This is a genomic window from Chitinophaga oryziterrae (assembly GCF_009758125.1).
Taxonomy (GTDB): Bacteria; Bacteroidota; Bacteroidia; order Chitinophagales; family Chitinophagaceae; genus Chitinophaga; species Chitinophaga oryziterrae.
In genome coordinates, this window is the sequence record NZ_WRXO01000002.1 from 922,188 (window position 1) to 979,858 (window position 57,671).

Below are 57,671 nucleotides of genomic sequence, written 5' to 3' on the forward strand. Positions count from 1 at the left end.
ATCGTAACCAGTGATTCAGCCTTTACCGCTATCACTTACGGATTAGGTAGTGTAGAAAGTTATGGTTACAACGCCGGTACGCTGGTAAGGGACCTGAACATGAAAACGACCTTCAGTAATACTTACGATTCAAGTGGTACTCCAAGCAAGTATACATGTGCTAAGACACCATTCCGCTTTACTGCTATGCTGCCTATCAAACCTACTTTACTCAAATGGGAGTTAAGCCAGGTAAATAACCTGATACCAGGAGCAGATGTTACACAGACTAACCCTGTACCAGTGGATTCGCTGGAAGCAAACGGAAAGAAATACTACAAATACAATCTCATCAGTGATTACATGTTCACTACTCCGGGTACTTACTACATACCATTGCAGATGAGTCATCCGGATATAGAAAGCTGTAATAATACTTCTGAAGTGATACTGGAAATAAAAGTGATCAGCGCACCTCTGGTAGACTTCAGTATAGATTACTCCGGTTGTATCAGTGATGAAGCCATACTGGATGGCCAGGTTGTTACAGAGAACAATGCCGCCATCAATATCTGGAAATGGAATTTTGCAGACGGTACCAATGCGTATACACCACATGTCACCAGGAAATATCCTGCCGCAGGTACCTATGTGGAAGAGCTGCATATTATTACCATTGCCGGTTGTATCGGTGATACTTCAAAACAAGTGGTAGTAAATGATCCGGGTAGTGCGAAAATGGTGAAGGATACCATCACGGTTTGTTATGGAGCGAGTGTCACCTTCAGCGTACAGAACCCTGATCCGGCACTGACATACAACTGGTATAATGCCGCTGTCAATGGTGCACTGCTGGGGACCGGTACAAGTTTCACTGTACCATCTGTTGTCAGCAAAGCCATCTATTATGTAGAAACTGTAATGGGAGGTTGCCCTGGTAGCAAACGTACGCCGGCTACAGTGCTGGTACTACCAGTGATTGTTAGTCCTGTGGTGACAGTTGATTCAGTCGGCGTGAACGCTGTCCGTTTCAAATGGGATGCTGTTAACGGTGCAACAGGTTATGAAGTATCTACAGATAATGGTGTTACCTGGACAACGCCTTCTTCCGGACCTCTCGGACTGGAACATATAGTTACCGGATTAAGACCAGTACAAACTGTTACACTGATCGTTAAAGCGAAAGGTTGTAATGATAAAATATCTGATCCGGCATCTGCTGTAACCCTCACCGATGGTATTTATATCCCTAATGCCTTCTCACCAAATGGCGACGGCTTGAATGATGTATTGCAGGTGTATGGTGCTATCATAAAAGAAGTACACTTTATGATCTTCAACCAGTGGGGTGAGAAAGTATTCGAAACCAATAACCAGTCAGTAGGATGGGATGGCTATTACAAACGTAAAGCACAACCTTCCGGTGTATACATCTATGTATGTAAACTGAAACTGCTGGATGGTACTGAGGTAGACAGGAAAGGTTCCGTTAACCTGATTCGGTAAGCTTAAAATTTGCAGATCATGGAAAATCCTTTAAAAAATACATTTGCTTGCTTGTGCTCTCCGCCTTATGGCGGGGGCACTGGTAGCAAATCCCTCTTAATAACTTTATTATTACTGATAACCGGTATTTCAACATTTGCACAGGACCTGTCTAACAAAGGGAAGGATTTCTGGGTAAGTTATGGTCACCATGAATTCATGGAGCCGGGGCAGAATAACAGTCAGGAAATGATCCTTTATCTGAGTGCAGAACAAGCGGCTCAGGTAACGGTAACGATCGACGGAACTACATGGACCAGGAGTTACAGTATTCCTGCGAATACAGTAATCCCAACAGAATTCATTCCTAAGGCAGGTGCTTTTGATGCACGCCTGTATTCTGTACCTCCTGCTTTTGGTGGTACAGGTGGTGAAGGTCTTTTTACAAGAAAAGGGATTCATATTACAAGTGATGTACCTATCGTAGCCTATGCACATATTTTTGGTAGTGCCTCTTCCGGCGCCACAACGCTGATGCCGGTAGAAACATGGGGATATTATTATGTGTCACTGAACAGTGAGCAGAATTATGCAAGTGACTGCTTCTCCTGGATGTATGTAGTAGCTGATCACGATAATACACAGATAGAAATAACGCCTGCAAAATTGACCCGTAACTCGCGTCCGGCGGGAGTACCCTTTACAGTCACATTGAACAGGGGAGAGGTATACCAGCTGGTAGGTGCTTCCAGTGGCAGCGCAGGAAATGAGCTGACAGGAACGACTGTCCGCTCTATTGCCAATAGTGCAGATACCTGTTATCCTGTAGCGGTATTTTCCGGCAGCAGCCGTACTGCTATCGGTTGTGTGCCAGGGACGGGTGGTAGTGGTGATAATAATATGCAGCAGGTCTTTCCTTCACAGGCATGGGGTAAACGTTATTTAACAGCGCCTACTTCAAATGATGTTGCTGCCAATAATCTGATGACCAATATTTACAAAGTAGTGGTGAAAGATCCGACTACTATAGTAAAAAGGAATGGGGTACAATTACCATTGAGCAGCCTGATAGGAAATTCCTATTATCGTTTTGTAAGTGGTACTGCTGATTATATTGAATCAGATAAACCTGTCCTGGTAGCACAGTTCATGTCTTCCGAAGGGGCCTGTCCCAATACCAATGGCTTAGGAGACCCGGAAATGGTGTATCTGAGTCCTGTGGAACAGGCTATTAAAAGAATAGGTTTTTATCGCAATACCAGGGAATCTATCAACGTGAACTATCTCACTATGATTATTCCTACAGGCGGGCTTCCCTCTCTTCGTATTGATGGGGTGGCGAATGCCTATACTTACAGTTATCCGCATCCTAATCTTCCTGGTTATTCTGTGGCCGTGAAAAGATGGGTTGCTTCACAGGCACAGTGTATCGTGTATAGTGATTCCGCCTTTACAGCAGTGACTTATGGTCTGGGTAGTGTGGAAAGCTACGGTTACAATGCAGGTACGCTGATTAACAATCTGAATGCACTGGGTGCTATACATAATGAACAGGATACTTCTTCTACCAAGAATGCTTTTACATGTACAAAAACACCGGTAGAATTATCTGTGCTGCTGGCTTATCAGCCTACTAAAATGGTATGGGTGATCAACCCGCTGGGAACTGCTATTACTCCTAATGCAGATGTTACAGTGAATGCACCGGTAAGCACCGGACAGGAACTTGTGAAGGGCGTACCCTACTATAAATACACATTGCCAGGTACCTATCAGTTTAGTAATACCGGAACTTATGATATCACGATTATAAACACGCATCCCAGTATTGAAAAATGTGACCATACAGAATCGGTGAAGATCACAGTGGCGGTGCAAACCAAACCACAGGCAAATTTTACATTTACACATACCGGTTGCGCATTGGATACGGTATATTTTACAGGTAACCCAAGTGGTAACGGATATAATATTGATCGCTGGAAATGGAGCTTCCCCGGTGCTGTATTGGATAGCGGACAAAATGTAAAAAGGAAGTTTGCTGCGGGATCGCAGAACATACAACTGAAAGTAATTTCCAAAGAAGGATGTGTCGCAGACACGATCATTCCTATTACAGTGTTTGCTCCTCCGGTTGCCGATTTTACTACCTCAGTAAATTCATTGTGTGAGGGTGGCGAAGTAACAGTTACGGACCAGTCTACTTTTGCCGGTACTGCTCCGGTGAATGCCTGGTACTGGGATTATAATAATGGTACTACATTGAATGCTGCTTCTGCTGCTGCACAAAAGACAAATTACAATAGCTATGGTACTTACAATGTAAAACACGTTGTAAAGGTGAGCAGCTTATGTGTCAGTGATACGGTAAGCAAAGCCGTAACAGTGTATGCCAATCCAAGATTAGGATTTACTTATCCCAATGATTGCCTGGCCGTAGATGGTATAGTACAGTTTAACAGTACAACAACAGTACCGGATGCACAGACATTAAGTACCTATGCATGGGACTTCGGGGATGCCGCGGCAACACCTGCGAACCCTAATACTTCAACACTGGAAGATCCGCAACATACTTATACTTCATTCGGCACTTACAGTATTAAATATAAAGTGACAACAGATAAAAGCTGTTCAAAAGATACGACTGTATCCGCTACGTTTAAACTGAAACCAAGACTTACTTATACGGCATTATCTCCTGTATGTGTAAATGATAACAGTATCCTTACCGTTGCGAAGGCCAGTGTTACAAATGGCGTTACAGGTAACGGTATATACAAGGGACCAGGTACCAGTGCCGGCGGAACATTCAATCCTGCTGCTGCAGGTGTAGGTACACATACTTTGTGGTATGTATTTACATCAGGAACAGGATGTATAGATTCGGTATCTTCTACTATTACTGTAAATCCTAAACCTGCTGCCAGTTTCACAGCCACTGATAATGTGTGCCTGGGGCAACAGGTAGCTATTGCGGACCAGTCAACTGTTTCCGCGGGTAGTATTACTTCCTGGAAATGGTTGCTGGGTGATGGTACAAATGAAGTACACACCGATAATTCAGCGTTTAATAAAACCTATACTGCATGGAATACCTACACTGTTAAACTGGTAGCGGTCAGTGATAAGAGTTGTGTAAGCGATACCGCTACCAGAACAGTGTCCGTGCATCCATTGCCTGTGCCTGACTTCGCATTGCCCACCGCTATATGTATGCCGGAAGGGAAAGCTGTTTTCACCAATGCAAGTACTGTTCCGGATCATTCAACATTATCTTATGTATGGGATTTCGGAGATAACACGGCTACAGGTATCATTGCTTCTCCTACTCATATCTATAAGAGTACGGGTCCGTTTACAGTTAAACTGACAACCACTTCACAGTATGGTTGTGCAGGCAGTAAATCGCAGGTGCTGGATGCATTCTTTACTCAGCCGGTAGCTGGCTTCACGGTATACCCTGATACTTTATGCGAAGGCACTGATAATACGTTCACTGACCAGAGTACAGATGCTGATAATAATATCAAAACATGGGCATGGCAGTTCGGTGATGGCTCCGTAGCTACCGATCCAAACCCTGTGAAAAGATATAGCGTTCCCGGTAACTATGATGTACAGCTGACAGTGACCAACGGTGCAGGATGTATATCCGATCCGTTTACAGGAAAAGTGATCGTGTACTTACAGCCGGTGATAGATGCAGGACCTTCCTTCATCGTTCCGCAAGGCACACAGGTACTGTTCAACCCAACGGCCAACGATTCTACAGTACTTACTTTCCAGTGGTCACCTCCGGATGGGCTTTCCAATGCCGGTATATTAAGACCGGTACTGTCAGCGATGGAAGACCAGGTGTATGTACTTACAGCTACCGGTCTGGGACACTGTACGGCAAGCGATGAACTCTCTGTAAAAGTATTCAAACCGGTAAAAGTGCCGAATGTGTTTTCTCCTAATGGCGATGGAATCAACGACCGCTGGGAGATCCCTAACCTGGCAGATTATCCCGGTTGTACAGTAGAGATCTTCAACCGTTACGGACAAAGAGTATTCGGTTCTACAGGGTATGCTACTCCATGGGACGGTACCTCTAACGGCAAGATGCTGCCATTGGCTACTTACTATTATATCATCAAGCTGAAGAATGGATTTCCTCCATTATCAGGCGCAGTTACCATACTACAATAATCCATGTAAATATTTACCGCAATGAGAACTACCATCATTATCATCCTGCTCTGGCCACTGTTGCTTACCACAGGTAATACAGCAAACGCACAGGCCGACCCGCACTTCTCCCAGTATTACGTGTACCCCTCCTGGTTAAATCCGGCCCTTACCGGTGCGTTCGACGGCAATTACCGCCTGGCGGCTATTTACCGTACCCAATGGGGAAATATCAGCAGCCCCTTTTCAACCTATGGTGTTGCTGCCGATTTCACTACCAACAAGCAATTCAACTTCGGTGTCAGCGCATTGAACCAGAGTGCCGGAGATGGTGGATATAACTATACTACCGCTTATGGTAGCGCTTCATATACAGGTGTACGCTTTGGTGCCAATGAAACACACCGGTTGGTATTCGGTTTACAGTTTGGATTGATTCAACGCCGGTTCGATGCTTCCAAACTCACCTTTGGTGACCAGTGGAATCCTGTTACCGGTTATAATCCGGGTACACCAAGCGCAGATGGCTTCAGCAGAACTTCTGCTTCTTCATTTGATGCCGGTGCAGGTGTATTGTATTATGATGCAGAACCGGGAAAGAAATATAATGTCTTCGGTGGTTTTGCGGTATCGCATCTTACCCGTCCTACTGACCAGTTCAGCGCTAACGGAGATGCCCGTTTCCCTATGCGTTTTACAGGACATGCCGGTGTTAAGATCGCATTGAATGAGGTTTTCAGTGTAACACCTAACCTGTTGTATATGCGCCAGGGAAACGCAGAAGAAAAGATGCTGGGTGCATATGGACAAATGTATGTTACACCTACTACTGATTTCTTACTGGGCCTTAACTACAGGATCAAGGATGCTATCACTACCCATGCGGGGTTTACCTATAGGAACTTTACACTGGGTGCCAGCTACGATATAAATACTTCACAACTGAGTAAAATGGTCAGAGGCTCTAACAGTTTTGAGATCTCTCTCATTTACATCGGAAAGAAAATATTTAAAACGCCGGAAGTAGAATTTGTTTGCCCAAGACTGTAAAAACATCAACCAATCAAATGAGCATCATGAAAAATATCTTTCTTACAATAGTATTGTTTTCACTGGTAGCAATAGGCAAAGGTCAGTTTGCTTATGATTACCTCAAAGCAGCGGACTATTATTACAAGAAGGCCGACTATAATTCTGCGGCACAGTATTATGAAAAATACCTCGCAGGTAACAGGTCCATTGTTAGTCATGCAGTATATAAACCCTATACAACACAGCCTTCTACAAAGAAAACACAGGCAATGGTGAGTAACGAACAGCAGGCTATTTATAAACTGGCTGAGAGTTACAGATTATTGAACGACTATGGTAAAGCAGTACCCTGGTACGCAGAAGCACTGGAATTTGACAAGACCCAGTTCCCGCTGGCTCCTTACCATTATGCAGTTGCTTTGAGAGCGCTGGCCAGGTATGATCTTGCCGTAAAAGCATTTGAATATTTCCTGGATACATATACCACACAGGACGCTTACCGTGAATCTGCTACAAGAGAATTGCAGAACCTGCGGTTCATTGTGCAGGAGTTACGCCGTCCTGACCTCTCCACATACACTGTTGAAAAAGGGCCTTCTTCCCTGAACCCGCAGGGTGCAAACTATGCGCCTGTATGGTTAGGCGATAGCCTGTTGTTGTTTACCTCTACAAGACCGGATAACAGCGGTGCAAAGAACCATTTATTTACCAACCGTATTTATGGTGCAGCGTATGCTAATGGTCAGCCCGATACTATTACCCGTATCGCAGTACCTCAGCCTAAAGATGCAGAACAGGGTGTCATTGCTGTTAGTCCGGATGGTAATATACTGTACCTGACACGCTGGGTAACAAAAGATGGGAAGAAGAAATCTGCTATCTATATCAGCAGAAAAAGCGGCAATACATGGAGCGAACCTGCTATCATGGATACAGTGGTAAATACGCCGGGTTACAGTGCGCAGCAGCCCTTTGTAATGCCCGATGGTAAACGCCTGTTATTTGCCAGTGATAAACCCGGAGGACAGGGAGGATTTGACCTGTGGTCTGCTGAACTGAATGCGGATGGTACTCCTTTCTCTGTAAAGAATATGGGACCTGTACTGAATACATCCTGGAATGAACAGGCTCCTTATTATCACGCTGCTTCCGGCGAACTGGTATTCTCTACTGATGGCAGAGTAGGTATGGGGGGATATGATTTCTTCTATACTAAAGACAGTGCCGGTAGCTGGCAGGAACCTGTCAATTTCGGATATCCTGTTAATTCCGTGAAAGATGATATTTATTTCAACAGCAAAGGAAATAATATCCTGGAAACAGTATGGTTATCATCCGATCGTGATGCCAGTTGCTGCCTGGAATTATTCTCCCTGAAGAAAACGATTCCACCACCACCTCCTCCTCCAAAACCAGAACCACCGGTAGTAGTAACATTAGCTCCTCCTCCGGCAGAAGTACCAACTGTACTGGATAACGTGTACTACGATTTTAGTCAGTCTTACCTGCAACCTGCTTCTTATCCTGCATTAGACAGGCTGGCGGCAATGCTGCAGCAACATCCTGATTTAGTGATCGAATTAAGCGCACATACAGATAGTAAAGGTGCTGATAAACTCAACCAGACATTATCAGAGGCCCGTGCAAAAAGTTGTGTAGACTACCTGGTGAGCAAAGGAATAGATCCATCCCGTTTGCAATACAAAGGATATGCGGCTAGTCGTCCTATCGCTCCTAATACGAATGCAGACGGATCTGATAATCCTGAAGGCAGGGCAAGGAACCGTAGAACAGAGTTTAAGGTTGTCGGCAAACAGTAAAAATATGCTTATGAAAAGAACATACCTGCTTTTGTTGCTGCTGCTGATCATAGCAGAAGGGACCCGTGCGCAGCAACAACCGCATTATACGCAATACATCCTCAATACTTTCATCATTAATCCTGCAGTAGCAGGTATTGAGAACTATTGGGATGTAAAGGCCAGCCACCGTCATCAGTGGGCGGGGTTGAACGGGGCGCCTGTTACTTCTTATCTGACCATTCATGGTCCGCTGAGGAAAAGTGATTATCCTTCTGCCAGTATAACAGGCTTAACTCCACCGGGAGAAAATCCCAGGGGCAAGGCTTACTGGCAGCAGTATGAAACTCCTCCTTCTCATGCGGGGGCAGGACTAACTATCCTTAACGATAAAACCGGACCGCTGAACCGTTTTTCCATTACGGCCACTTATGCGCATCATATCGCACTCTCCCCCCGTACCAGTATCAGTGCCGGTGTTTCGTTCGGCGCGCAGTCCGTTTCTGTTGATGCGTCTGCGCTGGAATTCCAGCAGCCAGGAGATCCTGTGGTGGCGTCCAGTCAGCTGCTGAATAAATGGAAGCCGGAATTGAATGCAGGCCTGATGTTATACAGTGCAGACTTTTATATAGGCGCATCTGCACAGAATATCATCCCGCAGCAACTGAGTTTTGACGAGGGTAAAGTAGTAGGCGATTCTTTGTACAGGGGAAAGCTGGTACCGCATCTGTTCTTCTCAGCAGGCTACCGTACATGGATAAATGAAGATGTAAGTGTGCTGCCTTCTGTGATGGTGAGAATGGTAACTGCAGCACCTGTAAGTTTTGATGTGAATGCCAAGTTCCTGTATCGCGACAGAATGTGGGTGGGTGGTTCTTACCGTATCCAGGATGGCTTTGCAGCCATGCTGGGGGTGAACATCAGTTCCACTATCAACATAGGGTATTCATATGATTATACTACATCGTCTTTGAATGTTGTAAGTCATGGTACACATGAAATATTAATAGGTTTTCTGATCGGTAATCGCTTTGGCGACCTATGCCCAAGAAACAATTTTTAAACTTTAACCCCTCTTTCGTAATAAGCGGAGAGGACATTTTTTAACTCAATCCAAAATTTTATTTATGAAAAAACTTTCAGGTTACTTTTTCGTTGCATGTATGTTGTCTGTTGTGCTGGGTACCACTTCCTGTTCTAAAAAAGGAGATGCAGGACCAGCGGGTGCTACTGGAGCAACGGGTGCCAAAGGTGATAAAGGCGACAAAGGCGATCAGGGAGATGCAGGAAGTGCAAGTGTGATTTATTCCGACTGGATGGATGCATCCTATATGTATGACTCAACTTCCGAGGTCTATTTCTTCGACATCACTGCTGCTAAAGTGACTACTGATATATTAAATAGTGGTGTAGTAAAAGTGTACATGAACTTTGGTACGCCATCCACCCCTGCTGTTTCTTCTTTGCCTTACAGCGATGAAGTAGGTACTTATATCAGAGAATATTCACTGTTAGGTGTTATTGAACTGTTAAGTAATGGAAATCCAAGTACTGTTACAGATGCTAATGGTGCCAAAAGAAGGCAGGTAAGATATGTGATCATCCCGGGTGGCGAAGCGGCGCGTTCTGCTAAAGCAATCGACTGGAATGATTATGCAAAGGTAAAAGCCTACATGGGCTGGAAGAACTAGTTTACTAATGACCATCTCCATCAAAACCACAAGTTACAGGGCTGCTTTATCGAAAGCAGCCAGTTTTTACCACTTGCCGGGGATTCTTAAAAAAACAATGCTATGAAAAGATATTGTGAACTGACAGATGAAGAATTAATAAAATTATACAGATCGGGGAATGACAGTGCTTTCTCCGTATTAGTCTCTCGCCATAAGACCAGAATCTTTACTACTATCATGTTGCTGGTGAAAGACCGGTACCTGGCAGAAGATATTTTTCAGGATGTGTTTATAAAAATAATCAATGCTTTTAACGAAGGTCATTATCTCGATAACAGCCGGTTTATTGCATGGGCTGTGAGAATTGCCCATAACTGTTGTATCAGTCATTTCAGGAAGATGAATGCATGGCCTGCTTTCTCCGTTGTATATAAAGATGATATTTCAAACAGTATTCATCAGAAGGAAGAAAGCCAGGAACAACGCATTATCATTAAAGAAACACATGCAGCAGTACAGGCATTGCTGGACCAGCTACCCGAGGCCCAGCGCGAGGCATTGATCCTTCGGTATTATGCAGATCTCAGCTTTAAAGAAATTGCACAAACTGTAAATGTTGGTATCAATACCGCATTGGGGAGAGTGCGTTATGCTATTATGAATATGCGGAAGATCATGGAAAGAGAAGAAGCATTGGAAGCAGTATGAATACTACGCGTTCACAGGAACAACTTCTGTTACAGGTAAACATGGCAGCTCTATATAAAAGATGGTTTCTTTTCCCGGTTCACTTTCGAACCACAATTTACCCTTGTGGATCTCTACAATCTTACGTGAAATAGATAATCCCAGGCCAAAAGATTTCTCACCGGCGGTACCCGTTCTGCCCGCCTCTGTATGCATTTCAAATACCTTGTCTTTCAGGTTGTCCGGGATGCCGATGCCTTTATCTTTTACCATGATGGTATAGGTATCGGAATCTCTTTTGGTATGTATACTGATCACGGATTTATCCGGGCTGAATTTGATGGCATTGTCTATGAGGTTCGTAAACAACTGCCATATTTTGTCCCGGTCAAGCATAGCTATCCCCGGTGGGAATTTCCCTACTTTAATGCGCTGTTTCTTTTTTAATGCCTTAAACTGAAGGAGATCTATACATTCCGTCAGTAACTCCGGTATATCTGTAAGTTCTGTTCTCAGATCTTTCAGCTCTCCTTTGTTTTTACTTTCCAGTAACTGGTTGATAATTTCAAATGCCTGCCCGGAAGCTGTCTGTATCATCCGGTACATACTCTTATCCAGCGGCGCTGCATTTTTATCTTCCAGTAATAGTCCTGCTATAGCACTGATATTGCCCACAGGATTTTTGAGATCATGTACGATCACTTTCAGGAGTGCTGCATTTTCCTGGTCTCTGTCTTCTACTGCACGAAGTGCAACAGTAAGACGTTCATTTTGCACAGCTACCAGTTGCAGGTTCTGTTTGGAACGGTTCCAGTTTTTCCAGATCAGGAATGCGATGGTAATAACAGATGCTAAGAATAAAGAGAAGATCACAAGTAAAATGGACTTCAGATGATCATCACTTTTTAATGCGATGATTTCATGTTGCCTCGCTACGTTCTCCAGTTCATTATTCACGTCCACTTCATGTGCGGCCTGATTCTTTGTATCAAGAGAGTCTTTTATATTGGTATATGCTTTCAGGTATTTATAGGCGCTGTCCGGCTTATTTAATTTATCGTAATACCGCTCCTGCATCTTCAGTAATCGTAATCGCAGATCTCTGTCGGGTTGCAGGTGCGAGTTGGTGAAAGACTTTACCTGTTCCAATATCTCCCTGCATTCATCCAAACGGTTCATTTTTATGTAAAGAGTGGCCAGTCTCAGTTGCATGAACTGGGCATCTGTATTTTCATAACCGGGTTGTATATTGATACTGATACTTTCTTTCAGTAATGCTTCTGCTGTAGTGTAATCTTCCTGTCTGTAATGCGCATAGGCCAGGTTGCCGTAGACGACCCCTTTAGCGGTGCCTATATAGCGTCTGTTGCTGGAATCGTTGCTGAAATTGCTTTCGTTGTTCCTGATATAAGCTAATGCCAGGCTATAGTAACGAAACGCGCTGTCGTACATATTAGCCCGGTCATAACTCAGCGCAATGTTATCTGTATTGCTCTGAACGGAAGCAAAAATGCTAAAGTCCCTGTTATCTGCATTGCGCAGAATGTGAACGCATTTTTTGAAATAGGAGGCTGCTTCCAGATATTTTTTCTCTTTATAACACACCATGCCCAGTTGTCCCAGGTAATCACTTACGAAAAGGGAATCTCCGCTTTTTTCACAGATCTGTTTAGCCTGGTAGTAATACTGGAATGCTTCGGGATATCTTTTCTCTGCCTGCAGAATATCTCCCTTTTTCAGGATGGCATTTTCATAGAGTTTTTTATATGCTTTTTCCTTGGAGTGCTTTTTCAGGATCAACAGCACACTATCTACATATACCATGGCTATTGCATAGTCCTTATCATAGAAATAGTTCCTTTTAAAGTCGTATTTCTTGTACAGATCACCAATTCCCGCATTGGGATAATTGTTATATACTGAATCAATAAATTTTATTGGACTTCCTTTTTCGGCATGAAGTGATAAGCTGTCAGCATGTTTGAGGATAGGATCAAAATAATCGGGGTGATCAATAGTTCCTCCTACTTGCTGGCAGGCAAATATCATTATTGTTATATATAGAAAAAATACACACTCTAAAAGTTGTCTGTAAAATTTATTCTTTTTTGTAAGAATAACCATCAATTAAAAAACGTTAAGTTGCTCATGCACTTTAGGTATAATGTTAACACACGACAATGCATGTAACGTAAGTTAAGCGTTTTTCTTACTTTTTACCCTATAAAATGCATAATTATATTAATATACGGAATTGCTGTATATTAAGTTTACGACAGCGCTGTTAAATCTTCCACAAAACTTGCTGCTGCGGCCCTTATGCAGTAGTATCTTTTTGATCGGATTCTCCCTAAAAAAAACTAATTTCATTATAAGAGCAGCCTATTGCTGCAGGATACATATGCCCATTACAGGAGACCCGAAACTGAAATTGTTGTTACCCTTTAACCCGTAATTAGCCCGAGTATCCCGTTTCGCTGATTGTATGAATTCCATTTTTATTCTTTATGAAGAGGATATGCCTGCTTGTTTGTTTTTTCCTTGGCCTTCGTCATTTGTCGGCACAAACCTTTACTGTTACCGGCTTAATAAAAGACACCACTGGCCAGGAGATTATTGCCGCTAATGTATGGTTAACAGCAGGCAAAGACTCTCTGCATGCTGCCAGTAATGAAACCGGAAGATTCACATTTTCCGGAGTAAACCAGCCTGCTTTTTCTTTGCGTGTAAGTGTGCTGGGATATGAAACCTGGTCAAAATCATATGACTTCCACAATGCTGGCAGCCAGATTGATGTGCCGGTTATTACACTGGTAATGAAAACCAGTACTTTACAGGAAGTGATCATAAAAGGAAAACAGGCCCCGGTTGTTATAAAAGAAGATACCATAGAATACCGGGCAAGTCAATACCATTTAAGAGAGAATTCAGTGGCGGAAGATCTGCTAAGAAGACTGCCCGGAGTAGATGTTGATAAAGATGGTAATGTGACGATGATGGGCAAAAAGATTACCAAACTAAGGATCAATGGGAAAGATTACCTGGTAGATGATATTAAAACGCTGACGCGCATATTACCGGTAGATATGATAGAAAAAATACAACTGGTTGATGATTACGGGGATATGGCGAGAGTGACAGGACGAAAGTCCGGGGAACCTCAGCAGGTACTCAATATCCAGACTAAATCCGAACTGAATAAAGGTGTTCAGATGCAGACTATCGTAGGGGCAGGTAATGATGGAAGATATAATGCAGCGTTATTGGCCAACTATTTTAGCGGTAGTCACCAGTTGTCTGTTTCAGGCAATACCAATAATACAAGCGCCCTGGCGGGAACCGCAACCAACAGTAATGCAACCGTTAACTACCGGGACCAGCCAACTAAAACCCTATCCCTCAATGCTAGTCTGATGGGCGGGCATACTGCCAGTAATATACAATCATTAAGTAATGTGACGACCGTTACAAATGAAGGGACCCTCTATATCGCCAACAATACCAGTAGTTACAGCAACAATGATAATTATGCTTTTTATGGTGGGGCAGAGTATAAACCTGCTAATGGTGATATGCTGAATTTTAACATGAATATGAGCCTGAATACAGCGCAGAATGTGAATATTGTCTCTGCCTTGCAGACAGGTTATCAGAAAAAAGACCAGCTCACAAAAAATATCATCAGCAGCAGGATACCCGTGATAGGGGCCGGGCTGTTTGGCAGTCACCGGTTTAACACAAAAGGCCGGGTATTATCCCTCAGCCTGTATATGAGTTATACAGGTAACCATAATGACCAGGACGGTACTAATGATATCCTGTATTATAATGCAGACAGTACCCTGGCCAAAGATTCCCTGTTGCATCAGTTACTGAATAAGCAGAATAATGATTTTATCACCTCTGCCCAGGTTTCCTGGATTGAACCTGTTGATTCTACTTCCAGCATAGAATTGCGTTACCTGATCAATTATACCAGGTCTGATAATACACAGGTGACAGACTGGCTGGATACAGAAGGGAAACAACAGCGTATAGATGCGCTTAGTAATGAATTTAAATATAACCTGTCCCAGCAGCAACTGGAACTCAATTTCCGGAAGAATCTGAGGAAGTTCGACTATACCCTGGGTGTTCGTCTGATGCCCTCCGGGCTATCTGGCCGCGGTACGAACGGGGAAGCTCCTGCAAAGCTGCATAGCACCCCACTGGCACCTGTATTGCGTATTCAGTATAAGCTGCCACGATCTCAGTTTATCTCTCTTTTTTATAACGGGGTCGTTATTTTTCCGGGTTATCAGCAGCTACAACCAGCCCCTGATCTTACTAACACAGAATTCCCAATAATAGGGAACCCTTTGTTAAAAGCGGGGTTCACCCATTCTGTATTCCTTAACTACCGTAGTTTAAACACGGCCAATACACATACCCTGTTCGTGCATCTGGCGGCTAATTATACGAAGAACAAGGTCGTTACCAATACAGTAACCGTAAAGGACAGCTTCAATACCGTAAAACAGGAAACACATTATCTGAATACAGATGGGGATTATAACTATCGCTTTGTATATGGCTGGTCCAAACGTATACAGGACGGGAAATACAATTTTTACCTGGATGGAACAGCGTCTTATAATAACAATGTACTATATGTGCAGGACGTGAAGAATTATGCAAGGAACCTGGCAATGTCACAGTCTGCGAGAAGTAACATGCTTTTGTCCTGGATAGAATTAATGGGAGGGGTAACTTATCTGTATAACAGGAACGTTTATATTCCCGGGGATAACAATACCACTAACATCACTACATGGACTTTCAATCTGGTGGGAAAGGTATATTTCCTGAAAACCTTTGCATTTGGGTTTGATGCCAATAAGCAGCTGAATAGCGGATATAGTGGCTCTTTGAGTAGTAATCCGCTGATGGCCAATGTATTCCTGGAAAAAATGTTCTTTAAGAAGAGACTCACCGCCAGGGCACAGGTATTTAACCTGCTGGATGAAAATGCCCGTTTATCCCAGGCTATCAATGGCAATTCAGTTACCGAAAGCCGGGATAACCTCTTAAGCCGTTATTTTATGTTCACTTTACAGCTGGATTTGAAGAAGTTCAAAGGCAGTAAATAAGGCCATACCTCCTTCATACCTCCGTCATGTCTCCTTCATGTCTCCTTCATACCTGATGCATGGTTTAAGCATGAACCCTGTATGGATGATGCATAAGCATGCATCATCATGCATAAAACAAAAAAAGGCCCCCAATAAGGAGGCCTTTTCGTTAAGAGGGAATATAGTTATTTCCTTTCCAGTAACTTAAAGAACTGGTCGAGCTGAGGTAAAATCACGATACGTGTGCGGCGGTTAGCTGCGCGTCCTTCCGGCGTATCATTGCCTGATACCGGAATATATTCACTACGTCCTGCTGCGGTGATACGTGCAGGAGCGATAGCATAATCATTCTGTAAGATACGTGTAACAGCAGTAGCTCTCTTCACACTCAGGTCCCAGTTGTCCAGTAACACACCTTTCCTGTATGGGTTAGAGTCTGTATGACCTTCTACCAGGAATTCAATTTCAGGCTGGTTGTTCAGTACTTTGGCTACTTTACCCAGTACTTCTTTTGCACGGGCAGTTACATCATAGCTACCACTTTCAAACAACAGTTTATCGGATATATCAATATACACAACACCTTTTTCTACCTTAATGTTGATATCCTTGTCATCCAGGTTGCCAATAGCACCTTTCAGGTTCATTACCAGGGCCATATTCAGAGAGTCCTTTCTGGCAATAGCAGACTGAAGGTCCTGAATGTAAGCATCTTTTGCACCTATATTATCCAGTGATTTCTTGATGCTTTCTGCCTGTGATCCGGTGATTACGGAAAGATCTTTCAACTGGTTCAGTAATACACTGTTATTCTGTTTCAGTCCTTCTACACGTTCCTCATTTACAGTACTTCTGCGGTTGTACGCCTCCGTAGAGTCGCGCATGGTACGCTGGCAGTCCTGTAGTTTACTCTGCAAATCAGCATATTGACTGGATAAAGCAGAGTATTTAGCTTCCGAAGCTTTAAATTTCCTGGTGGGTACGCAGGAAAATAAGATAACCGGAAGGGATAACGCTAATAAGATGTCTCTAAGTTTCATATGTATTGTATTTATATAATAATTCGCTTGTTTGACTGTACTACACCTCAGTTTAATCCAAAACCAAGCCATTCTATAGCGGATTGTGCTGTAATATTGTTAAAGTCGCTGACTAATAAGAAATTCGCATTTATTTATAGTGTATTCGCAACACTGGTATCCCAGCAATGTTTCATTTATTTTAGTCCATTAGATTACTTTTTTTCACCACGTACTTAGGTCTCATAACACATGAAGAAAATTTCATTACACATTCTGTTAGCTACGCTTTTGCTAACTCCTGCCTTAATGAACGCGCAGGTAAAGCAGGCGGCTACGCCGTTGGCAACCTTACAGCAGCAATTCGTTGATCTGCGTTTTGGTATGTTCATTCACTTTAACATCCCAACTTTTGCAAATCAGGACTGGCCTGATCCGGAAGCGCCGGCATCTTTATTCAATCCTACCAAACTGGATTGTAATCAATGGGCGGCAACCGCCAAGGCAGCTAATATGTCTTATGGTTGTCTGACCACCAAACATCACAGCGGCTTTTGTATCTGGGATACAAAAACAACTGATTACAATGTGATGAACAGCCCTCTTAAAAGAGATGTGGTAAAAGAATACACCACTGCATTCAGGGCGAAAGGTCTGAAAGTGATGTTGTATTACTCCATCCTGGACACACATCACAAACTGCGTCCAAACCAGATCACGCACAAGCACATCGAAATGGTAAAGGCGCAGCTCACAGAACTGCTGACTAACTATGGAGAGATCACTGCGCTGATCATAGACGGATGGGACGCTCCATGGTCCAGGATCTCTTATGATGATGTTCCTTTTGAAGAGATTTACCGCCTGATCAAAACTCTGCAGCCTAACTGCCTGGTGATGGACCTGAATGCGGCCAAATATCCGACAGAAGCATTGTTCTACACAGATATCAAGTCTTACGAACAGGGTGCCGGTCAGCACATTTCAAAAGAAAGCAACAAACTGCCTGCATTATCCTGTCTGCCAATTAATTCAGCCTGGTTCTGGAAAACGAATTTCCCGGCTACACCTGTAAAAGATCCTGTGAAACTGGTGAACAACAACCTGGTAGAGTTAAACAAGGTATGGTGTAACTTCATTCTGAATGTAGCGCCTAACCGTGAAGGTCTGATTGATGATAATGCAGTAGCTGCGTTAAAAGAAATAGGTAAAATGTGGAAACCGGAAGGGCCTTTGCCTGCACTGGCTCCTGCAGAATCGCCTATCATCTCTTCCAACATTGCCAAACATCAACCGGCAAATTCCAGCTGGAGCGATGATATGAACATCATGGACTTTGCGAATGATGATGATTTCAGAAGCAGCTGGCAGTCTAACCCAACAGTGAAACAGCCATGGTATGAAATAGATTTCGATAAGGATAAGAGCTTTAATATGGTGACCATTGTAGAAGATGGTAATAATATTAAGAAGTATCGCTTAGAGTACAATGAGAATGGTGTTTGGAAACCTTTGCCTGCAAGCAAGACAGAAGGTCGTGTGAAAATACACCGTTTTGACAGGGTATGGGGTGGCCGTGTGCGTATCCTCATAGATGAAGCAAGCGCAGCTCCTGCTATAGCAGAAGTAGGCGTGTATGATGAAAGAAGATAGATAGACTTGCTCTTTATAGCATACAACCCGGCTTCTGAAGAAGCCGGGTTTTTTATTTTATAATAATAGTTAAAACATCAGAAACATGGAAGGCGATGGATGATAAAGGGCAGGCTTTAACCGGTATGAGTGTACAGATTGAAGGTGCATCAAAAGAAGCAGCCGATGATAGTTTTCATATAGCCGTTCCTTATAACGATGCTGTACTGGTATTTGTACAAATGAGAACAATAAGGAAATGATTTTTTATGTTCAGTTCCAATTGTGCCAGCTTTCACAATCACTTAGTACTGGTAGAGCCGGGGAATATCTCCGGCTTTGTTTATTTCTTTTCCAGCAGCAGGCTGCCAATACAAATCATAGCTACGTCTTCTACCAATCCTGCCACAGGATCTGGACTGCCGGTTCTTTTACCGAACTGTTTTCTTGCATAGTAGGTGATGTAGGCGCCGGTAACAGCCGCTGCTGCGCCTATTAAGGCGCCTAGCCAGGGATTTCTGCGTCTTCGGTGGCTTACTACTGCTCCTGTAATAGCGCCCGAAACACTGCGGCCTATCAGTCCTTCTTTTGCGATACGGTCACCAATACCGGGTAATTTGTCAACATAAAGTTCTCCGGCAGCCATCAACGTAAATACACTGTTATTGGGGAACAGCAAAGCAGGCGTGAGTGCTGCCCTTGCACCAGCAATGGCGCTTACTCCGGCAATGATGGCTAAGTCTTTCTGGGAATCTGTCATTTTTGTGCAGTTTATGCAGATAAGGCTCACAAAATCGTACCAGTTTTAAGAATCAGACTTTAATTCTCCGCGCCGGCTCCAAAAGTAAATGGCCAGCAGTGACGTTATCACTGGCAGTACTACGCCAAACTCATCATAAAAATATTTAGTCTTACCGGTATCAACAGTTAACGGCGTAAAGAAGGTCTGGATGAACAGGTTATGACTGGCATGCAGTAACACGCCTGTCCATAGGCTCCCTGATTTCAGGCGGAACCAGGTGAATATAAAACTCGAACTTATCACCATCACTGCAAAACAACTTAAACCATACCATGCGGGAGTGCCGCTGTTATAATCCGCAAAAAGAAGGATAGGAACATGCCATAAGGCCCAGATAAAACCTGTAATCAGTGATGTCTGGGTATAACCGGTGATCTTGTATAATTCCGGTACCAGAAATCCCCGCCATCCTATTTCTTCACCTGTTGCAGTAGCCATACTTCTTACCATCCCAAAAAAACTATAAAGGATGAAATAGAGCAGGATGACCACTGGACCAGGTAAATGTTCTGCCCCGAATGACTCGGCAATTTGTTTAACGAACTCTTTATTATAAAACCCGCCCCAGCCTGTCAGCCATATGATAAGGTACGCAAGAGTAGTATAAAGAAGAGGAGTGAGATAACTCCATAACTGGTAGGTGGGATTTCCCCATTTCCAGGCCAGATCAGATATTTTTCTTTTTAAGAGGAGGGAAGTGATAAATGCAGAAAGAGCAGGGCTCCACATCAAACCTGTCACAAATAGTCCTTTCGCGCTGCCTACCTTGCCCGTATGAATGATCTCTGCATAAAATATGGAACTGATGGCAAAAGTAAAAAACAGGAACAGGAAGATAGCTTTACGTGTCTGGTTAACAGGTTGATTCATGGTAGTGAAATTTAGTATAAACAAGATATGAAAATTACTATATTTATCGCATGCTGACCGGACAAGGGTAGTGCCTCAGTTTGATTACATGATCTTCGCGCCAGGTGTTGTTGGTCCATAAATACACCTTATCTGACGTGAATATTAGGTGAAGTTAAATTGAAAAACAAATCCTGAACCCATATTCCAAAGTTAAATCAGAGAACTAAACAGTCAGATGCAGTGTATTTATGGACCAACAACATCTGGCAATCCAGGCTGTAATAACATTCGACCTGAGTCACTACCTGGTGGAGGTTAATAATAGATCAGATCAGGCAGTACTGAGATTTCCTCTTTTTTTCCCGATATTTGATTCAGATAGCCGGTACAACGAATTTTCCCTTCCGTTTATGAAAGAACATGGATAATACATTATTGGATAAAGTGATTGCAGGTGATGAAAGGGCTTTCCGGGTGCTGTTTGATACACACCGCGATAAACTTTATGCGTATATGTTACGCTTATCCAATGAACGTACACTAGCAGAAGATATCGTACAGGAAGTCTTTTTAAAAATATGGATAGGGCGGGAGCAGTTGGCAGATATCAGAAACTTCGATGCCTACCTGTTCACTATCGCCAGGAACCATGCTTTTAACCTCTCCAAACAGATTGTCTATCGTAAAGCATTACTGTTCCAGATTACTTCAACACAGCCCCAATCCGATGAATGCACCGAAAAGGAGGTAGATTTTAAAAACTTACAGTCATTATTAGCCAGGGAGTTAGGTAAACTTCCCCCGCAACAAAAGAAGATTTTCACACTCAGTCGTTTCGAAGGGCTTTCCAATGAGGATATCGCCCGTCAGCAGTCAATTTCAATAGGAACAGTGAAGAAACACCTAAGTCTGGCTACACAGACCTTAAAAGCCGCTTTAAAGGATAAAGCAGACATTGTAATGATCGTAGGCATTATCGTAAAGTTTTTTTAAATCCGACTACTCCTTTCTTCTCAGCAGTTTGTCATAATAGTAAGATGTCACTAAAAAAGCTTCTGGAAAAGCATTTTAATGGAACCGCAACACCCGGGGAAATTACGGAGTTGCAGGAATTACTTGCAAAGTCAGCAAATGATGCTGACCTGGATGCGTCATTGCAGGAACTCTGGGAAAATTTTACCCCCGATACTGCGCTGTCAGATAAAAAGGCAGATGAAATATTCGCTGCTATCACCGAACACCGGCAAAGACGTCTCTGGTGGCCGGCAGCAGCTGTGATCATTATACTGTTAATGGCAGGCGGCGCTAAACTGATATTCCACAAATCTGTACAGCATACGGCCACACTGGCTTTTAAAAACGATGTAGCACCAGGTGGTAATCACGCCATCCTCACCCTGGGCGATGGTAAGCAGATCAGCCTGGACAGCGCCGGAAACGGGGCGTTGGGGAAACAGGGAGCAACCACGATATTGAAATTGAACAACGGGCAACTGGCTTACGAGGCAAAAGGTATAATCCCGCAGCAGGTATCATATAATAAAATCACCACTCCCCGGGGCGGACAATTCCAGATCGTATTACCGGATGGGACCAAAGTATGGATGAACGCCGCTTCTTCTCTGCGCTTCCCTACCGCATTCTCAGGAAACGACCGCCAGGTGGAACTGACCGGCGAAGCCTATTTCGAAGTAGCAAAGGACCAGGCCAAACCGTTTATCGTCAACGTAAACAGGATGAAAGTAGAGGTGCTGGGTACCCACTTTAATGTAATGAGCTACCCGGATGAAAAGAGCATTCAGACAACCTTGCTGGAAGGTGCCGTAAACGTATCCGGAAACGGACATTCCCAAAAACTCCAGCCTGGACAACAGGCGGAATTATCAATCAATGGTAATCTGCAACTGGTAGCAGACCCCGATATAGAAAGCGCACTTGCATGGAAAAATGGCTATTTCCAGTTTAATAAAGCCGATCTGCAAAGTGTAATGCGCCAGCTGTCCCGTTGGTATGATATTGAAGTAGTGTATAAAGATCAGGTACCTGATTTCATGTTTGTCGGGCAGTTAGATAAGAACGCGAATCTGTCAGTAATCCTGAAGATACTGGAGCGCAGTCAGGTACATTTTACCGTAGAGGGTAGAAAGATCACAGTAAAAGAATAAACCAAAATCTGACAATACATGAACAAAATCTACTTAACAGGTTAAGTCCCCTTACTTATACCTATCCACACCATCATGAAGACAATTTTATTAACCAAAAACTCATCAAGGTATGAATATGCCCATGCGCGGTAAAACCAGGCCTGGATACCGTTTCTTTACTGTACTCTTACTGCTTGTTTTTAGCCTGCAGATCAATGCAAATGGCTACTCGCAGAACATTACCTATACCGGTAAACATGTACCTCTGGAAAAAATATTCGCAGTAATTAAACAACAAACTGGTTACCTCTTCTGGTACGATTATAAACTGCTTAAAAATGCCCCTCCCGTTGACATCTCCGTAAAAGATGCAACAATAGCCCAGGTCATGAGCCTGTGCTTAAAAGATCAGTCACTCACATATACTATAGAAGATAAAACCATCATCGTAAGTCATAAACCGGTAACAGAACCTGTACAGGTAACAATGGCAACCCCACAGGAAAAAGTAACCGGTGTGGTACGTGATGAAAAAGGGAATGCATTACCTGGCGTTTCTGTACGTGTAAAAGGATCTACTACAGGTACTTCCACTGCTGCTGACGGTTCCTTTTCACTGGATGTTACTCCTGGCGCTATCCTGGTGTTCTCTTTCGTAGGGATGGAAGCTAAAGAAGTAGCGGCGAATGGCAATGGCCAGATGAAGATTCAGCTGCAATCCAAAGCGGGTGCATTATCTGAAATAGTAGTAACCGGTTTCGGTGAAAGCCGTAAAACGAGAAGCCTGGGATATGCTGTTACTCAGGTATCCGGTGAAGATATCAAACGTGCAAACCCTATCAACCCTATTGCTGCATTACAAGGCATGGTGGCAGGTTTGCAGGTGCAGTCCGGCGTGGGTGGCCCACAGGCAAGCACCCGCTTCCTGATAAGAGGTAGTTCTTCTCTGGACCCTTACGGTAACCAGCCACTGATCGTACTGGACGATATCGTGATGGACCAGAACGTGGTGACGCCAAACAAAGCCAGCGATCAGGACTTTGGTAATATCCTGAAAGATATCAACCCCGATGATATTGAATCTATCAGTATCTTAAAAGGTGGTGCAGTAACCGCATTGTATGGTAGTCGTGCATCCAATGGCGTTATCCTGATCAAAACAAAAAAAGGATACAGCCAGAAAGGACTCGGTGTTTCTTTCTCCGCAGATGTACTATATGCAACTCCTTACAAGACGGTAGATCTGCAGAATAAGTATGGTGGTGGGTTTGGATTGAATGACTTTTTAAAAGATGCAGACGGTAATCTGTCTATCAATCCGGCTAACTACTTCTATAATTTTGGTCCTGAAATGACAGGCCAGCCGGTAACCGATATCACAGGCAAGAAAATCCTGAATAACCCTCGTCCTCACAACGCATTGGATGCATTCCGTACCGGTGTTACACGTAACTATAATGTGGGTGTGTCCGGTGCTACGGAAAGAGGTACTTACCGTTTGGCTTATTCGAACCTTTACTCTGAAGGCGTTACTCCCAATAACGACCTGAAAAGGAATAACCTCACGTTCAGGGCTACACAGAGACTGGCAGGTGTACTGCTGGTAGATGCAAATGCTACTTATGTACAAAGCAACGGAAGGAACCCTGCTAACGTGGGAAGCAATGGTACACTGCGTAACTTCGTATATGGTGGTTCAAGGAACTACGATACCAAGTACTGGATGTCTCATTATATAGATGAAGAAAATGGTGGTGTAAATGCGAACGATCCAACCGGATTAACATACGTTTTCTACAGCCTGTTCCAGAACAGCAATACACAGGTAGAAAATAACTTCCGTGGTAGTGTTGACCTGAAAGCTACCCTGTTAAAGGGATTAGACTGGCAGGGTAACGTGAGTGTGAATTACATCGGTATCAATGGTGAAAATAAAAGAAGAGGACAGGATGTTGGTTTTGGAAGCCCTGCTTATGAAACCACTACTTCCAATACAAGAGTAGAACGTTACAGATCTAACTTAAACTACAACACTACGGTTAACAGGGACTTTACCATGTTACTGCAGGCGGGTGGTGAAATAGTGAAATCTACTTCAAAAAGCATGTATGCTTCTATGAACGGGTACGTACTTCCTGATATCTATCGTTTATCCAATTCCAATGGGAAAGCGAATGTGACAGAGTATGCTCCTAATCAGCAGCAAACTACTTCAGCGTTTGGTCAGGGTAGCTTAACTTACCGCGATTACCTTACGTTGAACCTGTATGCGAGGAATGACTGGAACTCTACCCTGGTATACAATGACGGTCATGGTAACTATTCTTACTTCTATCCCGGTGTGGATGTGGCGTGGGTATTCACCGATGCCTTTAAAATGCCAAAAGCATTTGATTATGGTAAACTGCGTTTGTCTTATGCCAGCGTAGGTGGTGGTACAAATACTTATACTGCCAATACAGGTGCTTATTCGGCTAACAGTCCTTATAACAGTGCAAACGGTGCATCTGTTGTAAACTATAAATTCAGCTCTAACACATTGCCTAACCAGTCTCTTTCCCCAACCCGTTCTACCAAACTGGAAGCTGGTCTGGAAGCAAAGTTCTTCAAAAACCGCTTAGGTGCTGATATCACTTATTATTCCCAGGATAGCAAAAGTCAGATCATCAGCTTCTCTGCACCTATAGAATCAGGTGTATCTGCTACGCTGATCAATGGTGGTAAAGTGCGCAACCAGGGATGGGAAATCCGTTTGAATGCAACACCCGTTCAAACGAAGAACTTTACCTGGGATACTTACTTCAATTACACCCGTAACAGAAACAAAGTGTTAACACTTCCTTATAACCTTGATTATGTATCACTGGGTTATGGTGATGGTTACCAGGTAATTGCCAAAAAGGGCGGCGACTATGGAACTGTTATCGCTGGTTATGGATATGCATACTATAAGGACTCAGATGGTTCCCATGCAGCATCTAATGGCAAGCGCGTACTGAATATGACCAATTCCAAAGGTTCTTCCGTTTATGTAAGAGCACAGAACTACACACAGGGCGCTTCACAGCAACCCGTAGTAGGCCATATCACACCAGACTTCCTGGGTAACTGGCGCAATAATTTCAATTACAAGAACTGGCAGTTAGGTTTTGTAATGGACAGCAAAATTGGTGGTACTATCTATTCGACAACGCATGATCTGGGTTCATGGTTAGGTAGCATCGAGAGCACCCTGCCTTACAGAACAAAGGCAACTGGTGGACTGGCTTTCACCAATGCCGCTGGTACTGCACTGGAAAATGGTGTGATCCTGGACGGTGTGTACAAACAAGGTACAGTGCTGGTAGGACTTGATGGTGCTTCGCACGATCTCTCCGGTGTAAGTATGAAAGAAGCATATGATAAAGGTTGGGTAAATCCTACCGCCGCTACCTCCTTATATCAGAATACCCACAGCTGGGCGAATGGTATCAGGGAAGCATCTATGTTTACTTCTTCATGGATCTCCCTGCAGCAGGTAAGTCTTACTTACGATATGCCATCTAAGCTGGTTAACAGACTTAAACTAAATGGTTTAAGGGTAACAGTAATGGGTAATAACCTGATGTACCTGTACAACAGTGCAAAGGATCATATCAATCCTGAGAACCTGAACAGTACCGGATCTGATGCGATGACGGAAGGGTCTGCAATGCCTTATATCCGCAGCTTTGGATTTTCTATTAATGGCAGTTTCTAAAAATTTAAAATTATGCGCTTAAAACATATAACGATCATCCTGCTGCTGGGTGTGTTTTTCACTTCATGTAGCCGTGATAAATTCGCAGAGATGAATACTAATCCGGATGACGTACTTGTTATCCGTCCGGAGTATGAGTTTACTGCTGCTTTGTTAAACATCAATAGCAATGACTTCGAGTATTATTACGATTACAACAGGGCCATGTATTACTGGACACAGAGCTTCGTTACACGTACAGGTAATGCCGGTACTGTTTATAACGGTTCAGGAAACCTCAACCAGCGTTATGGCAACTTCTACAACAATGTAGGAAGCAAACTGGTAGATGTAATGCACCTGATAGATGCATTGCCGGATGTGGAAAAACAGAAATACGTTTACCTGCGTGCTATCACAGGTATCCCTCTGGCTTATTATGCATTCTATGTGTCAGATGTTCAGGGTAGCATTGCTTATACCGAAGCATTCAAAGCAAGGTATACCGGCTTACTGACACCCACTTACAATTCGCAATCTGCTTTGTACGATACACTGGAAAATCAGTTGGCTGCCAGTATAGCTATATTGAAAACAACACCAGCTGCTACCCAGACAGACATCACTAACTACGACCTGTATTATGCAGGGAAAGTAGCGAGCTGGATCAAAGCGGCTAACAGTCTCCGTTTAAGGATCGCTATGAGATTATCAAAAAGAGATCCTGCGAAGATGAAAACTTTGGTGGCAAAGATCCTGGCCGATGATGGTGGCCTGATCAGCAGCACTGCTGAAGACTGGAAGTTTGTAGGTGGTACCGACTTCTCATCAGGAGGTAACTACAATCCTCAGAGTAACAGTGACGTTTCCGGTGCAAAGAACCTGGTGGACTTTATGTGGAATACTGCTGATCCCCGTATCCGTACATTATTCCAGAAAGCTCCGCTTACCAAAGATATGTTCGACTCTGCCAAAGCGCAAGGTGTACTGCCTGCTACACTGGCCTGGGACGGACAACTTTACCGCGGACAATTTGCCAATCCGGGCGCTAATACAGATGTTAACTATGGCTATTATTTTAAAGATCTGGTATTCAGTTATCAGGGAGCTTCAACAACTGTAAGGTATTCTTCTTTCATCCAGCCTAACCTGTATTACAATTCTACCAGCAAGAATAAAATCGTATTTCCTATCATCACGTATGCGGATGTATGTTTTATGCGTGCAGAGTTAGCGGTAACAGGAGCAACCACAGAAGATGCACAAACATGGTATTACAACGGTATCGATGCTTCCCTTGCTATCTATGATGATATGGGGTCAAAAGCAGCAGTAGTAAATTATACACCATTAACAGGCGCTGAAGTAACAAACTACAAGGCACAACCTGGTGTAGTATATGACCCGGCTCATGCCCTGGAACAGATCAGTGTACAGGAATATCTCAACTGTTACAAGAACCAGAATGAAGCATGGGCTACTATCAAAAGGACCGGCTTCCCTTCAATAACAGGTACTATCCTGAAACTGGAAACAGTTACTCAGGATAATACGGCATTGCCAATGCCTCGTCGTTTTGTTGTAACATATCCTTCTATTACAAGTTTAAATTATCAGAATGCACTGGATGCCATTAAAGATATGTTGAAAGATCCGGGGTTCTCAACACCCGATGACATCACCGGCAGAGTATGGTGGGATGTTCAATAATTTAATTATATTATATTGCAGAAAGCTCCGGAAGGGGCTTTCTGCTTATTACGCTATGTACCACAAAACTATGCTGTCCATATTGATGATGCTCTTATACCTGCAGCTACATGCACAGGACAGGAAGATCAATACGATTCAACTGGAGAATATTTCGGGGGAGAAGGACTTTTTATTAAAACAGGTATCTACTAAAATGCTGGTGATAGTATGGTTGTCGCCGGAATGCCCATTATGCCAGAACTACACACTTACCCTCAATCAACTCTCTCAAAAATACCATGATGTAGTAACGATTGTAGGTGTTTTCCCGGGAAACGCATATACAAAGGAAGAGTATATTGCCTTTCGGAAAAAGTACGCGATCAGTTTTACTTTATTAACGGATAAAAAGAAATTACTCGCGACTACCATCCATGCTACAGTAACCCCTGAAGTTTTTTTATATGATGAAAAACGTAGTTTAAAATATAGTGGAGCGATAGATAACTGGGTAGTAGGATTAGGGAAGAATACAAAAAAGGCAACGGTCAGTTATCTGGATGATGCGATCGTGCATACTTTGGATGGCGTGCCTGCCAATCCTGCTTATACACAACCAATCGGATGTTTTATCAACGATAACTAATATGAGGATATTCCTTTTACTGATAACTTTAATTGGCATCAGCCATATCACTTTTGGCCAGATGAACGCGCAGGAAATTATCACGGCTAAATGTACTAACTGTCACCGCAGTGGTGGAGATGCGCCGTTTTCTCTCGAAACGTATGAAAGCATCAAAAAGCGTACATCCTTTATCAAACATGTTGTTGAAACCAATTACATGCCACCCTGGAGAGCAGATGCACACTACAGGGATTTTGGCAATAACAGGTCACTGACAGCAGAGGAGAAAACAACGATCCTTAACTGGATTGCAGACAACGCACCTGATAAAAAAAAGAAAGCAGCAACGAATAATAATGAAGTACTGAACCGTGCACCCGATCTGCTTTTAAAAATAGATTCCACGTTTTTAGTGAGGGGTACAAATGAGGAGAAGTTCGTAGTATTTAAAGTCCCTTTTGAATTAGCAGATACACAGAATATAGAAGGAGTAGAGTTGTATGCCAATAATAAGAAGATCATCCATCATCTTAATTATGGTTTTTATGCAGTGCCGGATAAGGATATTCATGATGGTCCCTGGATGATTGATACAGATACCGATACTGCCGGTATAGAGAATAAGAAATACGTGCCATTGGAAAAGTCGATGGTATATTATTCAGGCTGGATACCTGGAACTTCCAATGAGTTTTACCCTAAGCAGTTCGGATGGGTACTACCCAAAAGAGGGGTACTGATTTTAACCGTGCATTATTCTGCTATTGCGGCTAGTGAGGAATCAATGTTAGGTGTAAAGCTGTTCTTTAAAAAGCAACCTGTTGAAAGGAATGTACGTATTATCAGTTTAGGTTCCGGAGGAATTGCAGAGCGGGATATCAAGCCTAAATTTGTGCTGTTTGCCAAACAGGTAAGTACATTTACATTAAAAGTAAAGACACAGGAAACGCAGTCTGTCATGTATGTGTGGCCGCATATGCATTATCTGGGCAAAGAGTTTTATGCCTATGCAGTGACGCCGGAGAATGATACAATTAACCTGGTACATATACCCGATTGGGATTTCAGATGGCAGGAGCTATACCGGATGAAGAAACTGATAAAGATCCCGGCAGGTTCAGTAATCAATATGATTGGTGTATATGATAATACTGCCGGTAACCCTTTCAATCCTAATAATCCACCCAAGATTGTTTTCTCTACCGGTAATATGAGAGCCTCGGATGAGATGTTTACTTTACTGATGATTTATGTGCCTTATAAAGAAGGGGATGAGAATATCACACTATAGACGCAAAAAAACGCAGGGTTAAATGAAATCAGGGGCTAAATGAGTGTAAGGTCAGTTTCTCTTAGGGAGGTTAAGAGATGCCTGTCTGAAAGGAACCCATTCTTCAATTCTTTCGATACAGTCTTCAATTATTTCTAACCGGCCGTCAATAACACTTAATTTTGTATTGACAGCCATGAAATTCATTTCTACAGTTTCAAACCTTCTTTCAATGTTTTGTTCCATAGAATCGAATCGTTTGTCCATAATATCAAATCTTTGACCCATGCCATCAAATTTTTGATCTATACCATCAAATTTTTTGTCGATATGATCAAACTTTTTGTCGATACCATCAAATTTTTTGTCGATATGATCAAATTTTTTGTCCATCAGATCAAACCGTCGATCGATAGAATCAAATTTCTGATCGATAGAATCGAACTTTTCTAAAATTTGTCTTAACTCATTTCCCATAAAAAATCATTTGTTTCATCGAATGTATAAGTTTTTTAAATAACTGAGAAATATAAATTAAATCAAAAATAAGCTCCATTAAGTATTTTAAGCCGACTTATTAAATCGATAACCAGCCTATCTTTAAAAGGGATTTAGTGATATGGTAATATTGAAATTTCAGTTAATATTCGAACTCGTTTTAAAGAGATAATCTTACAGATCTTTTACTGTTCATTCGGCTTTACGGGTATTGCCTCAGTTTGATTACATCATCTTCGCGCCAGATGTTGTTGATCGATAAATACACCTTATCTGACGTGAATATTAGGTGAAGTTAAATTGAAAAACAAATCCAGAACCTATATTCCCAAGCTACATCAGAGAACTAAACAGTCAGATGCAGTGTATTTATGATTAACAACATCTGTCATAATATTCAAATTGAAGAGGCTCATGAAGTGATCTACCATGTATGATCTCAGGAAGATAATTGCATGATAATGTGTATTTTTTTATATTTTTAAGACACTTGCGGGATTCAATTAGAACAATTACCATTTATAGCATAAAAGATCAGAGGGGGACAGGCAGTTGTCGCAGGCCAGGACCTGGACAACTGCCATTATACTCAGAAGTAGACACACTTGCAATAAAACAAAACGATTGAATGAAACAAAGACTTTTATCTCTAGACTTTTTTCGTGGTCTTACCGTAGCCGGTATGATCCTGGTGAACAACCCCGGAGACTGGGGCCACGTATATGCACCACTGGAACATTCCAAATGGAACGGATGTACACCCACAGACCTGGTATTCCCCTTTTTCCTTTTTATGGTAGGGGTGTCCGTCGCCTTTGCAATGAGTAACAGGATCCTGGATACCGCCGGACATGGTAAACTGATCATGCATATTATCAAAAGAGCGATCACCATCTTTGTGATAGGTATGCTGTTCCGGCTCATCCCTCACTTCGATTTCTATAATATGAGGATTCCCGGCGTATTACCCCGTATTGCGGTGGTATACCTGGTCATCTCCCTGTTATACCTTAAAACAAGCGCTAAAACGCGTATATGGTTATGTATATCCTTCCTGATAGGCTATTATTTACTGATGACCTTCGTACCTGTTCCCGGAATAGGTCCCGCCAACCTGGAACCGGAGACTAACCTGGGGGCCTGGCTGGACCGTACCATCCTCACAGAACATCACCTCTGGGCACAATCAAAAACATGGGACCCTGAAGGTATTTTAAGTACCCTGCCGGCCTTCTCCACAGGATTGCTGGGTATTATGGTGGGCGACTGGGTCCGCCGCAAAGACAAGCAGGATGCCGAGAAGGTAACCTGGATGTTTGTATTCGGGTTCGGCTCAGTATTACTCGGACTCATATGGGATAGTTTCTTCCCTATTAATAAGTCCCTCTGGACCAGCTCCTTTGTATTATACACCGCAGGCCTCGCCTGTATGGGACTGGCAACCAGCTACTGGCTGATAGATGTACAGGGATATAAGAAGATCACACCTCCTTTTGTGGCTTTTGGCCGGAACGCCATTACAGCCTATGTATTATCCGGCGTGATCCCCCAGGTGTTTGGTGGTATCCCGTCATCCTGGTTCATGCCTTTCCTTTCACCATATAACGCATCACTGGCAGCTGCCATCATGCTGGTATTGCTGTTGCTGATCCCGGTGTGGATCATGTATAAAAGGAATATTATTGTCAAAATCTAGCGTCTGTCCTCCCTGTACCACCTCGCAGTGAAAAGCAGCAACATTTTTTAGGTGGTCATAATCATGGGTAGTTCTGAATGCAGTTATTAATGAGACGCCGGGTTATCCCGGCGTCTCACATTTTAGTAAAATAGCCCCCATACTGTCTGCTCCCCCAAAAATGTTACTTAGAACAAGTAATTTTTTCGTATTATTAGCCATCGTCTTCCAAAATTTAATTGCCAATGCAATCCGAGAGTCACGTGTTATGGTGGAATGCGTTTAAACAGGGAGATTGGGATGCGTTTACAGCGCTCTATGGTGAATTCTACGAACTGTTGAACAATTATGGCCGCAAGTTTACAAGAGATGCCGATCTGATCCAGGATGTTGTGCATGATCTCTTTGTAAGGTTGTGGACTACCCGCTCCAGACTAGGTAACCCGGTATCAGTAAAAAATTACCTGTATAAAGCATTGCGTTCTACGCTTTTCAGGAAGATACAGTCATTATCCAAATTTGTTGAATTAGACGGAGAGGCCGGAGAAAGCGGCTTTGAAGTAAACTTTATACCTGATGCCTCCTTCAGGCAGGAAGAACAGGAGTTACGTAAACAGGTGATCGCACTGGTAAACACTTTACCGGCACGCCAGCAGGAGATTATCTTTCTCCGCTTCTATGAAGGAATGTCCTATGAAGAGATCGCGGTTATTATGGACATCAATATGAGTTCTACTTATAAATTACTCTATAAAGCCCTCGACAATCTGCAAAAAGTATCAGATAAACGCTTTTTGACCATATTCTTCTGCCTTTTCCTCCTCTGTAAAACTTTACCAAAAAATAATTTGGTTTTGGAGGGATAATTTTAAGCATGTCATGTATAATAAGAATAAATAGGGGACAAGGTGATGAACAATGACAAATATTCACAATACTCGCTGCAGGATTTCCTGGATGATGATGCCTTCATAAAATGGGTGTCCGGGAAGGAACAGGATGCCGCTGCCGCGCAATTCTGGAGTAACTTCTCATTGTTATATCCTTCTGCAGCAAAGAACTTTGATTTTGCGGTAAACGTAATCCGCACTTATCGCTCACAGGAAATTTGGGAAAACAAGAATAATAAGGCACATCTTCTGGAGAGGATCACTGCTACAATAGAAGCACAACCAGTGGTCCGTGTCCGCTGGTTAAATACCTGGATGAAAGCAGCCGCTGTTGTATTACTGATTTCAGTAGGTGGTTATTACCTGGTAAATCAGGTTACAAAATCTTCACAGGAAATAGTAGCGACCGGTTATGGTGAGAAGAGAACAATTACATTACCGGACCATTCCGTGGTTACATTAAATGCGTCTTCTTCCATTACCTATAATAAGGTATGGAACGAAAAACAACCAAGAGAGATATGGATAGAAGGAGAGGCGTTGTTTGATGTAAAACACCTGAATAAAATATCAGCAGAACAACGATTTATAGTACATACGAACGGGATCACTGTAGAAGTATTAGGTACTACATTTAATATCAAGAGCCGCCATGGCAAAACGAATGTAGGACTGATTACAGGTAAGATTAAAGTAGGATATCAGAAAGGCGCTGTTGTAATGCAGCCGGGAGATTATATAGAGTACGCAGACAACCAGCTGGTACTTGCGAAAAAATTAGACAAGCCAGAGAAAATCAAACGCTGGACACAGACGCAGCTCACATTCACAGATGCTACGCTGGGCGAGATCATAGAAACATTGCAGGACAACTATGGATATGTTGTTAAAGTAAAGGAAGCATCACTTAAAAAGCTAAAGATAGAAGGTGATATTAACGTAACCAATGTAGAGGAACTATTGACCGTAATTACCACGACGCTTAACGTAAAAATCAATCAGCCATCAGATAAAGAGTTAGTCATCTCTTCAGTTAAGTAGCGGCAGAAAAAGCGGTAACGCTGAAAAACTAGGACACGTAAAAAAAAACTATGAACATTTTGAACCAAAATCTCGTTTTGGGGCTGCTTTCCTGTGCCCTGATCCCCGGTATTATGCCGGTCAGCGCCCAGACGCCCGTAATGTATGCCATGCGGCAATCAGAAACGATCCCTGTAAAACATGTGAATGCTACTATTGCATTAAAGGATGCATTGGTAAGACTTAAAAAATTTCAGAACATCCGTATTGCTTATAAAGAAGGCTTACTGGATGGTAAAGTTGTTGCTACTTCTCAACTTGACAAGGCAGAGAACATGGATGCTGAAGCGGCTTTAAAACTGCTGCTGTCAGATGTAGGCCTGGCTTATATGCGTATCAACAAAACACAATACTCCATATATAATGCACAGATCAATACTGGCTTGAGCAACAGTATACTGGCTGATAAGCTGAAAGGTAAAGTAACAGGTCCGGATGGTAATCCCGTTCCAGGTGCTACCATTATGCTGAAAGGCAATTCTTCTGTTGCTACTGTTGCCAATGGTGAAGGTGTATTTGAATTAAATATAAAAGATGCTGTTGCGCCGGTGGTACTGGTGATCTCTTCTGTAGGATTTGAAAAACAGGAAATCACCGTGAGCGATCTTTCTGCTCCGATAAGCATCAGCCTGAAAGAATCTAACAAAGATCTATCCGAAGTGGTGGTAACGGCATTAGGTATCAAGAAGGAAAAGAAAGCCCTGGTATATAGTGTAACAGAAATAAAAGGAAGTGATTTTACCCAGGCGCGTGAAGTGAATGTTGCGAACTCTCTGAGCGGTAAAATTGCCGGTGTGAATGCTACCAGTCTGGCCAGCGGCCCTGGTGGTTCCAGCCGTGTGATCATCCGTGGTAATACTTCCCTGGCAGGTGATAACCAGCCGCTGTACGTAGTGAACGGTATGCCTATCGATAATACTACGCCGGGTGGAAGCCCTACTACCGGTGGTGGTGGTCAGAACGTAGACAGAGGTGATGGTATCGGCGGTATCAATCCGGACGATATCGAAACCCTCACTGTACTGAAAGGCGGTACTGCTGCTGCTCTGTACGGTTCCCGCGCTTCCAACGGTGTAATCGTGATCACTACCAAGAAAGGTCGTGCACGCAAAGGTGTTGGGATTGATTACAACACTACTTTCACGGCTGAAACACCTGCTGTATATCCGGACTATCAATACGTTTACGGACAAGGTGACGGTGGTGTAAAACCAGCATCACAGAGCCAGGCTGTATCATGGGGCCGCCGTTCATTCGGCGCCAAAATGGATGGCCTGCCTTACATTCAGTTTGATGGTAAGGAACATCCTTACTCTCCCCAGAAAAATAATATCAAAAACTTCTATCGTACAGGTTCTACCTATACCAACACCGTAGCTTTTAACGGTGGAAGTGAAGCACTGAATTTCCGCTTCTCGTTGTCTAATGTCAGCAGCAAAAGCATCGTTCCTAATTCCGATTTCAACAAAAAGATCGGTAACCTGAACCTGAATGCCAAACTGGGTAAAAGAACAACAATAGAAGCTATAGCGCAATACAATGTTGAGAATGCAAACAACCGCTCCAGTTCAGGGGATGCCACTGGCAACCCCAACTGGGGCGTTTACATGGTTGCCAACACCGTTGATATCCGTTCACTGAATCCCGGTTATGATGCTACGGGTCGTGAAACACAATGGAATGAAACACCATACGCTTCCAACCCTTATTTCGTAATAAACAAGTTCCAGAATAACGATGGTAAAAACCGCTTTATCGGTCAGGCCAGCGTGAAGTACGATCTGTTAAAGAACCTCTATGTAAAAGGAACCGTGAGCCGTGATTTCTTTAACTACGATTATGTAGGTATCATTCCTACTGGTACTGTATATACAAACGGTGCTTCCGGTGAATATACTTCCATCAAAACGTATGTAGCAGAAACCAACTCCATGATCACTGCTAACTACAACACCAAACTATTTACCAACATCGGTTTGAATGTATTGGGTGGTATGAATGCCCGCAGGTACAAATCAAACGCGACCACTGTTACAGGTACACAGTTTATCATACCATTCTTCTATAGCATGACAAACCTGACCACCAGCAATACAGCGGTTGCCAGGAACAACGTGGCGAACAACTCTGCTTTCGGATCAGTAGACCTGGATTATAAATCTATCGTATTCCTGACCCTTACCGGTCGCCAGGAATGGTTCTCTACACTGAGCCCTAAGAACAACAGTATCTTCTACCCTGCAATAGGTACCAGCGTAATCCTGTCAGATGCATTCAAACTACCATCTGCAGTCACCTTCGCCAAACTGCGTGCTTCATGGGCACAGGTAGGTGGTGCTACTCCTGACCCTTATATCCTTAACCAGACTTACAGCATTGTACAGGGTGGTAACCAGGGTACGGCATTACAGGAAATTACAAAGAATAACGGGGAGAATCTGGTAACCAATTCGAGCCTGAAACCACTTACAGCTACTACTTCAGAAGTTGGACTGGAAGCACAGTTCTTCAATAACCGCTTAGGCTTTGATGTTACTTTATACAGCAAACAAACAACAGACGATATCCTCAAAACAACTATCTCTACCGCTTCCGGTTATAACAAAGCATTGTTGAACATCGGTAAAGTATCTAATAAAGGGATAGAAGTATTGTTAACAGGTACTCCTGTAAAATCTAAAAACTTCACCTGGAACGTTAGCTACAATGTTGCGTACAATAAGAGTGAGATCATACAATTAGTACCTGGACTGAATACCCTGGAAATGGCAGTAAGCGTAGGTAGCTGGGCATTCATCCACAACGCGGTAGGAGAATCTTATGGTACTATCAAAGGTTATACTGCTGTAAAGAATGCGAAAGGGGAGAGTGTATATAACTCAACTACCAAATATGAACTGAAGAGTGGTCTGATGAACCTCGGTAACGGTGTGCCTCCGTTAACAATGGGCCTTACAAATACTTTTAACTACAAACGCTTCTCACTGGACGTACTGGTAGATGGTAAGTTTGGTAATAAAGTGTTCTCTGGTTCTGATGTATATGCTACACGTTTTGGTTTGCATAAGAAAACACTGAAAGGAAGAGAAACAGGGATCGTGTTGAATGGTGTGGATGAAACAGGTGCTGCATTTAACAGAACAGTACCGGTGAGTGAATTGCGTCTGTACTGGGATAATACCAAGAACTACACTGATCAGTTTTTGTTTGATGGGAGTTTCGTGAAATTACGCCAGGTCGTATTAGGCTATAATATTCCTGTAAAGGGTCAGACAGTGGTACAGAGTGCGTCTATCTCTTTTGTAGCACGTAACCTGCTTACACTGTACAAGAAGACAGACAACTTTGATCCTGAATCAAGCTACACAAATGGTAATGCACAGGGTTTTGAAGCATTCGGTATCCCACGTACAAGAAGCTTCGGTGCAAACCTGATGGTGAAATTCTAATTGTTCATGCTTACACACTTTTATTATGAAAATGCGATTTAATTATCTGATATATATGGCTGTTACAGCAACACTTGCTTTTCAGTCATGCGACAAGGGGTTTGAGCAGATGAATATCAATCCGGATGCTTCTGCCGTTGCCCAGCCGGAATTTCTCTTCAGTAAGGCATTACTGGATGTCTGGGGTAACAGCTACTTCTCTACGGATGCGCTGTTTGCCGGTGGCTCTATGCAGCATTTTGCTACCTACAAGGATGTACCGGGTATAGGTGATAAATATTATTTCCAGCAGGGTACTTACCCTTATGATTATTTCACTACAGGATATCCTACCGCCGCTGTTGAAATGGCGACTGTGATTACTGCCGTAGATAGTTCTGTAAATAAGAAATCCATCGCCCGTATCATGCGTGCCTACATTATGCACCGCATGACGGACCTGTACGGCGATATTCCTTATTCTGAAGCAGTAAAAGGATATACCGGCAATATCTTTACGCCTAAATATGATGCACAGGCTGATATCTATGCAGATCTGCTGAAAGAACTGGACGAATCTGCACAGGCACTGGATGCCAGTCAGCCTACCTTCGGTGCAGGCGACTACATCTACAGCGGTGATGTAACAAAATGGAAAAAGTTTGCTTATTCTATGATGCTGCGCATAGGTATGCGCCTGACTAAAGTAGACGAAACCCTTGCACAGACATGGGTAACGAAAGCAATTTCCGGTGGTGTGATCACGAGTGATGCAGATGTTGCCACTATGAAATATACAGGTACCAGCACTACCAACAGAAACCCTGTTGCTGCCAGCTTATTGTCCAATGATTATGGTGCTGCAAACGGTACTGGTAATACAGAAGGTGGAAAGTATGCCAAAACATTTATTGATGTACTGAAAAGCACGAATGACCCACGTATGGGTGCGATGGCCGTAGTATGGACAGGCGGTAAAACAGACACTACTTCTTCCCTGCAACAGGGCATGCCTAATGGCCTGCTGTTAAAACCGGATAACTTTGGCTCCTTATCAGAACCTAATCCGGCTACTATTTTGCAATACACTGCGCCTTTCATCGTGATGAGCGCTGCTGAAACAAAACTGTTACTGGCTGAAGCAGCAGTAAGAGGCTGGTACGCCGGTGATGCCGCTACTACCTTCTCTGAAGCCATCGCGTCTTCCATGCATAACTGGTCATTGTTCGGCGCTGCGGGAGTGATCACCAGTGACAGGGTTGCTACCTATCAGGCAGCAAATCCGCTGACCGGTACTACCGATCAGAAACTGGCACAGATAGGTACGCAGATGTGGATCGCTATGTTCCTGGACGAGCAGGAAATACATGCCAACTGGCGTCGTACCGGGTATCCAGTACTGACCCCGGTAAATATTCCGGGTAATGCTACAGGTGGTACTATTCCACGCCGTCTGCTGTATCCTCCTTCCGAGGAAAGCGTAAACAGCGTGAGCCTCCAGGCTGCTGTAACAAGACAGGGTCCAAATGCTATGACTACGCACGTATGGTGGGATAGTAAATAAACATTGCTGCAAACAGGACGCTCCTGGTGGAGCCGGTCAGACAGATCTTCCACCAGGAGCGTCCTGTTTATAAACAAAAAATGGTATATTACATATAAGCTCCACCAGCAACGTCTGTATAACAACAATACCATACTGCACAGGTTCCGTTAGCAAGGTCCATATAACAATATACTACACTACGCATAGGCTCCGTCAGGAGCCCCGTATTTGTAGCAAAATGTACGCTCCGTTAAATCTTTAACCCATAATTATAAATTTACTCAATCATGCAAAACCAAAGAAGATCCGTACTTAAAAAAATGATAGCTGCCGTAGCAGGTATCACAGGTATCAACGCAGTTGCAAAAGCAGCAGGTATCCCGGAAACAACAGTAAAAGGGAATGTGATATACGAACAGGACGTACCATTGTTTTCCAGTTTTAAGGTCCATGGTAACATGGTATTTATAGCCGGTATCGGTGCGCACGTGGAAGGGGATATAAAATCGCATACAGAAATTGTACTGAAAGAAATGGAAGTACAATTGAAGAAGGCCGGATCTTCGATGGAGAAAGTGCTGAAAGTAAGTGTATTCCTGCACGATCTGAATGATTATAAAGGAATGAATGAAGTATATAAAGGCCGTTTCGGTAGTAACCCTCCTGTACGTACAACTGTTGCCGTATATGGTGGTGTGCCGGGTAACTCACTCGTGGAAATGGACTGTATCGCCGCCTTATAAAGACAACATCTCTTTTACGCTTTACTCTTTTATTTTATGAACCGCAGAGACTTATTAAAGAATATGTCCGCATTCCCCGTACTGGGTGCATTTGCAGGCACGGCTAAACTATTGCCTTTTACCGGCGAACCTGTAAAAGCACCACTGACAGGGAAAGATTACTTTAAAGACCTGGGCATCCGCACATTTATCAATGCTGCCGGTACCTATACCTTTATGACTGGTTCATTGATGCGTCCGGAAGTATTAAGCGCTATTCAGTATGCTTCCAAAGAATATGTGATGCTGGATGAATTACATGATAAAGTAGGTCAGCGTATCGCTGATCTGTTACATTGCGAATATGCCACGGTTACTTCCGGCGCTGCATCTGCCATTACATTGGCATCTGCGGGTATCCTTACGGGCATGGATGAAAAGAAAGTACCACTGCTGCCTTTCCTGGAAGCGAATGGTATGAAAACGGAAGCGATCATGCAGAACGCTCACCGGATCGACTACGCGCATGCTATCCAGAATACCGGTCTTAAAATAATATACATCGATACAAAGGAAGAACTGGAAAATGCGATCAGTGAAAAAACAGCGCTGATGTATTTCCTGAATGCCAATAACTTCGACGGAAAAATACAGGTAGAAGAATTCCAGCAGATAGCAAAAAAACATAACATCCCCACTATTATAGATTGTGCGGCAGATGTACCTCCGGTAGACAACCTGTTCAGGTATACGAAGATGGGTTATGATATCGTATGTTTTTCTGGTGGAAAGGGACTGCGTGGACCACAAAGCGCAGGGTTGATGCTGGGCAATAAAAAAATCATTCAGGCTGCGAGATTAAGTACGCCACCACGGGGCAATACCATCGGCAGAGGTTATAAGGTAAACAAGGAAGAAGTATTGGGTATGCTGGTAGCATTGGAAACTTACCTGAATACCGATCACGATAAAGAATGGAAATTATGGGAATCACAGATTAAACTGATAGGAGATGCGGCAGAAACAGTAAGTGGGGTTGTTACGGAAGTAAAGGTTCCTGCCATCGCCAATCACATTCCTACTTTGCATGTGTCCTGGGACCCTAAGAAAATCCCTGCCACAGCAGCAGATATAAAAGAAAAATTACGCAGCGGAACTCCCTCCATAGAAGTGGCAGGTGGTACCGGGGACCATGCTATCAGTATTACCACATGGATGCTGATACCCGGACAGGAAAAGATCGTGGCCGCACAATTGAAAAAGGTCCTATCGAATGGTTGATACATGGTGTGTTTAGTCACAACCAGCGGGAATTAACAGGGCTGGTGGTGGGATGAAGCCGTCAGTCCTGTCCTGTCAATTTACTTACAACATCCGGCTCTCTGCTTCCACCAGCAAACGAAGACGCTCTATTCTGTGAGTCTTTCGTATCCCGCCTGCTGGCGGGAGCGGAAGGCGGATATTTTATTTTCAGGTCTCAATAAAATGATAGTAATGAGAAAGCTTCTCCAATGTCTCTTATTTCTCATAGCATGTACACATCTTGCAAGTGCACAGGAATATACTTTACTGATAAAAGGCGGACATGTAATAGATCCGAAGAATAATATAGATGCGGTAATGGATGTTGCAGTGAAAGGGGATAGTATTGCAAAGGTAGCCGAAAATATAAATCCTGCTACTGCTGCAAAAGTGATCAATGCAAAGGGGATGTATGTTACACCCGGACTGATAGACATTCACACACATAATTTCATGGGCACCATTCCTAACCGTTATCTGAACAACAGTTTTGATGCAGTAGCACCGGATGGTTTTACCTTCCGTTGTGGTGTCACTACAGTCGTAGATGCGGGAAGCTCCGGCTGGAAAAACTTTGAAACGTTCAATGAACAAACGATCAAACATTCTAAAACAAGAGTGTTGGCATTCATCAATATAGTTGGCGGTGGTATGCGTGGTGGTCCGTACGAACAGGATCTCTCTGATATGGATACCAAGATGACAGCGCTGACCATCAAACAATACAGGAACCTGATCGTGGGCATCAAAGTAGCGCATTATGAAGGCGCTGAGTGGGCACCGGTAGACAGAGCCGTGGCAGCCGGTGTATTGACGGATAAGCCGGTGATGATAGACTTTGGCGGCAGTAATCCGCCATTATCGCTGGAAGAACTCTTCAGAGATCATCTCCGCCCTGGTGATATTTATACGCATGCCTATGCACAGGTAAGAGGCCGCATGAGTATTGTAGACAGTACCGGTAAATTACGGCCATTTGTACTGGAAGCCCGTAAAAAAGGGATTTTCTTTGATGTAGGTCATGGTGGTATCAGCTTTTGTTATTCGCAGGCCATACCGGCTTTAAAAGCAGGGTTCTTTCCCAGTACGATCAGCACGGACATCCATGCCGGCAGTATGAACGGTGCAATGAAAGACCAGCTGAACGTAATGGACAAATTTCTGAATATGGGCATGACTATGCCCGCATTGATCAAAGCAGTTACTTCAGAAGCGGCATTGGCAATTAAACATGAAGAACTGGGTAACCTGTCAGAAAAAAGTGTGGCAGATATTGCCATTCTGAGTATTGAAAAAGGTAAATTCGGTTTCACGGATGGTATGGGTAACAGACAGGAAGGTACGCAAAGACTGGTATGTGAACTAACGGTCCGTGCAGGTAAAGTGGTCTACGATCTGAATGCTTTAGCCAATGTAATTAACGAGGGAAAGCAATGAGTCTCCTGTTTCCGGCAATTCTTCTATCTACATAAATCTACTGTATGAAATTTTTGTATTTACTTCCTTTAATACTGATGTTGTCCGCGAAACTGCGGGCGCAAACAATACCAAAGGAAGAACTGATCTTCCTTACCTCCGAATGGAAAGGAGAACGTTTCCCGGACGGAAGACCTAAAGTTCCCGATGCCCTGATAGAACAGGCCAGAGAAGTAAACATCGATGATGTATGGACTATCCTCGAAGGAGAAGGCTATCATTGTCAGTTCGAAGGTGGCTGGAAAATGATCCATCCTGATAAACCCATCGTAGGTCGCGCGGTAACGGCCATGTTCATGCCTGCAAGACCGGATGTGGAACAACACATCAAAGAACGCGGTGCAGAGAAAGGCTTTAAAGGCAATACCAATTCATGGCCTATTCAGCAATTAAGCAAAGGAGATGTATATGTAGCAGATGGCTTCGGGAAAATCTCCGAAGGCACATTGATAGGTTCTAATTTAGGGAATGCGATCTATGCCCGTACCGGTACAGGCGTAGTATTCGACGCTTCCGCAAGAGATGTGGACGGTCTGGAAGAAATAGCTGGTTTCAACGCTTTTGTACGCGACTGGGACCCTTCTTATTTAAAGAACGTCATGCTCACCGGACTAAACACACCTATCCGTATTGGCCGCGCTATCGTCCTTCCCGGAGACCTGGTCCTTACTTCCAGGGAAGGGGTCGTATTCATCCCTGCTCATCTTGCAGAAAAGGTCATTAAGATCGCGGCCTTTATCATTGTGAAAGATCAGTTTGGTTTTGAAATGCTGAAATCGGGTCGTTATACACCTGGAGAAATAGACAACAACTGGACAGACGCTATCAGAAATGCATTCATAGAATGGCAACACAAACAGGCCGGGAAAGCACCTATGACCCGGCAGGAACTGGACAAAATGCTCGAAAAGAGAACATGGTAAACTGAATAAATTCCAACGTTATATGAATGCAATATTGCCCTCGGCGGGTCCCTTTATCATAGCTTTCTGGATTATCCTGGCTATTATATTCTCAAGGAAAGAACAAACACGTGGTTTCGTATACACGTTAATGATCTTCGCAGCCGTTACTACTTCTTTATACTATCCGCAATATTTCACACACGTCGGTGACTGGGAGTCTTCAAAACTGATCACTCCCTTATTACAGATCATCATGTTTGGAATGGGAACAGCCATGAGCTTACATGATTTCTATGGCGTAATAAAAATGCCCTTGGGCGTATTCACTGGTGTGATCTGTCATTTTACCATTATGCCTTTCATTGGCTGGGGACTGGCGCATCTCTTCAACTTCCCTCCGGAAATAGCCGCAGGCGTGGTATTGATAGGAACAGTACCCTGTGGTATGGCATCTAACGTAATCTCTTATTTAGCCAAAGCCAACCTGGCGCTGTCTGTAACGTTAACGGCTGTATCCACTATGCTGGCGCCGTTCGTTACTCCGTTCCTCATGCGCTGGCTGGCCGGTAGCTATGTAGATATCAGCGTTACTACCATGATGTGGGATATCACCAAAATGGTAATACTCCCCGTTGCTGCCGGACTGCTTTTCAACCATTTCCTGAAAGGCCGTATGAAATGGCTGGACAATATCATGCCTAAAGTATCCATGACTGCTATCGCTTTCATTATCGTGATCATCACCGCTCATGGACGTGATAGCCTGTTACAGGTAGGTATGTTACTCATCCTCTCTTCCCTTATCCATAATCTGTCCGGGTACGGATTAGGTTACTGGTTATGTAAACTGATAAAAATGAAGGAGCAGGACTGCCGTACCATTGCTATTGAAGTGGGTATGCAGAACGGCGGACTGGCATCTGCCATCGCCAAAAGTATGGGAAAGATTGCTACCGTAGGACTGGCACCTGCTGTATTCGGTCCTTTGATGAACGTGACCGGTTCTCTGCTGGCTTCCTGGTGGCATCGCCATCCTCCCAAAGACTGATTCCCGCTATCCTTCGAATAATACCTTAAAGCCGTACCGGACAAATTTCCGGCGCGGCTTTTTCTTATCTTTGCAGGGCAAACCGCGTTATAATTAACCCAAAAACATACACCAATCATGGAGCGTAATTACAATACTATCAGCCCTTCAGCAATGTCATTGCTGCTGATGAAGGGAATGACCCCTATCCCTTATGCACGGCAGGCCGCAGAGCTGATGTCCTATCCCGAACAATACATTCCGGATTACGACCGTAAAGAATTCATTTTCTGGGCAAGACTGGCACATTTCGAAAACCGTTACGCCAGTATCGATCAGTTGCTGGAAGACATCCCTGCAAAGAACATCCTGGAATTATCTTCCGGCTTTTCATTCCGTGGCCTCGATGCCGTAAAAAAACGCGACGTCTACTATATTGATACTGATCTGCCAGATCTCATCAGCACAAAAATCAACTTTGTAACTACCCTGCAACAGGGCGATTTTGAAACCAAAGGGACCCTGGAAACATTGCCGCTGAATGCACTGGATGAAGAACAGTTTACCAGTATCGTAAACCGCTTTCCTCCCGGTGAGCTCGTCATCGTGAATGAAGGGTTACTGATGTACCTGGGTGATGAAGAAAAGAAAAAACTGCTGGGGATCATTCATAAAGTGCTGAAAGAACGTGGTGGTTACTGGATTACCGCAGATATTTATCTGAAAGGGAAATTGAAAATAAAGCTGGATGATAAGTTACAGCAGTTCTTCGATCAGCATCGTATTGAAGACAATAAGTTCGACAGCTTCGAGGCTGCAGAAGCATTCTTCAACGAAGCGGGTTTTGTAATTGATAAAGTAGCAGAACCCGACCCCACCAAAACGACCGCACTGGAATATCTTTTAAAAACAGCCACTCCGGAACAACTGGCAGAAGGACGTAAAATAGGGAAGATAAGTGCCACCTGGCGCTTGAAAGTTAAGTAGAAAAGCCGTACCGGACGAGTCCTGGTACGGCTTTAGTTATCACATATGATGGTACTTACGTACATCAGGTGGAATTATAAAATAAAGACAAACGGGAATAAGAGCTTATAAGATAGAAAGAAAATGTGAAAAAACTACGCTTTTGGGATAATTTTTTACATTTCCCCCTGATCAGTGTGCCGTATTTGCGCTATAAATTGTATTTTGTTATCATTCCGCACCTAAAAAACCACGTATATGAACAATCCAAAGCACCGCAGGGATTTCCTGAGACAAATGGCGTTATACACAATGGGGGCCGGCATGTTGCCTTCTGTATTGGCTGCCTGTAACGGTGGTTCTTCCGAAAAAACGGCTAAAGACAGTACTACTACAGCCACATTACCCGGTGCCTCAGAAACAAAGCCTCTCTTTTTTAAGATTTCCCTGGCAGAATGGTCCTTCCACCAGGCGCTGTTTTCCAATAAAATGTCTCACCTGGATTTTCCGCTGAAGGCTAAAAAAGACTTTGGTATTGAAGCCGTGGAGTATGTGAATCAGTTCTTTAAAGATAAAGCAAACGATAGAGCCTACCTGGCAGACCTCAAAAAACGTTGTAGCGATAACGGCGTCCACAGCGTATTGATCATGTGCGACGGTGAAGGTGATATGGGAGATCAGGACCCTAAAAAGAGACTAAAAGCTGTAGAGAACCATTATAAATGGGTAGAAGCAGCGGAATACCTGGGATGTCACGCTATCCGTGTAAATGCTGCAGGAGAAGGAAAAGCAGAGGATGTGGCGAAAGCAGTAGTGGAATCCCTGGGTAAACTGGCGGAATTTGGTAATGCGCACAATATCAATGTAATAGTGGAAAACCACGGGGGCAATTCTTCCAATGGTAAATGGTTGTCCAGCGTGATGAAAGCAGTGAACAGACCCAACTGTGGTACTTTGCCAGACTTTGGTAACTTCTGCCTCAACCGTACCAAACCAGAGGACAACACGCCGGAAGCATGGGCCAAAACAAAATGCCTGGAAGAATACGACCGTTACGAGGGCGTAACAGAACTCATGCCTTTTGCAAAAGGTGTAAGCGCTAAAACCCACGACTTTGACATCAACGGTAACTGCATTGAAACAGATTATCACAAGATGATGAAGATCGTGAAAGACGCAGGATATACCGGTCATGTGGGCATAGAATACGAAGGTGCACAGTTATCAGAAGATGAAGGGGTACGCAAAACGCTGGCATTACTGAAGAAGGTGGGAGCAGAATTAAGCTGAGTATAAAAACAAACGATATACAAAGAGATCCTGTCAAAGGCAATGTCGTTTTATTAGCGACATGTTTGTAGCAAACAAATGAAGTAAAAGTCCTATCAGATGCTAGTCCGGTAGGGCTTTTACTTTTAGTAACGTTTTTAGTTGAACTTCGCGAAGAAATACATATGTAATTTGTGGATAAAGCTCCCCTTGAAGTCAAAAAATGAAAAGCTGCCTCATAAATAAATGAGGCAGCTTTTCATTTTTAGTTTAATTTTTTAGTGTTTCACAACTTTCATCGTCTTGCTTTGAGCGCCTTGCCTGATATTGATATAATAAATGCCGGGTTTCAGATCCTGGCCAAGCTGGTAGTAGGTGCCGGCATTTATTCTTGTAGAATAAATTATGCTGCCGGCGTTATTAACAATGATAAGTACTGCTGACGCTTTCGAGGAAGAAGTCAATTTTACATTAAACACATTATTGGAAGGATTGGGATATATTTCCGTTGTAAAATCCAGGTTACCATGGGTGTTTAATTTGTTGCTTACTTCTGCGATCATGTTTTGGTTTGCAGTCACACTTTGCAGGGTGTCCCCGGGGGGTAAGGTGCGCACTTCAACAGCCGCTATCGAGCCGCTATAAGGATCATACAATCCTTTTTTAGGGAAAAAAATCACCTGTATCAAACCTGCGTTGTCTGTTTTTGCTCTGATGGTTTTAATAACAGCGGTGTTCAATTTGTTGCCTGCGGCCTGGTATATATTAAAGTCTATAAGGCTGTCGAGACCATTGGAGGCTTTTATGCTGAATATCCTGTTATTCTTCTGTGTATCTTGTGGCTCAACGAAGTGCAGACGGATAGCGTACACGGTATTAGGAGTGAGCCCACGCAGGTAATAACGCATCTGGCTGATATTGTCTTTGAATATGCGTATATACTCATATACCTGCGGAGGAGCCGGATCAGTTACCTGAGACACGTCTACAGGGGAATTCACTCTTTGTATCCAGGTATACCCAGCATGCCATAGCTTATCGGTACCAGTAGGTCCTTCCGGAACATATTGAGCAAAGGTAGTATTGGCATACGGACTAGCAGGAGCGGGCGCAGTACCCGCGTTTATGCCGTAAACAGCCGATTTATTTGTCTTTAAAACTTCTATACAATAATCATCCACCCATACCGTGCCGGGTCCCACCTTAGACACCCAATAAGTAAGCCCTGTTGCACTGTCAGGCACATTGATCGTATCTCTTATCTGAGCCCAGTTTTCCTGGTATGCGACCACATTGTATACCGGTTTTGAATAAACGGCACCCGTAGCAGCGCCCTGATTATCTACAAACCCAACGCCATATCCTGCCCACCAGGGATAACCACTGGCCCCTTTTTCTACTTTGACCCATTGGGTAAATATGATGACGCTACCGCCTCTCACTGGTATGGAATCTTGTATGTTCAAAGCGGTGTTTGCTGTAGTAGAACCCAGTGTGGCGGCTTTGTCGCCGGAATGGCCTTTCCCGCTAACGGTGTACACCGCGCCCACCGTAGGGACTTTTTCGTTATAAGCTACCCAGTTGATAAGGTCACTTTCGAAACCATAATTGGGTATGCCTCCACATGAATCATATGGCACTACTGTTACTGGCAAAGTAGTTGAAACGCCTGAGCCGTCCTGGGTATTGACGGTGATAGTCAGAGCGCCTTGTTTAATAGCAGTGACAAGGCCTGTGCTGTCAACCGTAGCTAAGGTTACATTGGAACTACTCCAGGTTACTTTTTTAATAGTGGTATTAGCCGGCAGGAAGGTAACTTTTACCTGCAACGTATCCCTTTCCCCGATAATGGCGGTGGATGGTTGCAACGTAAGACCGGTGGCCAGTACATTGGCTACATGAATATTGGCCTGTGCAGCAATAGCCGGATTGTCTGCCGCGGTAGCTGTTATTATTACATCGCCTTGTTTGATACCGCTGATAAGGCCGTTGTTGCTTACTTTGGCTACGGTTGTATCTGAGGATGTCCATACTACCTCTTTATTGCTGGCTTTTGCCGGGTTGATGGTAGCGTTCAGCTGGAAGGATGATCCTGCAAATACATTGGCCGAAGTGCTATCCAGCGTTAAGGAGGTAACAGGTACATAGATTACCGTATAGGTTTTGGCAGCCGTAAAACTGCCTACTACAGATGTAGCGGTGATAGTAACTGTGCCCGCAGCTTTTCCTGTTACTACCCCATTCAGGTCTACGGTAGCGATGGCGTCATTGGAAGATCTGTACACCAGGTTCCGGTTGGTGGCATTTGCCGGTGTAGTGGTCAGTTTCAGCGTGTCTTTATAGCTCACATAGAGATTACTGCTGTCTGAATGGATGCTGATTCCCTGGAGCGGGATGATGGAAAGATCGAGGGCGGCTATAGAAGCGCTGTAAGGATCGTTGGTACCAACCTTAGGAATGAATTGCACAGTTATTACACCAGCGTTGTCAGCTTTTGCTTCAAGAGTGCGTGTAATCACGGTATTCAGCTTATTGCCTGCAGCCTCGTAAATGTTGAAGTTAATGAGGCTGTCTCTGCTGGTCTTCACATTAAACACCCGTTTGGCTTTGTCAACATCACTGGGCTCAACAAAGTGCAGGCGCAGTGAATAGTTGGCATTGGGAATCAGGTTGCGGAAAAAATAACGCAATTGAGCTGTATTATTTTTGCCGATGCGCATATACTCATATGCCTGGCGGGGCGCAGGCGTTGTTACCTGGCTCAGGTCCATCGTTGCCGCATTACGGACGCTCCAGGTATACCCTGCATGCCATAGTTGATCGGTTCCGTTAGGCCCTTCAGGTATATATTGGCCGAAGGCTGTATTCTGATACGGCGTTGAAGGGCTTCCCGTAGTTGCCGTTGTACCTGCATTGATGGCTGTCACAATGGTGTTCACGATCAACTGCATGGTTTTAGTGGAGCCTCCGTCTGCTGTGGAAATGGTGAGGGTGGTAGTGCCCTGCTTTAAGCCGGTAACCACGCCGTTGACATCCAGGCTTGCAATGGTACTATCTGCCACCGACCAGTTCAGGGTTTTATTAGTGGTATTTGATGGCGTAATAGTAGCGACAATCTGCTTAGGCGTATTCATGGTACCATACAAGACACTGTCTATCGTAATACCTGTGGATACGACCGGAGGAATGACAACGACCTGCCTTGTACTTGTTTTTCCTCCATCGACCGATGTAACGGTAATAATGGCGGTACCCGCATTTATGCCGCTTACCGTCCCGAAGGGGTCCACTTTAGCTATAGCGGTATCCGAGGAGCTCCAGGTAACGGACGGATTGGTGGGATAGGTGGGGGTGAGCTTTACATTCAGCTTAACAGAGAACCCTTTTACCAGGGTATCTGATGAGGGATTGACTATTTCTACCGACTGAAGAGGACCAGCTACAGGAGAGCCAAAATAGATGCCATTCCCACTGATGGAAATAAACATTCTTCCCTTGTTGTCTGCCGTAATATTCTGCACCACGCCTGGCAACCGGTCTAAGATGGTCGTCCAGGTACGACCGGTATCATCTGAGCGGAAGGCGGCGTAAGTAATGCCGTTGATGGAAAGGTCCTGGCTGGTGGCGTACAAAGCCAGGTGCGCATTAGCAGTGGTGTCGGACATAGCAGCAGCTATCCATTTGGGCTTAAAATCTACTCCACCTGCCTTACTGAATGTTTTACCAGTGTCTGAGGTATGAAAAAGGCCGCTGTATTGAGCGTCATTGTAAAATGCTATCCATACATCCCCTGTTTTCCCCGGCGTTACTTCAACGTTGGAGGTGGTGGCATAAGAAGAGCCATCGGGATTGCTGCCGTTGTTTGCAGTAAGACCAGTGGCGGTTGTTTTCTGGAATGATTTTCCGCCATTGGTGCTTACATAAAACGAACCGCGGTCCCAGATATAAAAGTAATCGCCGTTCACCTTGTCCGCTACGAGATGGTTTTGCCCGGGGTACAGGTTAAACTGTGGGCCTGCGGGTAAGATTCCCGAAGGAGCACCGGTGGATTTTGTCCAGGTGGTTCCAAGGTCTTCCGACCAGTAAACGTTACCCGGACTATTAACATCTATTTGGGTGAGCCAGAGGATATTCCTGCGATTAGCCGATACGGCTACACGCCCACGCAGGCCGGGCGATTTTGGAAAAAGGGTATAGGTATCGCCACCATCGGTGGAGTAACCCGCACGCGATGCGCTGAGTTGATTAGCTGCCGGGCCGTCGCAGCCTACACGAACAACAAAATTGGGATCTGTATACTGAAAAGCTACTCCCTGCATATTAAACGCAGAAGAGATGCCGTAGTGCAGTGCGGTGCGGGAAAGGGCACCCTGGGTCAACGGCTCCGTAAGGGAACGATGGTGGCCACCTCCGACATCTGCGGTAGAGGTGAGCAACAGGTTCTTACCACTGGGAGGAGCTACCATAGGGCCTGTTACCACGATCTCTTCCAGGCCTGCTACGCGGATTTTCCAGTTGGAAATGGGCGCAAAGATATTATCGGTGCTCAGCACGTCCAGCATATCGTTGATCCATACCCTGTCCGGGTAAAAAGGGTCCCAGGTAAAAGCAGCAGCATTATGCCCCGGTGAATTGTAAGGTACCCCGTCATTTTCCGAGTGTGGCGCTTCTGAATTATCGCGGGTGATCTTTCCCTGTGTATAGGAGCCGGGGGCTCCGCCCTGCCTTGAAATATAATAAGGATCTTTTTGCCAGGTGCCCCTGGTGCTTACAACGATATCATTTGAATTGGCTGGGTTCACCGCCACTTTAGCGAAGAATTGGTCAGGATTATCTAAAAAAACAGGAGAGATGTCCTGCCAGCTGCCGGCCTTGTATTTGAATACACCCTTTTTAACGCTGCTGGAGCCGGCAGACACGTACAGGGTCCCATCTGCGTGAATCGTAGCCCGGCCTGGAGACAGGGGACTGTTGCTCATCAGTGTGAAAGAAACACCGCCATCTTCTGATACCCATATGCCTGTAGACCGGCCGATGTAAATCCGCCTGGTAACATTCTGACCATTTACAGCAAGGGTGCCGGAGCTTTTATCGAAAAGAATAAAGGCACAGGCACTCTGTGTATTGATAGCGCTTACCTGCGACCAGCTGGTGCCGGCATCTCCCGTTTTCCAGGCGCCATTCTGGTCTGTAACAACCCATACATTATTACTATTGGAGGGATCTACTTGTATACGGTCCCCGTAATACTGCGTGCTGTTGGGATGCACAACAATGGGAACATGCAGGTCAGTCCAGGATTCACCCCTGTCAGTACTCTTCATGATAGTACCTACCCCGCTGGAGCCTTTGCCTGGCGCCGGACCGGCGCCGTTTTCCACAGTAGCATACAGAATATTACCGGTAGTATCACTGGGATCTACCCCCAGGCTGCCGCAACGCTGGTTAACTTCCCAATTCCAATAGTTGACCGGTATCTTTTTAAATAACATTAAATGCTCCCACTTCTGCAGGTTCTTATTCCATCGGTAAGGAGTACCTACATCTGTGGTAATAAAATAAAGATCGGGTACCATAGGGTGCGCTACAAAAGAGGGCAGCGAACCAGACCCACCTATCCGGACCTGGTTCCAGGTGTACGCTTGCGCGTATACACCCTGCGAAGCAGTCAGATAAAAAATTGTAAGCAGTAACGTGTAGTAAACTTTTTTCATCTTCATAACAGTGGAATTATTAAGGTTTGATTTAGATGATCTTCGTTTATGCTTTTCGTTGTTATGGACGTCCGTAACAACGTATAGGAGCATCCGTAGTAAACAAATATTTCCCCTCCCCGATATTTTTTGACGGGTAAGCCCCCAAAGGGATCATGCTTTGAGTCAATTGATTATTTAGCTATACTACATTTCCTGGCGGTGGTTAATCCTTCCCAATGGGCGGTTCTGAAAGAAGTGCAGGTAAGCCTTCCATCAGCCGGTGCGGGTTATTGTTCGACACCGCCGGCAGGAGGCTTATCTTTCTGATAAGGGTATTAATTCCAGCCATTTCGAATGTCTTTGGCGACGTTAGGATTATAATTTTTCTCTACATCGGGAATAGGGAACAGCACGTGTTTATCCTGGAAAGGTTGTGTGCCGGTTCCTGGTTCCGCAGCTTTTTCCGCGTTGATAGTTTGTTTGATAATTCCCCATCTCAGCAGGTCGAAATACCGGCATTGCTCTCCGCATAATTCCAGTTGGCGTTCGCGCATCAATATTTTCATGGCATTGTCTTTATCCCCCAACGTAGTATACAAAAAGGCATGAGAGCGGGAGCGTATGCTGTCGATCATCGCCAGTGGAGGATTGCCTGTATTACCTTGCTGGATATAGGCTTCGGCCAGCATCAGCATCACGTCAGCCAGGCGGATTACCTGTCCGTTGATGGGACTTTTAGGATCACCATATTTTTCCACGAGATTGTAATATTCATATTTCTTCCAGCGATAGTCGCCCTGTGGATCGGCAGCATCAAAAGGAAACGCTTTTGCTCCCGTAGTGCATTGCTGGCAGTACATGGTATCTCCCCCGGAAGCAGCGGTACCATAGAAGGTGGATCTGGCACGGGGATCAGTATACGGCTGGCCAGTTGCGGGATTTGGATAGGAGAATGCGTTCACAGCGGCATTGCTGATGTATACGTTTTTCCAATCGTTCCAGCCATATTCCATAGCGCGACCGGTATGCGTTTGTTTACCTACCTGTTCTGCACCATTGCCAAACATATAGTAAGGGGAGCCAATACCCCAGTCGGTCCACTGCTGATCCATGATCTGGAAGATGTTTTCCGGCGTGTTCTGATTGGTAGTGCTGAAAACATTATCAAATGAGGGGTCGAGTTTGTAGGTGTACGGCGCGCCCATCAGTTTTTCGAAGGAAGTTTGTGCAAGCCCCCATTTTTTCTGGTACAGGTAAACCTTTCCGAGCAGGGCTATCACTGCGCCTTTGGTTACCCTGCCCAATTCTGCGGCAGGATATACAGTAGGTAATTCCGTGGTTGCTTCGGCTTCTGTCAGGTCTTTTTCTATCTGATTCCATACGTCAGATGCAGGGCTGCGGGATAAATAGTTGTTTTGAAGCGTGGTTTGATAGTCGGTATACAGTGGCACATCTCCCCATAAGGTTACTAAATGGAAATACGCATATGCCCGGAGGAACTTTACCTCTGCGAGATATTGATTCAGTTTGGCGCGATCTGAGGTGGATGTAGGGTTCCAGGCCGCCGCCCGGTCTATCACCAGGTTGGTCCGGAAGATCATCCGGTAGAGGGAACTCCATAAGGCACTCTGATCTGCGTTGTTGGTACCAAAACTGTAATCGCCCAGTTCCTGTTCCGGCCCCAGCAAAAAGCTGGCGCGCTTGGCTTCATTTCCCATCAGGTCAAAAATATAATAATACTCCCGGGCCCACAATCCGGGATGCAACAGTGTAGCGTAACTGGCAATAGTAGCCTGGTTCAGCGCTCCTATATTAGTGAAATAGGTATCGTACGCGTAGGCGCTCTGGTCCACCAGGTCGAGGCGCGACTTTTTACATTCGGGGAAAATCGTAATCAGCCCGGCTATCAGTAATAATTGATGTATATACTTCTTCATAAAATCACGTTTAGAAATTAAAAACCTAATTGAATACCTGCGAGGAAAGTTCTTGGCTGTGGTACTTGTCCCTGATCAATACCGCGTGCAAACAGGTAGTCTCCTGCCACTTCCGGATCGTATCCGGTGTATTTGGTGAGAGTAACTAAGTTTTGTGCTGCTATGTAAATGCGGAGTGATTTAACGGCGCCCCTGGTGACATTGGTTAACATTGACACCGGGGCATTGTATCCAATAGTAATGTTCCGTAAGCGCAGGTAGCTGCCATCTTCCAGCCACCAGTCGGATGGACGGAGGTTACCGTTGCCGGTTACATTCTGGCCTATCCTGGGTAAAGCGGCTACATCGCCGGGTTTACGCCACCTGTTAAGTATATCGGTGCTGGCGTTGTGCCCTGTAGACATGAAGCTTGTATTTAATTTTAAGCCATTTAGGAGTTTTGTTCCGCTGATACCTGACAATACCAGGTTCAGGTCAAAGTTTTTATATGTGATACCGGCATTGATCCCGTAAATATATTTTGGGATGGCATTGCCTAATATCTCCTGGTCCTTTGCCGTAACCACTCCATCGCCGTCAATATCTTTATAAATAAAATCACCCGGCAACAAACCATCCTGGTATTTCGCATCTGGTTTGCCTGTTTTTTTTGCTGCTTCCTGGTTGAGGGCAGCTATTTCGCTGGCATCTCTGGCCACATGATCCAGCCGGTAGCCATAGAAGGAGCCGATAGCATTGCCTGCAGCGGTATAAGTGGTGGCGGGTACCGGCGTAAAGGCGCCGGCCTGGATAGGCGCAGAAAACTGATCGCCTAATGATAACACTTCGTTATGGTTAATAGATCCGTTGACGCTTACATTGAAGCTGAGGTTGTTGTTGATCTTATCCTTATACCCGATGGTCAACTCAAAACCTTTATTCCGGGCGTCGGCTGCATTTACTGTTTTGCGAGGCTGCGTACCGGTAAGACTTACGCCAATACTGGCAGGTAGCAGGGTGGTTACGAGCAAACCGGTACTTTTACGATCATACCAATCGGCTTCGACGGTGAGGCGGTTATTTAAGAAGGCCAGGTCGATGCCTATATCGGTTTGATTAGTTTGTTCCCATTTTAAATCAGGGTTGCTTACCGTCGTCAACGTAGTACCGGATATAAATGTTTCCGTGCTGCCCAGGGAGTATACCAGTGCGCCGCCTGGTGTGCCCTGGTACGTTTTTGCGGTATTCAGGAAGTTGGGAATATTGTTGTTGCCGGTTTGTCCCCAGCTGGCGCTCAGCTTTCCATCCGACAGTACCGGGAATATTTTTTTAATAAATGCTTCTTCTGAAAAGCGCCAGGATAAACCTACGGCAGCGAAATTACCGTAACGGTTGTTAGGGCCAAAGTTGGAAGCGCCATCCCTGCGATAACTGGTGGTCAGTATGTACTTATCATCATAAGTATAGTTCAACCTGCCGTAGTAAGAGATCACAGAAGGACGTGCATAGTTGGAATAGGCATTGGTAACGGATTGAGAAGAAGCCACCCCCACATTGGTGATATTATCATTGGGTTGCCCGGTACCCCTGATGGAAGAGCCATTCGTGATTCCCGGATCAATATAGCTTTGCCCGGCGATCAAAGAGAACTGGTGTTTGCCAAGTAGTTTTTCGTACGACAGATAGTTTTCCAGCATGTAGTAGGAGTTTTCCGTAAAAGTCAGCATCGACTGGCGGGCCTGGTTCAGGAAATTGGACGCCTGGTACTGTTGCTGATAACTGTTACTTCGGCTGGAGTTCACTTCTGCTGCGAACTGTGAACGGAATTTTAATCCATCTATGATACGCACTTCCCCCGATAGTTGTGGAAAGAAAGCCAGTGATCTGGAAGTTTGACTTTTCATGGCAATCTCCTGTATTGGATTAGCGGCATTGCTGAAGTCATCGATGTTGGAGAGGATAGAATATCCGCCCTGGATAGTTGGGTCCAGGACAGGTTTATAGGGAGCATATTGTATGGCATTGATGATATTGGCATTGTTGCCTTTGCCTGCATATTGCCGGACGATGATGTTTTGTGTAAACCTGAACCGGCCCAGCGTTTCTTCGAGACTTACACGTGCCTGGAATCTCTTGTTGGTAGCATTGGTTAAGATCGCCTGCTGATTGATATAAGTGGCAGATACACTATAGTTTACTTTTTCGCCACCGCCGCTGATGTTCAGATCATTTTCTGATACCATGGCATCACGGAAGATGGCATCCTGCCAGTCGGTACTGTCCTGTAAAACTGCCGTTGTGTTGAATTTTGCCGGCAGTACGGTATTCTTAGTAACGGCGAGATCTTTCAGCGCGTCCACATATTGTGCTGTATTGAGCAGGTGCAGTTGTTTCCAGGCCCTGGCGATGCCCCATTGAGAGGTAAAGCTGACGCGGGGAGGACCGGTCTTTCCTTTTTTGGTGGTGATGATCACCACGCCATTGGCGGCAGCGGAGCCATAGATAGCTGTGGAAGATGCATCTTTCAGGATGGTGATACTTTCTATATCCTGAGGATTGAGCGTATTAAAAAGGTTTTTGGTGCCCTGGATGCCATCCACTACATACAGAGGATTGATATCGGTGAAGCTACCGGTACCCCTGATGATAATCTGGGCATCTGCGCCGGCGCCACCGCTGCTTTGCAGTACCTGTACGCCGGCTGCTTTACCGATAAGTAGCTGCGAGGGATTGGTGGCATTTACCGCACCGGCTTCTTTCACCGTTACTACGTTGTAGGCGCCCGCCACATCTTTCTTTCTGGCAGTACCATAACCGATAACAACGATGTCGTTCAGTGCAGACACGGTTTTGACGAGACGTATAGAAAAAGTGAGAGTGGCGCCTGATTTCAGGGATACGTTGTTCAGCCGCTGAGTTTCAAAACCCATGTAAGAAACGCTGAAAGAGTATTTTCCTTCAGGGGGTAATCCGGAGAAACGAAATATGCCATTGCTGTCAGTTACCACACCGGCGGTATACTTTGTTTTTTCATTGAGCGTCACAACAGAGGCATTGGGGAGAAGGTCTCCCTGATCTGTGCGCACGGTGCCGGTCACCTGCAGGCGACCTTGCGCCTGGGTGGTCATTGAAACGCCTGATATCAACATGACTAGTAGCAGAAACAGACACCATTTTGGTCGATAGAACATCTTCATAACTGGAACGTGTTTTTTAAGTGCAGGGCATAGTAAGCCCTGGGGCGCTATAAGCGCCCACTTGTGGAATAGAACTATATAGGTGAATTATTTTCTCTTAATTATAAATCCGCTATCATTCCGGATCAGCTTCAGATTATTGGGACGCGTTAAATCAGTCAGGATAGTCTCCAGCGAGTCTGTTTTTTCAAATTTACCATCGAAATAAATCTCTATTACGTCTGAAGGATAATAGTAGATCGCTATTCCATAGTAATTACTCAGTTGATCCAATACCTGCGACATAGGTTGATTATTGAATTTATACCAGTCCGGTTTCGTATCACCTGTGCCGTTACTTCCGGCTCTTACTAATATGTCCTTGCCCCTGGTATTGAAG

The 57,671-nt window shown here is 44.3% G+C and carries 37 protein-coding genes (2 of these 37 cut by a window edge); 28 read left to right on the forward strand and 9 right to left on the reverse strand.

What is annotated here, in order from left to right; genetic code table 11:
• From GO495_RS11285 to GO495_RS11315, 7 genes are all read left to right on the forward strand, one after another.
• Positions 1–1,485 carry the 3' end of an Ig-like domain-containing protein gene (locus GO495_RS11285; protein WP_157299774.1) on the forward strand. 7,470 nt of this gene lie to the left of the window's left edge, so 1,485 of the gene's 8,955 nt are visible here — the last part of the coding sequence; its start codon lies beyond the left edge, outside the window; the stop codon is at positions 1,483–1,485.
• Between the two features lie 18 nt (positions 1,486–1,503).
• Complete coding sequence (locus GO495_RS11290; RefSeq protein WP_157299775.1) at positions 1,504–5,658, forward strand: PKD domain-containing protein; 4,155 nt, start codon at positions 1,504–1,506, stop codon at positions 5,656–5,658.
• Positions 5,659–5,679: 21 nt separating this feature from the next.
• Positions 5,680–6,687, forward strand: coding sequence for a PorP/SprF family type IX secretion system membrane protein (locus tag GO495_RS11295; RefSeq protein WP_157299776.1), 1,008 nt, complete (start codon positions 5,680–5,682; stop codon positions 6,685–6,687).
• 26 nt (positions 6,688–6,713) lie between these two features.
• Positions 6,714–8,489 carry an OmpA family protein gene (locus GO495_RS11300; RefSeq protein ID WP_157299777.1) on the forward strand — a complete coding sequence of 592 codons (1,776 nt, stop codon included), beginning with the start codon at positions 6,714–6,716 and terminating at the stop codon, positions 8,487–8,489.
• A 10-nt stretch (positions 8,490–8,499) separates the two neighbouring features.
• Entirely contained in the window at positions 8,500–9,531 is a 1,032-nt protein-coding gene (locus GO495_RS11305; protein ID WP_157299778.1) for a PorP/SprF family type IX secretion system membrane protein, read from the forward strand.
• A 64-nt stretch (positions 9,532–9,595) separates the two neighbouring features.
• On the forward strand, positions 9,596–10,159 hold the full coding sequence (locus GO495_RS11310) for a collagen-like protein (RefSeq protein WP_157299779.1): 564 nt from the start codon (positions 9,596–9,598) through the stop codon (positions 10,157–10,159).
• 102 nt (positions 10,160–10,261) lie between these two features.
• The gene (locus GO495_RS11315) at positions 10,262–10,849 is read left to right on the forward strand and encodes a sigma-70 family RNA polymerase sigma factor (RefSeq protein WP_157299780.1); all 588 of its coding nucleotides are present in this window, start codon (positions 10,262–10,264) and stop codon (positions 10,847–10,849) included.
• Positions 10,850–10,852: 3 nt separating this feature from the next.
• Here GO495_RS11315 and GO495_RS11320 read toward each other — a convergent pair whose 3' ends face one another.
• Positions 10,853–12,877, reverse strand: coding sequence for a tetratricopeptide repeat-containing sensor histidine kinase (locus GO495_RS11320; protein ID WP_170302663.1), 2,025 nt, complete (start codon positions 12,875–12,877; stop codon positions 10,853–10,855).
• Positions 12,878–13,335: 458 nt separating this feature from the next.
• On the opposite strand from GO495_RS11320, the gene GO495_RS11325 reads away from it, so the two are divergent.
• Entirely contained in the window at positions 13,336–15,957 is a 2,622-nt protein-coding gene (locus GO495_RS11325) for an outer membrane beta-barrel protein (RefSeq protein WP_157299782.1), read from the forward strand.
• A gap of 167 nt (positions 15,958–16,124) precedes the next feature.
• On the opposite strand, the gene GO495_RS11330 is transcribed toward GO495_RS11325, so the two are convergent.
• Entirely contained in the window at positions 16,125–16,979 is an 855-nt protein-coding gene (locus tag GO495_RS11330) for an OmpA/MotB family protein (protein ID WP_157299783.1), read from the reverse strand.
• 231 nt (positions 16,980–17,210) lie between these two features.
• Here GO495_RS11330 and GO495_RS11335 point away from each other — a divergent pair, with 231 nt between their 5' ends.
• Both GO495_RS11335 and GO495_RS11340 read left to right on the forward strand, forming a co-directional pair.
• Positions 17,211–18,611 carry an alpha-L-fucosidase gene (locus GO495_RS11335; RefSeq protein WP_157299784.1) on the forward strand — a complete coding sequence of 467 codons (1,401 nt, stop codon included), beginning with the start codon at positions 17,211–17,213 and terminating at the stop codon, positions 18,609–18,611.
• A gap of 95 nt (positions 18,612–18,706) precedes the next feature.
• Positions 18,707–18,853 carry a hypothetical protein gene (locus tag GO495_RS11340; protein ID WP_157299785.1) on the forward strand — a complete coding sequence of 49 codons (147 nt, stop codon included), beginning with the start codon at positions 18,707–18,709 and terminating at the stop codon, positions 18,851–18,853.
• 80 nt (positions 18,854–18,933) lie between these two features.
• Here the strand turns inward: GO495_RS11340 and GO495_RS11345 are convergent, their stop codons facing one another.
• Entirely contained in the window at positions 18,934–19,350 is a 417-nt protein-coding gene (locus tag GO495_RS11345; RefSeq protein ID WP_157299786.1) for a hypothetical protein, read from the reverse strand.
• Positions 19,351–19,395: 45 nt separating this feature from the next.
• Positions 19,396–20,262 (reverse strand): CPBP family intramembrane glutamic endopeptidase, encoded by an 867-nt coding sequence (locus GO495_RS11350; protein ID WP_157299787.1) that lies wholly within the window; start codon positions 20,260–20,262, stop codon positions 19,396–19,398.
• Between the two features lie 402 nt (positions 20,263–20,664).
• On the opposite strand from GO495_RS11350, the gene GO495_RS11355 reads away from it, so the two are divergent.
• The 6 genes from GO495_RS11355 (at position 20,665) to GO495_RS11380 (ending at position 29,720) form a co-directional block, all read left to right on the forward strand.
• A complete protein-coding gene (locus GO495_RS11355; RefSeq protein ID WP_157299788.1) occupies positions 20,665–21,237 on the forward strand; it encodes an RNA polymerase sigma factor in 573 nt (190 codons plus the stop codon).
• Positions 21,238–21,281: 44 nt separating this feature from the next.
• Entirely contained in the window at positions 21,282–22,409 is a 1,128-nt protein-coding gene (locus tag GO495_RS11360) for a FecR family protein (protein WP_157299789.1), read from the forward strand.
• Between the two features lie 112 nt (positions 22,410–22,521).
• A complete protein-coding gene (locus GO495_RS11365) occupies positions 22,522–26,130 on the forward strand; it encodes a SusC/RagA family TonB-linked outer membrane protein (protein WP_205691244.1) in 3,609 nt (1,202 codons plus the stop codon).
• 12 nt (positions 26,131–26,142) lie between these two features.
• Entirely contained in the window at positions 26,143–27,819 is a 1,677-nt protein-coding gene (locus GO495_RS11370) for a SusD/RagB family nutrient-binding outer membrane lipoprotein (RefSeq protein ID WP_157299790.1), read from the forward strand.
• Between the two features lie 70 nt (positions 27,820–27,889).
• The gene (locus GO495_RS11375) at positions 27,890–28,447 is read left to right on the forward strand and encodes a redoxin domain-containing protein (RefSeq protein ID WP_157299791.1); all 558 of its coding nucleotides are present in this window, start codon (positions 27,890–27,892) and stop codon (positions 28,445–28,447) included.
• 1 nt (position 28,448) lies between these two features.
• On the forward strand, positions 28,449–29,720 hold the full coding sequence (locus tag GO495_RS11380) for a cytochrome c (RefSeq protein ID WP_157299792.1): 1,272 nt from the start codon (positions 28,449–28,451) through the stop codon (positions 29,718–29,720).
• 51 nt (positions 29,721–29,771) lie between these two features.
• On the opposite strand, the gene GO495_RS11385 is transcribed toward GO495_RS11380, so the two are convergent.
• Positions 29,772–30,176, reverse strand: coding sequence for a hypothetical protein (locus GO495_RS11385; RefSeq protein WP_157299793.1), 405 nt, complete (start codon positions 30,174–30,176; stop codon positions 29,772–29,774).
• Positions 30,177–30,825: 649 nt separating this feature from the next.
• On the opposite strand from GO495_RS11385, the gene GO495_RS11390 reads away from it, so the two are divergent.
• From GO495_RS11390 to GO495_RS11445, 12 genes are all read left to right on the forward strand, one after another.
• Positions 30,826–31,893 (forward strand): acyltransferase family protein, encoded by a 1,068-nt coding sequence (locus GO495_RS11390; protein ID WP_157299794.1) that lies wholly within the window; start codon positions 30,826–30,828, stop codon positions 31,891–31,893.
• 224 nt (positions 31,894–32,117) lie between these two features.
• On the forward strand, positions 32,118–32,738 hold the full coding sequence (locus GO495_RS11395) for an RNA polymerase sigma factor (protein WP_240915201.1): 621 nt from the start codon (positions 32,118–32,120) through the stop codon (positions 32,736–32,738).
• Positions 32,739–32,783: 45 nt separating this feature from the next.
• A complete protein-coding gene (locus tag GO495_RS11400; RefSeq protein WP_157299795.1) occupies positions 32,784–33,803 on the forward strand; it encodes a FecR family protein in 1,020 nt (339 codons plus the stop codon).
• Between the two features lie 50 nt (positions 33,804–33,853).
• Positions 33,854–37,291, forward strand: coding sequence for a SusC/RagA family TonB-linked outer membrane protein (locus tag GO495_RS11405; protein WP_157299796.1), 3,438 nt, complete (start codon positions 33,854–33,856; stop codon positions 37,289–37,291).
• A gap of 55 nt (positions 37,292–37,346) precedes the next feature.
• On the forward strand, positions 37,347–38,834 hold the full coding sequence (locus tag GO495_RS11410) for a SusD/RagB family nutrient-binding outer membrane lipoprotein (RefSeq protein WP_240915202.1): 1,488 nt from the start codon (positions 37,347–37,349) through the stop codon (positions 38,832–38,834).
• Positions 38,835–39,103: 269 nt separating this feature from the next.
• Entirely contained in the window at positions 39,104–39,559 is a 456-nt protein-coding gene (locus GO495_RS11415; protein WP_157299798.1) for a RidA family protein, read from the forward strand.
• 36 nt (positions 39,560–39,595) lie between these two features.
• Positions 39,596–40,819, forward strand: a complete 1,224-nt coding sequence (locus tag GO495_RS11420) for an aminotransferase class V-fold PLP-dependent enzyme (protein WP_157299799.1) — start codon at positions 39,596–39,598, stop codon at positions 40,817–40,819.
• Positions 40,820–41,032: 213 nt separating this feature from the next.
• Positions 41,033–42,277, forward strand: coding sequence for an amidohydrolase/deacetylase family metallohydrolase (locus tag GO495_RS11425; RefSeq protein ID WP_157299800.1), 1,245 nt, complete (start codon positions 41,033–41,035; stop codon positions 42,275–42,277).
• Positions 42,278–42,321: 44 nt separating this feature from the next.
• The gene (locus tag GO495_RS11430; protein ID WP_157299801.1) at positions 42,322–43,239 is read left to right on the forward strand and encodes an RraA family protein; all 918 of its coding nucleotides are present in this window, start codon (positions 42,322–42,324) and stop codon (positions 43,237–43,239) included.
• 22 nt (positions 43,240–43,261) lie between these two features.
• Positions 43,262–44,269: a bile acid:sodium symporter family protein gene (locus GO495_RS11435; RefSeq protein ID WP_157299802.1), complete on the forward strand. Its 1,008-nt coding sequence runs from the start codon at positions 43,262–43,264 to the stop codon at positions 44,267–44,269.
• Between the two features lie 117 nt (positions 44,270–44,386).
• On the forward strand, positions 44,387–45,235 hold the full coding sequence (locus tag GO495_RS11440; protein ID WP_157299803.1) for a hypothetical protein: 849 nt from the start codon (positions 44,387–44,389) through the stop codon (positions 45,233–45,235).
• A gap of 237 nt (positions 45,236–45,472) precedes the next feature.
• Positions 45,473–46,504: a sugar phosphate isomerase/epimerase family protein gene (locus GO495_RS11445; protein ID WP_157299804.1), complete on the forward strand. Its 1,032-nt coding sequence runs from the start codon at positions 45,473–45,475 to the stop codon at positions 46,502–46,504.
• A 257-nt stretch (positions 46,505–46,761) separates the two neighbouring features.
• Here GO495_RS11445 and GO495_RS11450 read toward each other — a convergent pair whose 3' ends face one another.
• The 4 genes from GO495_RS11450 to GO495_RS11465 form a co-directional block, all read right to left on the reverse strand.
• Complete coding sequence (locus tag GO495_RS11450; RefSeq protein ID WP_170302664.1) at positions 46,762–52,203, reverse strand: Ig-like domain-containing protein; 5,442 nt, start codon at positions 52,201–52,203, stop codon at positions 46,762–46,764.
• A gap of 311 nt (positions 52,204–52,514) precedes the next feature.
• The gene (locus GO495_RS11455) at positions 52,515–54,116 is read right to left on the reverse strand and encodes a RagB/SusD family nutrient uptake outer membrane protein (RefSeq protein ID WP_157299806.1); all 1,602 of its coding nucleotides are present in this window, start codon (positions 54,114–54,116) and stop codon (positions 52,515–52,517) included.
• 17 nt (positions 54,117–54,133) lie between these two features.
• Positions 54,134–57,292 (reverse strand): SusC/RagA family TonB-linked outer membrane protein, encoded by a 3,159-nt coding sequence (locus GO495_RS11460; protein WP_157299807.1) that lies wholly within the window; start codon positions 57,290–57,292, stop codon positions 54,134–54,136.
• An 87-nt stretch (positions 57,293–57,379) separates the two neighbouring features.
• Positions 57,380–57,671, reverse strand: partial view of a FecR family protein gene (locus GO495_RS11465; RefSeq protein ID WP_157299808.1) — the final stretch only. 758 nt of this gene lie beyond the right edge of the window; 292 of the gene's 1,050 nt are visible here — the last part of the coding sequence; its start codon lies off the right edge, out of view; its stop codon occupies positions 57,380–57,382.

Bases quoted from the DNA above. Each gene is read 5' to 3' on its own strand.
- GO495_RS11445 (WP_157299804.1), top strand. From the start codon at position 45,473: ATGAACAATCCAAAGCACCGCAGGGATTTCCTGAGACAAATGGCGTTA.
- GO495_RS11295 (WP_157299776.1), top strand. From the start codon at position 5,680: ATGAGAACTACCATCATTATCATCCTGCTCTGGCCACTGTTGCTTACC.
- GO495_RS11320 (WP_170302663.1), bottom strand. From the start codon at position 12,877: ATGATATTTGCCTGCCAGCAAGTAGGAGGAACTATTGATCACCCCGAT.
- GO495_RS11355 (WP_157299788.1), top strand. From the start codon at position 20,665: ATGGATAATACATTATTGGATAAAGTGATTGCAGGTGATGAAAGGGCT.
- GO495_RS11330 (WP_157299783.1), bottom strand. From the start codon at position 16,979: ATGAAACTTAGAGACATCTTATTAGCGTTATCCCTTCCGGTTATCTTA.
- GO495_RS11420 (WP_157299799.1), top strand. From the start codon at position 39,596: ATGAACCGCAGAGACTTATTAAAGAATATGTCCGCATTCCCCGTACTG.
- GO495_RS11340 (WP_157299785.1), top strand. From the start codon at position 18,707: ATGGATGATAAAGGGCAGGCTTTAACCGGTATGAGTGTACAGATTGAA.
- GO495_RS11335 (WP_157299784.1), top strand. From the start codon at position 17,211: ATGAAGAAAATTTCATTACACATTCTGTTAGCTACGCTTTTGCTAACT.
- GO495_RS11425 (WP_157299800.1), top strand. From the start codon at position 41,033: ATGAGAAAGCTTCTCCAATGTCTCTTATTTCTCATAGCATGTACACAT.
- GO495_RS11300 (WP_157299777.1), top strand. From the start codon at position 6,714: ATGAAAAATATCTTTCTTACAATAGTATTGTTTTCACTGGTAGCAATA.
- GO495_RS11415 (WP_157299798.1), top strand. From the start codon at position 39,104: ATGCAAAACCAAAGAAGATCCGTACTTAAAAAAATGATAGCTGCCGTA.
- GO495_RS11315 (WP_157299780.1), top strand. From the start codon at position 10,262: ATGAAAAGATATTGTGAACTGACAGATGAAGAATTAATAAAATTATAC.
- GO495_RS11460 (WP_157299807.1), bottom strand. From the start codon at position 57,292: ATGAAGATGTTCTATCGACCAAAATGGTGTCTGTTTCTGCTACTAGTC.
- GO495_RS11345 (WP_157299786.1), bottom strand. From the start codon at position 19,350: ATGACAGATTCCCAGAAAGACTTAGCCATCATTGCCGGAGTAAGCGCC.
- GO495_RS11410 (WP_240915202.1), top strand. From the start codon at position 37,347: ATGGCTGTTACAGCAACACTTGCTTTTCAGTCATGCGACAAGGGGTTT.
- GO495_RS11380 (WP_157299792.1), top strand. From the start codon at position 28,449: ATGAGGATATTCCTTTTACTGATAACTTTAATTGGCATCAGCCATATC.
- GO495_RS11430 (WP_157299801.1), top strand. From the start codon at position 42,322: ATGAAATTTTTGTATTTACTTCCTTTAATACTGATGTTGTCCGCGAAA.
- GO495_RS11390 (WP_157299794.1), top strand. From the start codon at position 30,826: ATGAAACAAAGACTTTTATCTCTAGACTTTTTTCGTGGTCTTACCGTA.
- GO495_RS11435 (WP_157299802.1), top strand. From the start codon at position 43,262: ATGAATGCAATATTGCCCTCGGCGGGTCCCTTTATCATAGCTTTCTGG.
- GO495_RS11440 (WP_157299803.1), top strand. From the start codon at position 44,387: ATGGAGCGTAATTACAATACTATCAGCCCTTCAGCAATGTCATTGCTG.
- GO495_RS11305 (WP_157299778.1), top strand. From the start codon at position 8,500: ATGAAAAGAACATACCTGCTTTTGTTGCTGCTGCTGATCATAGCAGAA.
- GO495_RS11405 (WP_157299796.1), top strand. From the start codon at position 33,854: ATGAACATTTTGAACCAAAATCTCGTTTTGGGGCTGCTTTCCTGTGCC.
- GO495_RS11385 (WP_157299793.1), bottom strand. From the start codon at position 30,176: ATGGGAAATGAGTTAAGACAAATTTTAGAAAAGTTCGATTCTATCGAT.
- GO495_RS11310 (WP_157299779.1), top strand. From the start codon at position 9,596: ATGAAAAAACTTTCAGGTTACTTTTTCGTTGCATGTATGTTGTCTGTT.
- GO495_RS11350 (WP_157299787.1), bottom strand. From the start codon at position 20,262: ATGAATCAACCTGTTAACCAGACACGTAAAGCTATCTTCCTGTTCCTG.
- GO495_RS11455 (WP_157299806.1), bottom strand. From the start codon at position 54,116: ATGAAGAAGTATATACATCAATTATTACTGATAGCCGGGCTGATTACG.
- GO495_RS11370 (WP_157299790.1), top strand. From the start codon at position 26,143: ATGCGCTTAAAACATATAACGATCATCCTGCTGCTGGGTGTGTTTTTC.
- GO495_RS11395 (WP_240915201.1), top strand. From the start codon at position 32,118: ATGCAATCCGAGAGTCACGTGTTATGGTGGAATGCGTTTAAACAGGGA.
- GO495_RS11365 (WP_205691244.1), top strand. From the start codon at position 22,522: ATGAATATGCCCATGCGCGGTAAAACCAGGCCTGGATACCGTTTCTTT.
- GO495_RS11400 (WP_157299795.1), top strand. From the start codon at position 32,784: ATGAACAATGACAAATATTCACAATACTCGCTGCAGGATTTCCTGGAT.
- GO495_RS11375 (WP_157299791.1), top strand. From the start codon at position 27,890: ATGCTGTCCATATTGATGATGCTCTTATACCTGCAGCTACATGCACAG.
- GO495_RS11450 (WP_170302664.1), bottom strand. From the start codon at position 52,203: ATGAAGATGAAAAAAGTTTACTACACGTTACTGCTTACAATTTTTTAT.
- GO495_RS11325 (WP_157299782.1), top strand. From the start codon at position 13,336: ATGAAGAGGATATGCCTGCTTGTTTGTTTTTTCCTTGGCCTTCGTCAT.
- GO495_RS11360 (WP_157299789.1), top strand. From the start codon at position 21,282: ATGTCACTAAAAAAGCTTCTGGAAAAGCATTTTAATGGAACCGCAACA.
- GO495_RS11290 (WP_157299775.1), top strand. From the start codon at position 1,504: ATGGAAAATCCTTTAAAAAATACATTTGCTTGCTTGTGCTCTCCGCCT.